This is a genomic window from Methylomonas aurea (genome assembly GCF_024505045.1).
Classification (GTDB): Bacteria; Pseudomonadota; Gammaproteobacteria; order Methylococcales; family Methylomonadaceae; genus Methylomonas; species Methylomonas aurea.
This window is the reverse complement of record NZ_JANIBM010000001.1, coordinates 341,850-399,045: the sequence shown is the minus strand read 5'-3', so window position 1 is coordinate 399,045 and position 57,196 is coordinate 341,850. Positions and strand designations below refer to the sequence as shown.

The 57,196-nt window shown below is 56.1% G+C and carries 55 protein-coding genes (1 of these 55 running past the window's edge); 19 read left to right on the top strand and 36 right to left on the bottom strand.

The window, feature by feature from the left end:
- Window positions 1-528 precede the first annotated feature (528 nt).
- The 5 genes from NP603_RS01845 to fdxA all read left to right on the top strand — a co-directional run bounded on the left by NP603_RS01845 (window position 529) and on the right by fdxA (window position 5,316).
- Window positions 529-873 (top strand): DUF2069 domain-containing protein, encoded by a 345-nt coding sequence (locus NP603_RS01845; protein ID WP_256609221.1) that lies wholly within the window; start codon window positions 529-531, stop codon window positions 871-873.
- A gap of 10 nt (window positions 874-883) precedes the next feature.
- Entirely contained in the window at window positions 884-1,576 is a 693-nt protein-coding gene (gene hda / locus NP603_RS01840) for a DnaA regulatory inactivator Hda (protein WP_256609220.1), read from the top strand.
- Entirely contained in the window at window positions 1,573-2,499 is a 927-nt protein-coding gene (locus NP603_RS01835; RefSeq protein ID WP_256609219.1) for a ketopantoate reductase family protein, read from the top strand. The genes hda and NP603_RS01835 overlap by 4 nt, the downstream gene beginning before the upstream one ends.
- Window positions 2,500-2,730: 231 nt before the next feature.
- On the top strand, window positions 2,731-4,842 hold the full coding sequence (gene fusA, locus NP603_RS01830; RefSeq protein WP_256609218.1) for an elongation factor G: 2,112 nt from the start codon (window positions 2,731-2,733) through the stop codon (window positions 4,840-4,842).
- Between the two features lie 150 nt (window positions 4,843-4,992).
- Window positions 4,993-5,316, top strand: coding sequence for a ferredoxin FdxA (fdxA, locus tag NP603_RS01825; RefSeq protein ID WP_054760699.1), 324 nt, complete (start codon window positions 4,993-4,995; stop codon window positions 5,314-5,316).
- Between the two features lie 142 nt (window positions 5,317-5,458).
- Here the strand turns inward: fdxA and NP603_RS01820 are convergent, their stop codons facing one another.
- The 6 genes from NP603_RS01820 to NP603_RS01795 form a co-directional block, all read right to left on the bottom strand.
- Window positions 5,459-6,154, bottom strand: a complete 696-nt coding sequence (locus NP603_RS01820; RefSeq protein ID WP_256609217.1) for a DUF3240 family protein — start codon at window positions 6,152-6,154, stop codon at window positions 5,459-5,461.
- A 109-nt stretch (window positions 6,155-6,263) separates the two neighbouring features.
- The gene (locus NP603_RS01815; protein WP_256609216.1) at window positions 6,264-6,569 is read right to left on the bottom strand and encodes a DUF3240 family protein; all 306 of its coding nucleotides are present in this window, start codon (window positions 6,567-6,569) and stop codon (window positions 6,264-6,266) included.
- Window positions 6,566-9,628, bottom strand: a complete 3,063-nt coding sequence (locus NP603_RS01810; protein WP_256609215.1) for an efflux RND transporter permease subunit — start codon at window positions 9,626-9,628, stop codon at window positions 6,566-6,568. The genes NP603_RS01815 and NP603_RS01810 overlap by 4 nt, the downstream gene beginning before the upstream one ends.
- The gene (locus NP603_RS01805) at window positions 9,628-10,719 is read right to left on the bottom strand and encodes an efflux RND transporter periplasmic adaptor subunit (RefSeq protein ID WP_256609214.1); all 1,092 of its coding nucleotides are present in this window, start codon (window positions 10,717-10,719) and stop codon (window positions 9,628-9,630) included. The genes NP603_RS01810 and NP603_RS01805 overlap by 1 nt, the downstream gene beginning before the upstream one ends.
- Window positions 10,716-12,026: a TolC family protein gene (locus tag NP603_RS01800; protein ID WP_256609213.1), complete on the bottom strand. Its 1,311-nt coding sequence runs from the start codon at window positions 12,024-12,026 to the stop codon at window positions 10,716-10,718. The genes NP603_RS01805 and NP603_RS01800 overlap by 4 nt, the downstream gene beginning before the upstream one ends.
- A 111-nt stretch (window positions 12,027-12,137) precedes the next feature.
- Window positions 12,138-12,530 (bottom strand): hypothetical protein, encoded by a 393-nt coding sequence (locus NP603_RS01795; RefSeq protein WP_256609211.1) that lies wholly within the window; start codon window positions 12,528-12,530, stop codon window positions 12,138-12,140.
- 140 nt (window positions 12,531-12,670) lie between these two features.
- Here NP603_RS01795 and NP603_RS01790 point away from each other — a divergent pair, with 140 nt between their 5' ends.
- Both NP603_RS01790 and NP603_RS01785 read left to right on the top strand, forming a co-directional pair.
- Window positions 12,671-13,618 (top strand): Tim44 domain-containing protein, encoded by a 948-nt coding sequence (locus NP603_RS01790; protein WP_256609209.1) that lies wholly within the window; start codon window positions 12,671-12,673, stop codon window positions 13,616-13,618.
- A 2-nt stretch (window positions 13,619-13,620) separates the two neighbouring features.
- Window positions 13,621-14,241: a class I SAM-dependent methyltransferase gene (locus tag NP603_RS01785; protein WP_256609208.1), complete on the top strand. Its 621-nt coding sequence runs from the start codon at window positions 13,621-13,623 to the stop codon at window positions 14,239-14,241.
- A gap of 10 nt (window positions 14,242-14,251) precedes the next feature.
- Here the strand turns inward: NP603_RS01785 and NP603_RS01780 are convergent, their stop codons facing one another.
- Window positions 14,252-15,073 (bottom strand): class I SAM-dependent methyltransferase, encoded by an 822-nt coding sequence (locus NP603_RS01780; RefSeq protein ID WP_256609207.1) that lies wholly within the window; start codon window positions 15,071-15,073, stop codon window positions 14,252-14,254.
- Window positions 15,074-15,350: 277 nt separating this feature from the next.
- Between NP603_RS01780 and NP603_RS01775 the strand changes: the two genes are divergently transcribed.
- Genes NP603_RS01775 through NP603_RS01765 form a run of 3 tightly spaced genes read left to right on the top strand, consistent with a single transcriptional unit; the run spans window position 15,351 to window position 19,450 of the window.
- A complete protein-coding gene (locus NP603_RS01775) occupies window positions 15,351-17,342 on the top strand; it encodes a TOL_0244 family TonB-dependent receptor (RefSeq protein ID WP_256609205.1) in 1,992 nt (663 codons plus the stop codon).
- Window positions 17,343-17,915, top strand: a complete 573-nt coding sequence (locus NP603_RS01770; RefSeq protein WP_256609204.1) for a YfiR family protein — start codon at window positions 17,343-17,345, stop codon at window positions 17,913-17,915. It abuts the gene before it with no gap.
- A gap of 2 nt (window positions 17,916-17,917) precedes the next feature.
- Complete coding sequence (locus NP603_RS01765) at window positions 17,918-19,450, top strand: ATP-binding protein (RefSeq protein WP_256609203.1); 1,533 nt, start codon at window positions 17,918-17,920, stop codon at window positions 19,448-19,450.
- An 84-nt stretch (window positions 19,451-19,534) separates the two neighbouring features.
- Here NP603_RS01765 and phoU read toward each other — a convergent pair whose 3' ends face one another.
- The 6 genes from phoU to NP603_RS01735 form a co-directional block, all read right to left on the bottom strand.
- Window positions 19,535-20,254, bottom strand: coding sequence for a phosphate signaling complex protein PhoU (gene phoU, locus NP603_RS01760; RefSeq protein ID WP_256609202.1), 720 nt, complete (start codon window positions 20,252-20,254; stop codon window positions 19,535-19,537).
- Window positions 20,255-20,264: 10 nt separating this feature from the next.
- On the bottom strand, window positions 20,265-21,098 hold the full coding sequence (pstB, locus tag NP603_RS01755) for a phosphate ABC transporter ATP-binding protein PstB (RefSeq protein WP_256609201.1): 834 nt from the start codon (window positions 21,096-21,098) through the stop codon (window positions 20,265-20,267).
- 27 nt (window positions 21,099-21,125) lie between these two features.
- A complete protein-coding gene (gene pstA / locus NP603_RS01750) occupies window positions 21,126-22,778 on the bottom strand; it encodes a phosphate ABC transporter permease PstA (RefSeq protein ID WP_256609200.1) in 1,653 nt (550 codons plus the stop codon).
- Window positions 22,775-25,057, bottom strand: coding sequence for an ABC transporter permease subunit (locus tag NP603_RS01745; protein ID WP_256609199.1), 2,283 nt, complete (start codon window positions 25,055-25,057; stop codon window positions 22,775-22,777). Before NP603_RS01745 ends, pstA begins: the two co-directional genes overlap by 4 nt.
- Window positions 25,058-25,270: 213 nt before the next feature.
- Complete coding sequence (locus NP603_RS01740) at window positions 25,271-26,260, bottom strand: PstS family phosphate ABC transporter substrate-binding protein (RefSeq protein ID WP_256609198.1); 990 nt, start codon at window positions 26,258-26,260, stop codon at window positions 25,271-25,273.
- Window positions 26,261-26,351: 91 nt separating this feature from the next.
- A complete protein-coding gene (locus NP603_RS01735; protein ID WP_256609196.1) occupies window positions 26,352-26,894 on the bottom strand; it encodes a dihydrofolate reductase in 543 nt (180 codons plus the stop codon).
- 61 nt (window positions 26,895-26,955) lie between these two features.
- Between NP603_RS01735 and NP603_RS01730 the strand changes: the two genes are divergently transcribed.
- On the top strand, window positions 26,956-27,981 hold the full coding sequence (locus NP603_RS01730) for an asparaginase (protein WP_256609195.1): 1,026 nt from the start codon (window positions 26,956-26,958) through the stop codon (window positions 27,979-27,981).
- A 47-nt stretch (window positions 27,982-28,028) separates the two neighbouring features.
- Here the strand turns inward: NP603_RS01730 and NP603_RS01725 are convergent, their stop codons facing one another.
- From NP603_RS01725 to NP603_RS01685, 9 genes are all read right to left on the bottom strand, one after another.
- Complete coding sequence (locus tag NP603_RS01725) at window positions 28,029-28,580, bottom strand: FlgO family outer membrane protein (RefSeq protein ID WP_256609194.1); 552 nt, start codon at window positions 28,578-28,580, stop codon at window positions 28,029-28,031.
- Between the two features lie 121 nt (window positions 28,581-28,701).
- Window positions 28,702-29,328 carry an SPOR domain-containing protein gene (locus NP603_RS01720; protein ID WP_256609193.1) on the bottom strand — a complete coding sequence of 209 codons (627 nt, stop codon included), beginning with the start codon at window positions 29,326-29,328 and terminating at the stop codon, window positions 28,702-28,704.
- Complete coding sequence (gene argS, locus NP603_RS01715; protein ID WP_256609192.1) at window positions 29,329-31,089, bottom strand: arginine--tRNA ligase; 1,761 nt, start codon at window positions 31,087-31,089, stop codon at window positions 29,329-29,331.
- Window positions 31,090-31,146: 57 nt separating this feature from the next.
- Window positions 31,147-31,830, bottom strand: a complete 684-nt coding sequence (locus NP603_RS01710) for a YggS family pyridoxal phosphate-dependent enzyme (protein WP_256609191.1) — start codon at window positions 31,828-31,830, stop codon at window positions 31,147-31,149.
- On the bottom strand, window positions 31,823-32,578 hold the full coding sequence (gene tatC, locus NP603_RS01705) for a twin-arginine translocase subunit TatC (protein WP_256609190.1): 756 nt from the start codon (window positions 32,576-32,578) through the stop codon (window positions 31,823-31,825). Before tatC ends, NP603_RS01710 begins: the two co-directional genes overlap by 8 nt.
- Window positions 32,553-32,876, bottom strand: coding sequence for a Sec-independent protein translocase protein TatB (tatB, locus tag NP603_RS01700; protein WP_256609189.1), 324 nt, complete (start codon window positions 32,874-32,876; stop codon window positions 32,553-32,555). The genes tatC and tatB overlap by 26 nt, the downstream gene beginning before the upstream one ends.
- A 7-nt stretch (window positions 32,877-32,883) precedes the next feature.
- Entirely contained in the window at window positions 32,884-33,099 is a 216-nt protein-coding gene (gene tatA, locus NP603_RS01695; protein ID WP_256609188.1) for a Sec-independent protein translocase subunit TatA, read from the bottom strand.
- A gap of 20 nt (window positions 33,100-33,119) precedes the next feature.
- Window positions 33,120-33,440, bottom strand: coding sequence for a phosphoribosyl-ATP diphosphatase (locus NP603_RS01690; protein WP_054761335.1), 321 nt, complete (start codon window positions 33,438-33,440; stop codon window positions 33,120-33,122).
- Between the two features lie 184 nt (window positions 33,441-33,624).
- A complete protein-coding gene (locus NP603_RS01685; protein WP_256609187.1) occupies window positions 33,625-33,777 on the bottom strand; it encodes a hypothetical protein in 153 nt (50 codons plus the stop codon).
- Window positions 33,778-33,965: 188 nt separating this feature from the next.
- Between NP603_RS01685 and NP603_RS01680 the strand changes: the two genes are divergently transcribed.
- The 4 genes from NP603_RS01680 (at window position 33,966) to typA (ending at window position 37,765) form a co-directional block, all read left to right on the top strand.
- The gene (locus NP603_RS01680; protein ID WP_054761337.1) at window positions 33,966-34,868 is read left to right on the top strand and encodes a LysR family transcriptional regulator; all 903 of its coding nucleotides are present in this window, start codon (window positions 33,966-33,968) and stop codon (window positions 34,866-34,868) included.
- Window positions 34,865-35,437 (top strand): class I SAM-dependent methyltransferase, encoded by a 573-nt coding sequence (locus NP603_RS01675; protein ID WP_256609184.1) that lies wholly within the window; start codon window positions 34,865-34,867, stop codon window positions 35,435-35,437. The genes NP603_RS01680 and NP603_RS01675 overlap by 4 nt, the downstream gene beginning before the upstream one ends.
- 10 nt (window positions 35,438-35,447) lie before the next feature.
- On the top strand, window positions 35,448-35,840 hold the full coding sequence (locus NP603_RS01670; RefSeq protein WP_256609183.1) for a rhodanese-like domain-containing protein: 393 nt from the start codon (window positions 35,448-35,450) through the stop codon (window positions 35,838-35,840).
- Window positions 35,841-35,941: 101 nt separating this feature from the next.
- Window positions 35,942-37,765 carry a translational GTPase TypA gene (typA, locus tag NP603_RS01665; RefSeq protein WP_256609182.1) on the top strand — a complete coding sequence of 608 codons (1,824 nt, stop codon included), beginning with the start codon at window positions 35,942-35,944 and terminating at the stop codon, window positions 37,763-37,765.
- A 23-nt stretch (window positions 37,766-37,788) separates the two neighbouring features.
- On the opposite strand, the gene NP603_RS01660 is transcribed toward typA, so the two are convergent.
- The 3 genes from NP603_RS01660 to NP603_RS01650 are packed head-to-tail and all read right to left on the bottom strand — an operon-like array spanning window position 37,789 to window position 41,524.
- Window positions 37,789-39,480 carry an NAD+ synthase gene (locus tag NP603_RS01660; RefSeq protein ID WP_256609181.1) on the bottom strand — a complete coding sequence of 564 codons (1,692 nt, stop codon included), beginning with the start codon at window positions 39,478-39,480 and terminating at the stop codon, window positions 37,789-37,791.
- A 14-nt stretch (window positions 39,481-39,494) separates the two neighbouring features.
- Entirely contained in the window at window positions 39,495-40,682 is a 1,188-nt protein-coding gene (pncB, locus tag NP603_RS01655) for a nicotinate phosphoribosyltransferase (RefSeq protein ID WP_256609179.1), read from the bottom strand.
- 11 nt (window positions 40,683-40,693) lie between these two features.
- Window positions 40,694-41,524, bottom strand: a complete 831-nt coding sequence (locus tag NP603_RS01650; protein WP_256609177.1) for a cysteine hydrolase family protein — start codon at window positions 41,522-41,524, stop codon at window positions 40,694-40,696.
- A 156-nt stretch (window positions 41,525-41,680) separates the two neighbouring features.
- Between NP603_RS01650 and NP603_RS01645 the strand changes: the two genes are divergently transcribed.
- On the top strand, window positions 41,681-42,349 hold the full coding sequence (locus NP603_RS01645; protein ID WP_256609176.1) for an NUDIX hydrolase: 669 nt from the start codon (window positions 41,681-41,683) through the stop codon (window positions 42,347-42,349).
- Between the two features lie 56 nt (window positions 42,350-42,405).
- Here the strand turns inward: NP603_RS01645 and NP603_RS01640 are convergent, their stop codons facing one another.
- The 11 genes from NP603_RS01640 to dnaA form a co-directional block, all read right to left on the bottom strand.
- Window positions 42,406-43,215, bottom strand: coding sequence for a sulfite exporter TauE/SafE family protein (locus NP603_RS01640; protein ID WP_256609175.1), 810 nt, complete (start codon window positions 43,213-43,215; stop codon window positions 42,406-42,408).
- Window positions 43,216-43,390: 175 nt separating this feature from the next.
- A complete protein-coding gene (locus NP603_RS01635; RefSeq protein ID WP_256609174.1) occupies window positions 43,391-46,519 on the bottom strand; it encodes an efflux RND transporter permease subunit in 3,129 nt (1,042 codons plus the stop codon).
- Window positions 46,516-47,580, bottom strand: a complete 1,065-nt coding sequence (locus tag NP603_RS01630) for an efflux RND transporter periplasmic adaptor subunit (protein WP_256609173.1) — start codon at window positions 47,578-47,580, stop codon at window positions 46,516-46,518. The genes NP603_RS01635 and NP603_RS01630 overlap by 4 nt, the downstream gene beginning before the upstream one ends.
- Window positions 47,581-47,619: 39 nt before the next feature.
- Window positions 47,620-48,549: a hypothetical protein gene (locus NP603_RS01625; RefSeq protein ID WP_256609171.1), complete on the bottom strand. Its 930-nt coding sequence runs from the start codon at window positions 48,547-48,549 to the stop codon at window positions 47,620-47,622.
- 196 nt (window positions 48,550-48,745) lie between these two features.
- Window positions 48,746-49,153: a hypothetical protein gene (locus NP603_RS01620; RefSeq protein WP_256609170.1), complete on the bottom strand. Its 408-nt coding sequence runs from the start codon at window positions 49,151-49,153 to the stop codon at window positions 48,746-48,748.
- 145 nt (window positions 49,154-49,298) lie between these two features.
- Entirely contained in the window at window positions 49,299-49,973 is a 675-nt protein-coding gene (locus NP603_RS01615; RefSeq protein WP_256609169.1) for a TVP38/TMEM64 family protein, read from the bottom strand.
- 212 nt (window positions 49,974-50,185) lie between these two features.
- Window positions 50,186-50,542 (bottom strand): hypothetical protein, encoded by a 357-nt coding sequence (locus tag NP603_RS01610; RefSeq protein WP_256609168.1) that lies wholly within the window; start codon window positions 50,540-50,542, stop codon window positions 50,186-50,188.
- Between the two features lie 233 nt (window positions 50,543-50,775).
- Entirely contained in the window at window positions 50,776-52,083 is a 1,308-nt protein-coding gene (locus NP603_RS01605) for a DUF3422 family protein (RefSeq protein WP_256609167.1), read from the bottom strand.
- A gap of 106 nt (window positions 52,084-52,189) precedes the next feature.
- Window positions 52,190-52,996, bottom strand: a complete 807-nt coding sequence (locus NP603_RS01600) for an ABC transporter substrate-binding protein (RefSeq protein WP_256609166.1) — start codon at window positions 52,994-52,996, stop codon at window positions 52,190-52,192.
- A gap of 101 nt (window positions 52,997-53,097) precedes the next feature.
- Window positions 53,098-53,274, bottom strand: coding sequence for a hypothetical protein (locus NP603_RS01595; RefSeq protein ID WP_256609165.1), 177 nt, complete (start codon window positions 53,272-53,274; stop codon window positions 53,098-53,100).
- Between the two features lie 37 nt (window positions 53,275-53,311).
- Complete coding sequence (dnaA, locus tag NP603_RS01590) at window positions 53,312-54,628, bottom strand: chromosomal replication initiator protein DnaA (RefSeq protein WP_256609164.1); 1,317 nt, start codon at window positions 54,626-54,628, stop codon at window positions 53,312-53,314.
- A 119-nt stretch (window positions 54,629-54,747) separates the two neighbouring features.
- Here dnaA and gmk point away from each other — a divergent pair, with 119 nt between their 5' ends.
- The 3 genes from gmk to hemL form a co-directional block, all read left to right on the top strand.
- A complete protein-coding gene (gene gmk, locus NP603_RS01585; protein ID WP_256609163.1) occupies window positions 54,748-55,362 on the top strand; it encodes a guanylate kinase in 615 nt (204 codons plus the stop codon).
- Between the two features lie 18 nt (window positions 55,363-55,380).
- On the top strand, window positions 55,381-55,845 hold the full coding sequence (locus tag NP603_RS01580) for a hypothetical protein (protein ID WP_256609162.1): 465 nt from the start codon (window positions 55,381-55,383) through the stop codon (window positions 55,843-55,845).
- Window positions 55,846-56,037: 192 nt separating this feature from the next.
- Window positions 56,038-57,196, top strand: the 5' portion of a protein-coding gene (gene hemL, locus NP603_RS01575; RefSeq protein WP_256609161.1) for a glutamate-1-semialdehyde 2,1-aminomutase. 125 nt of this gene lie beyond the right edge of the window; only the first 1,159 of its 1,284 coding nucleotides appear in the window; it begins with the start codon at window positions 56,038-56,040; its stop codon lies beyond the right edge, outside the window.

The window sequence follows — 57,196 nt, the reverse complement described above, 5'->3', positions numbered from 1 at the left end:
GAAATCCTTGTAAGATTTGACGTAACTCAGAAGCCCCCAACATCCACCACCTAGCTACGCAACCAATTCTGATTTAACGTTTAACCATTTCAACTTGGATCAACACCTTAGCCCGACCCACAACCTCCGGCAGCATTTGGCGAGGCCGAACACGAAACATTCGGTCGCGATCGAAGCACCAGCATCCGACAGGATTTGAGCCGCAACGGATTGACACCACTATAAGAACGCCTCACCTCCAATCAGACGAGCTTGCTGACACCGGGCGGCGTCAACACGCCGCCCTGCCCCAACGAATTTCTCGCCTAAAAATCAGCCGGCCGATTTGAAAATCGTCTCCTGGGCTTTTGCGCGAGACAGCGTTCCGCCACCCACCGCGTAACTGGGCAGCCCCACCCCGCGGCAATCACGCCTGAAAAGCGGGCCACGACATTCTTCAACACAGCAAAAAGACCGCACTGCATTATGGCAAAGAGTTTGTGATAATGATCCGGTTTAAACTCGACTGCTTAGGCTCCGGCCAGTTTCATGCAAAGAATCCATTACCACTACTGCGCGTTGGCCGGATTTTTCGGTTTGTTCTTGTTGCTGATGGCTTGGCATACCGTATTGTCACCGTCGAACCGCTTGCCAACGGCCTTGATCTTGATTGTTAGCGTCGGCCCACTACTTTTGCCTTTTCGGGGCCTGCTGAACCGCAATTTGAAGAGTTGCACCTGGATGAGCTACCTCAGCCTACCGTATTTCGCGCACGGCATTGCCGAATCTTACGTTAGCCAAAGCCAACGCCCTTATGCCTTGCTGGAGGTTTTATTCAGTCTGATGTTGTGCTTCGGCGCCGGCTTCTACGTCTATAAAGCGGATAAAGCTTAAACCGACGCCGATGCAAATTCCGTTACAGTTCGAATTCCAGACCAACCAGACCTTTAGCAGCTATTACGCTGGGAATAACAGCGAAATCCTCGACCAATTGCAGAAATTGGCGACCGGCGGCGCGGAACAGCAAATCTATTTATGGGGCGAAACCGGCAGCGGCAAAAGCCATTTACTGCAAGCCTGTTGCCAGTTCGCGACGAAGGCCAACCAAGAACCCTTTTATTTGGCAATAGCGCCGAACCGGCTGCCAAATCCGGCCTTGCTGGAAGGCTTGGAGCATCTGGAACTGGTCTGCCTGGACAACATTCAACATATTGCCGGCAATCCGGATTGGGAACACGCCTTTTTTAATTTTTACAACGCCCATCGCCAAGCCAACCACCGGCTGCTGCTGGCAGCGGACTGTCCACCCAAATATCTGAGCTTCGAGTTGCCGGACTTGAAGACGCGGATGGGCTGGGGCCTGACGCTGAAAATTCAGCCATTGCGCGACGACCAACTGATCGACGCTCTGACCCACAAAGCACGTTTTTTGGGCTTCGACATTCCGCCGGCCGTCGGCCGCTTCTTGCTGAAACATTACGTGCACGACATGGCCGCCTTATGGTTATTACTGGACAAAATCGACCGGGCGACGTTGGCCGCACAACGCAAACTGACGATTCCGTTTTTAAAACAGATTCTGGGCGAGACGCCGTGAACGGCAAGATCCTGATCGTCGGCGCCGGAGCAATAGGCGGCTTTTACGGAGCCTTATTGGCCAGAGCGGGCGCCGAAGTCAGCGTGGTTTGCCGCTCGGATTACGACTATGTTAGCCGCCACGGCTTCCAAATCGATAGCCACGAATTGGGCTGTTGGCAGTTTCGTCCTGCGCAAGTCTTACGCCAAGCTTGCGAATACCAGGATAGTGCCGACTACCTGATACTGTGCAGCAAAGTCGTGGCGGGCATCGACCGTGTTAACCTGATCCGCGCAGGCTTGACCGCCGAAACTGCAATCGCATTCATCCAAAACGGTGTCGATATCGAATCAGAATTGCTCGCCGCCTTCCCGGACAGAGTGTTGATCAGCGGCCTGGCGTATATCTGCTGCAACCGAGTGGCGCCGGGCCATATCAAGCATCTGGCCTACGGCAAACTGACCCTAGGCGCGCTAACTCCGGACGATGCAGGACTTAGCCAAAGACTGCGGGACTTGTGTGCCGCCGGCGGCGGCGACTGCGAAATCAGCCGAGACATCGTCGCCAGCCGCTGGCAAAAATGTGTCTGGAACGCCCCGTTCAATCCGTTATCGGTATTGTCGGGCGGCCTTGCAACTCAGGCGATATTGCAGAGCCAGGAAGGCTTTGTCCGCGATATAATGCATGAAATATGCCGGATAGCGGCCGCCTCCGGCCATCCGTTACCGTACGATACGGTTGAGCTCAATATCGAACGCACCCGCCACATGCCGCCCTACAAAACCAGCATGTTGCTGGATTTCGAACAGGGCCGGCCGATGGAAACCGAGGCCATTCTCGGCAATGCGGTTCGCGCCGCGCAACGCCTCAATCTCGAGTGCCCCCGCTTGCAGTCGCTCTACGCGCTGATGCGGCTACGCGAGCTGCAAATTAGCCAAAGCTAGGCACCGCAATAATTCACACAATTGACATTCCGTTTTTTTTGATTTTTCGGTTAGAATGTGAAGATTTTCATTGACCTTGTCATTGAAGAAGCCGTGTGCATTTCGCCTCATACCTGACAAAGCGAAGAGCGGCCGCATACTTCGCTAGGCTAGCAGCTATGTGATCCACAACGACCGTGGCAATGGTGCTGGGGTTTAAAGAGTTTTTATGTTTAATTTTAGAGTATAACCATGACTGATCTATCGCTTTACAGAAACATCGGTATCTTCGCGCACGTCGATGCCGGTAAAACCACCACGACCGAGCGGATTTTGAAGCTGACCGGAAAAATCCACAAAATCGGCGAAGTACACGATGGTGCGGCGACTACAGACTTCATGGTGCAAGAACAAGAGCGCGGTATCACCATTCAGTCTGCAGCGACCACCTGCATGTGGCCGGGCAGTACCAACCAATTTCCACCACACCGCTTCAATATCATCGACACCCCGGGCCACGTCGACTTTACGATCGAAGTGTATCGTTCATTGAAAGTTCTGGACGGCGGTATCGGCGTATTCTGCGGTTCCGGCGGCGTTGAACCGCAATCCGAAACCAACTGGCGCTATGCAAACGATTCCAAAGTCGCACGTGTTATCTACGTCAACAAACTGGACCGTCTTGGCGCGAACTTTTACCGCGTCGTCAAGCAAGTCGAAGACGTACTGGGTGCGAAGCCGGTTGTTATGACCCTACCGATCGGCGAAGAAGAAAACTTTATCGGCGTGGTTGACCTGTTGACCCGCAAAGCCTGGATTTGGGACAACTCCGGCGACCCGTTGAAATACGAAATCCAAGACGTGCCTGCCGACATGGCCGAGCAAGTCGAAGAATGGCGTGCGAAATTGATCGACCAAGTTGCCGACCAAGACGACGAAATCATGGAGAAATATCTGGAAGGCGAAGAGCCGACCATCGAAGAAATCAAAAAATGTATCCGTAAAGGTACCATCGCGATGGATTTCTTCCCGACCTTCTGCGGCTCTTCGTTCAAAAACAAAGGCGTGCAATTGGTGCTGGACGGCGTGGTTGAATATTTGCCGAATCCGACCGAAGTCAAACCTCAACCCGAAACCGACATCGAAGGCGTACCGACCGGCGAGCACGCCATCGTCGATCCGGATCGTCCGTTCCGCGGTTTGGTGTTCAAAATTATGGACGACCGTTTCGGCGCCCTCAACTTTGTCCGCATTTACTCCGGCAAATTGAAAAAAGGCGATACCGTACTGAATACCTATACCGGCAAAACCGAAAGGGTAGGCCGGATGGTGGAAATGCACGCCGACGACCGTAACGAGATCGAATCCGCGCAAGCCGGCGACATCGTCGCCCTGATCGGTTTGAAAAACGTACAAACCGGCCACACTCTGTGCGATCCTGACAAACCGGCCACACTGGAACCGATGGTGTTCCCTGACCCCGTTATTTCGATTGCCATTTCGCCGAAAGACAAAGGCAGCAACGAAAAAATGGGTATCGCGATCGGCAAAATGGTTGCCGAAGACCCATCGTTCCGTGTCGAAACCGACCAGGAATCCGGCGAAACCATCATCAAAGGTATGGGCGAGTTGCACCTGGACATTAAAGTGGACATCCTGAAACGGACCCACGGCGTCGATGTTAACGTCGGTAAACCGCAGGTTGCTTACCGCGAAACCATTACCAAACGCGTCGAAGACGAATACGTCCACAAAAAACAATCCGGCGGCTCAGGCCAATACGCGAAAATCAACTACATCATCGAGCCAGGCGAACCCGGCAGCGGCTTCCAGTTTGAATCGACCGTGGTTGGCGGTAACGTACCGCGCGAATACTGGCCGGCGGTCGAGAAAGGCTTCCGTGCCAGCATCGATAAAGGTGTCTTGGCCGGTTTCCCGTGCTTGGACTTCAAAGTCAATCTGACAGACGGCGCGTTCCACGCAGTTGACTCGTCATCCATCGCCTTCGAAATCGCCGCCCGTGCCGCGTATCGCCAATCGATCCCGAAAGGCGCTCCGCAATTGCTGGAACCGATCATGAAAGTAGACGTGTTTACTCCGGAAGCTCACGTTGGTGATGTTATCGGCGACTTGAACCGCCGCCGCGGCATGATCAAATCGCAAGATCCGGGCGTCACCGGCGTTCGCATCAAAGCCGACGTGCCACTGAGCGACATGTTCGGTTACATCGGCGATTTGCGCACCATGACATCCGGTCGCGGCCAGTTCTCGATGGAGTTCTCGCATTACGCGCCTTGTCCGAAAAACGTCGCTGACGAGGTTATCAAAGAAGTCAACGAACGCAACAAAAACAAGGAAAAGTAAGTCCCCGCAACCGGAGGCGCGACCGCCTCCGGTTCGATCAAGCCTTCCGGCGCTTACTTGGTCGCGGGCTTGATCACTGGATTATTTTTAACCATAAAGTTTCCGCCACGTACGGAAACTTGTTCCAGTACCTAACCTTGGAAGAACATTATGGCTTTTGTAATTACCGAAAACTGCATCAAATGCAAATTCACCGACTGCGTTGACGTCTGCCCGGTGGACTGCTTTCACGAGGGGCCGAACTTCCTGGTCATCGACCCGGACGAGTGCATCGACTGCACGCTGTGCGAACCGGAGTGCCCGGCCAACGCCATCCACGCCGAAGACGAATTACCGGAAGGCCAAGAGCACTTCGCCGCTTTGAATGCAGAATTGGCCAAAGTCTGGCCGTTGATCACCGAAGTGAAAGATGCGCTGCCTGACGCCGACGAGTGGAACGGCAAGCCTGGCAAATTCGCTTTATTGGAAAAATAAACTTCCTTCCGTTTTGCACAAACCGGACCAACTCGGCAAGGCTAGTGTTGGTCCGTCTTTTTTCGGCCAGTTTTGCGCCGAAACTGAATAAAAACCTATCGAGCGGCGCGCTAAACGCAGCCAAACCTGACCGGCTAAGGCGCTAAATCTCTCCTTTCTCGATCACCGGCATAATCCAGTAATGGATACCGGAACCGGAAAACTGCTCTTTTAATCTTTCCAGCAACACCGATATCGCCATTTTTTCCGCATAGATCTGGAAACGCGCAGTTTGCTGTTCGTTGGCATCGGCAGCAGTGAGAAACTTGGTCATACGATGCTCGCCGAAATTATCTCGATCCATCTCGAAACCCGACAAGCATTCCATCATCGCCTCCTCCAAATCCGGCGGCACGATGAACGATATCGAAAATTGCTGGTGATTCACCGATTTGAAAAAGTCGTCTTCGCTGTTAAACCGATCGGAGGCGTTCTTGATAACTTGCAAATAACGACCGCGGCGCCGATCCCCTTTGCGCCGATCGGCGATATCGGCCGGAATTTCGGCCTGGTTTTGGCGAGGATCGTTGTACCAGCTGCGGTGGTAGTAAGGCCTGACCACGACCATCCGGCCGTTAAAACGGCGGTTTTTCAAAGCCTTGACCACGCGTTGCACGGTGATTTCGGAGTCCAGGGTCACCAAACCGTGGTATTCAATGGTGCCGACCCGGGTATCTTGCAGCGCCAAAATCTCCACATCGACAATGCGTCCGGATTTTCTGAAAAAACCGTTGTTCAGCGCGGGAGCCACGAATTCGGAGATTTCTATATGCCGGGTGTTGGCGGGGATTCTGCGCAAAAAAATGTTCATAACTATTAATGAGACATGGAAATTAGCTCGTTACACAAGGTTTCACCGACGTCGGCAGAACTGTAGCACTCCCGCCCTGATTCTGCATACTTTATGCCTAGATTACGCCCTGTTCGATTGCCGGCACTAGCCAATATTGCAGCCCGGAGCCGGCAAACTCTTGTTTAAGTCTAGCCAACAACGCGGGGACATGCTGCTTTTCCACATACATTTGAAAACGGAGCTTGCGTTGATGCCCGGCAACCTGTTCCGCCAGCGACAATCCCTGAATATTATGCTCATGAACATTGGCCGAAAAACTGGAAAATCCCTGTTGCCAATCCAACGCCAACAGACAGTCGACCAACGCGTCTTCCAGACTCGGCGGCACAGTCACGGTCAAGATAAAAGCATCGCGGTTCATGGTTTAAGCTCCGGGTTCCGGCCGAACAATTTATACAATATCGGCAGCACTATCAGAGTCAACAAAGTGGACGATAGCAAGCCGCCGGTCACCACGATCGCCAGCGGCCGTTGGATTTCCGAACCCGGTCCGGAGGCAAACAGTAACGGGATCAAACCGAACGCGGCGATGCTGGCTGTCATCAACACCGGCCGAAGCCGGCGTGCCGAACCGACCACCACGACGCGGGCAATGTCCATGCCGGTTGCGCATAATTGGTTGAAATAGCTGACCATGACCACACCGTTGAGCACGGCGATCCCCAGTAAGGCGATAAAACCCACCGATGCCGGCACCGATAAATATTCGCCGGACAACCACAAGCCGAACACGCCGCCGATCAGGGCTAACGGAATATTGGACAATACCAGCGCCGCTTGCCGAACCGACCCGAAGGTGGAAAACAGCAATAAAAAGATCAACCCCAGCGACAACGGAATCACCAGACTCAAACGCGCCGACGCCCGCTGCTGATTCTCGAACTGACCACCGAATTCGACGTGAAAGCCTTGCGGCAATTTGACCCGTTCCGCCACCGCCTTGCGCGCCTCGTCGACAAAGCCGACCAAATCGCGACCCTCGACATTGCTGCGGATTACGACGAAGCGCTGACCCTTCTCTCTATCGATCGAGACCACGCCTTCTACCGGCCGAATCTTCGCCACCGCGGTAATCGGTACATGACCGCCGTCGGGCAAGGTCAATTGCAGATTATCGAAATTGGCAGTGTTACTGGCGCCGCGCAGCAATAACGGCGTACGTTTTACCCCCTCCTGGACGATGCCGAGCTGTAAACCTTCGATTTGGGCGCGCAACAGGGTTTCGATACCGTTGGCATCCAACCCGAATCGGCCGGCGGCCTGGCGGTCGATGCTCACCTGTAAAAACTGCATGCCTTCGTTCTTGCGGGTGAATACGTCGCTGGCGCCGGGGATGGTCTTCAATACCGTTTCGATCTGTTCGGCCTTACGATTCAAAATTTCCAGATCGGCGCCGAACAATTTGATTGCGACGTCACCGCGAGTACCGGTCAGCATTTCCGAAACCCGCATTTCGATCGGCTGGGTAAAACCGAAAGCAATACCGGGGGTGTGATCCATGATCTTGCGGATTTCCTCGATCAACTGCTCTTTGCTGTCCATCCGCCATTCCGATTTCGGTTTCAGAATCAGAAAGGTATCGGTATCGTTCAGACTCATCGGGTCCAGACCCAATTCGTCGGCACCGACTCGAGACACCACCGTGGCAACCTCGGGAATATGCTCGCGGATGTTTTTTTGGACCCGGCCATCCAGCGCGACCGAATCCTGCAAGGTAATCGACGGCAATTTCTCCAATTGCACGATGATGTCGCCTTCGTCCAGCGTCGGCATGAAGGTACTGCCGATTTGGAAAAACACGACCAGGCTCAGCACCAGCATGGCGCCGGCGCCAACGAATACCTTTTTGCTGTTCTCCAAACACCAGGCTAAAACCGGCTGGTACCACTGCAGCAATTTGCGCGGCAACCAAGGCTCGTCATGCGACACTTTCTGCAACAACAACGATGCCAGCACCGGTATCACCGTCAACGACAAAATCAAAGATCCGCTCAGGGCGAACACGATCGTCATTGCCACCGGTCCGAACAACTTGCCTTCCAAACCTTGCAAGGTCAAAAGCGGTAAAAACACAATGATGATGATCAAAATCCCGGAAGTTACCGGCAGGGCAACCTCGCGGCTGGCCCGATAAATCATGTGCAAACGAGGCAGACGCTCCGCTCGGCGCCGGTCGGCCAACTGAGTGGTGATGTTCTCGACGACGACGACAGCGCCGTCAACCAGCATGCCGATCGCAATCGCCAACCCGCCCAGACTCATCAGGTTGGCCGACATGCCGAATGCGTGCATCATGATGAACGTCGCCAGCGCCGCCATCGGCAACGCCAACGCTACCGTCAAGGCCGCTCGCAAATCCCCCAAAAACAGGATCAACAGCACCACGACCAGGACAATGGCCTCGGCTAATGCCTTGGCGACGGTGTTTACCGCCTTGGCGACCAAGACCCCGCGGTTATAGAACACATTGATTCGTACGCCTTCCGGCAAACTGGGCTGCAATTCCGCCAGTTTCTGTTCCAATTGTTCGATGGTCAGCCTGGCATTGGCCCCGCGCAAACCCAACACCACCGCGGTGACGGCTTCGCCGTTCCCGTCCTTGCTCACAGCGCCATAACGAGTCAGCGCGCCAATCCGCACTTCGGCTACATCCTCCACACTGATCGGCATACCCTGATGCTGAGCCACGACGATCGACCTGACGTCCTGTTCGCTTTTTATACGCCCCTCGGCGCGGACGATCAGCGCCTCTTCGCCCTCGGTTAGCCTTCCGGCGCCGTCGTTGCGGTTGTTGTTCTCCAACGCAGCCATCAGTTGTTCGATGCCGATATTCCGCGCCGCCATCCGGACATTGTCCGGTACCACTTCGAAACTGCGCACCAAGCCGCCCAAGGCATTGACGTCGGCGACCCCTTTGACTGTGCGCAGGGCCGGCCGAATGGTCCAATCCAGCAATTCCCGGCGCTGCGTCAAATCGAGACCGCCGCCTTCGATCGCGAACATGAACATCTCGCCCAACGGCGTGGTCATCGGCGCGATGCCGCCTTGCACTCCGTCCGGCAAATTGCCCCATATTCCGTTCAAACGTTCCGCCACCTGCTGCCTGGCCCAATAAATATCGGTGCCTTCTTCGAAGTCCAAGGTGATGTCGGTAATGGCATATTTCGCCAACGAGCGCAGCATGGTCTGATGCGGGATCCCAAGCAGTTCGACTTCGATAGGCGCCGTAATCCGGGCTTCGACTTCTTCCGGTGTCATGCCGTTGGCTTTGACGATAATCTTGACCTGAGTCGGCGAGACTTCCGGAAACGCGTCGATCGGCAGTTGCTTAAACGCGTAGACTCCGGCACCGATCAACACCAATACGCTCAGCAGAACCAACAGGCGTTGGGTCAGAGCAAACCGAATCAATGCGGCCATTATTCATCGCTCCCCAAACCCAACCAATTGGCTTTCAACGCCACCGCGCCTTTTACGGCAATATGTTCGTTACCGGTCAACGCTCCGCTGATCAGCGATTCACTGCCTTGCTTGCCGTTGACGGCGACTTCAACCACGGCAAACCCTTCGGCATTACGGACAAACACATAACTGCGACCTTCGTTTTGCGACAACGCCGAATTCGGCACACTGAAGCCGCCTGGAACGCCGTGTTGCAGAATTTGCACGTTGACGTTTTGCCCGACCCGCAATCCTTGGGGTCTGCCGTCTACCACCGCCCGAGCCAATACCGTTTGATTATCGACATTGACACTCTGCCCTAAAAGACTGATCGTCGCCGAAATATCGCCTGATTCCAGCCTAACCCGATCGCCCACTTTGACAGTGCTCAGGCGTTCCTGAGGAATGCTGATTTCCAGCCATAATTCCGCGAGGTCGGCGACTCGGTACAACGGCGCCTGAATGTCCAACCGCGCCCCCAGATTGACCATCCGCTCCAACACCACACCGTCGATCGGTGACCGAATCTGCAAACTGTCGCCGAGCTTGCGGGTTTGCGCCAGTGTTTGAATGTCGGCAGGGGACATGCCAGCTAACAGCAACAACTGCCTGGCCTCGTCCGCGCGAGCCGCCTTACCGCTATGCTGGGTCTGCGTCTCTTGCCAACGCCGTTCGGCAATTACGCCTTCCTGCAACAACTTCTGATCGCGGTTGCGTTCCAGCCCGGCTAAATGCAATTCGCTGGCAGCAGCCAGAAACGCCTGCTGTAAACCGACCAACTCCGGGCTGCGCAACTGTGCCAGCGTCTGGCCCTTATGCACGGTATCGCCGACATTGGCCGCCAGTCGCGTCACCAGGCCCGGCTGACTGCTGCTGACCAATATTTCTCGGTCGGCCGGCGTTACAACTTTGCCCGGCGCGTAAAATAACGGTACGGTCGAACTGGGGACCAACGCTGCGGTTTTGATGTCCAGATTGTCGATCTGCTGCTGACTGATCCGGATTTGCGCGTCCTGGGCGGAGACGGCGCCAGCCAAAAACGAGAACAGCAACGTGGTTGCTATTCTCATGGCTGCACTCCGACTGCCTGGTTGTAGAATGCAATATTGCGTTGCAGCTTCACTTCCTGCAATTTGGCATTACGCACGGCCTCCAGGCTGCGTGCCTGGATTTTGATCAAATCCAGCAAATTGATTTCGCCGGCCGAAAAACTGACTTCGGTCATCTTCAGATGGGTCTCGGCGATTTGTTTCAATTCGTTGGCAATCGCCAGTTCGGCCCGGGTCACTTCCAGCGCGTGCTCGGCTTCATGTAGGCCTTTTTCCAGCTGGCGGTACAGATGCTCGCGTTGCGCCATGGCGTTATTCAGCTCCAGGTTGGCTTTGGCGATTTCCGGCGCGTTATAAGCATCGCCGCCGAACAGCATCACCACGCCGACACCTGCGCTTTCGATATTCTGGCCGTCACGGCCATCCCGAGTACTCCTGGCGCCGACATTCAATTTTGGCTGGTTGATCGGGTCGGTGGTTTTGATCCACTCCACCTCGGCGCGTTTGCGTTCGATTACGGCGTTTACCGCTTCGAGTACCGGATGGTTGGACACGATACTTTTCAACTCGCTCTGCCGTTCCTGATAGTTGGCTGGAACCCGCGCCAGCGTGGTCAGACTGGAATACGCCTTCCGGCTGTGCATCACTTCGGCTTCGGCCTGTGTAACGAGCGCGCGGTTTTGCAAATACTCGCCCTTGGCCAGCAGCAAATCGGCGCGCGGCAAGTCGCCCAGTTCGACCCGCCGCTCGACCTTCTTCATCAACTGCTCGGATACCGACAACGCATTCTGCGCCTGTTGCAGGCCGATGTTGGCGATCTCCATATTCCACAGAGCTTCCCGTACCAGTCGCGTCACCTCCAGCTTGACCGCCGCCGACTGCTTCTGCGCCGATACGCCGGCCCGCTCGGCCACGGCTTGCCCGGCATCACGCTGGCCCCAACTCCAGGTTGTGACTTCCAGGGTGGCTGACATCTCGCGCGAGCCTCTATTCTCCGCAACCCGGTCGTCGAAATAATCCAGCGCAAGCGCGGTAGACCCCGCTACCCAGGCATCGCTGCGCTCGGTCAAAGCGCTGGCCTCCTGAGCCAAGGCTTCGCTGACCAGGCGGTCGGGGTATTTTTCCAGGGTCAGTTCGACCAATCCGGACAAGCTCAGCGAAGGATCCATTTCGATCGGATCCAGATGTTCGACGATCAGCTTGTCCGCCTCCATCGCGGTCTGCGGCTGAAGCTGGCGACGTTCGCTTTCATTGGTTTGAGCGGCGCAAGGGAAGGCCGCTATTAGCAGTACAGGTAATCCGTATTGAATATGACGATATACGGTCATATCTCGCTCCAAAAATTGATCGATGGCATGGCCCGCGGGAAACAATCGCGGCGGCCGATAAAGGCGATAACGGGCGAAAACACGATCGCAGCGCGCGTTCGCCGCCCTTTCTCAGCAAAACGGAGGGGCTCGGGAAGCGTTATCGGCAGGAATGGGGACAGCCGGTGGCTGCGACGACCTGGAACGGCAATAGAATTTGCCGACCCGTGGCTGGAAGGTCGGCTCGACGCTGGCCGGAAACAAAAATGGAGCTGGCGTGAATCGCTCGCGCTCGGTTTGCAGCCTGATCGCTGAACCAATCTGAACGACGCCGGCTTGTTGCTGCAATTCGTCCTGGACGCTGTGCAATTCCGATTGGTCCGCATCGTTCTGCAAGCGCTCTATTCCATGAAAGTGAATTCCGCAGCCGTCGTCATCGCCGCCGACATGGGCATGCACCAACGGCGCGGCGGTCTGCAACAGCACCAGCAGCACAACCAGAAATTGACGCAGATATGCAACCATTTACGATTTAGGAATGTCTGTGAACTCGCTTACCCGGCCAAACCCCGGTTGTACCGGGCGGTACGAAACGCTATTCTACTTGAAAAGCGTGATTCTACCCTGAATATTAGGAAACATTTACTCGACTTAGGCGAAAAGCTATGAACAGAAAAATAGGCATTTTGGCAACATTATTCATCGCGTTGGCCTTGACACTAGGCGGCATTCAGGAAGCGCAGGCCAAACGCATGGGGGGCGGCAAATCCTTCGGCAGCCGGCCCAGTTACAGCGCACCTTACCAGCGCTCGACGGCGCCCAACGACATCGGTAGCCAAGCGACCCGTTCGGCCAGCCAGCAACAGGCTGCGGCGCAGAATCAGGCGGCGCGCCAAAATTGGGCGGGCCGCGGCGGTTTGATGGGCATGCTCGGCGGACTGGCACTGGGCGGACTGCTTGGCTCGTTGTTCTTCGGCGGCGCGTTCGAAGGACTGAATCTGATGGACATGTTGCTGTTCGCCGGCATCGCTTATCTGTTATACCGTTTGTTTGCGGCCAAGGCCGGCCAGCAAACGGCGCCCAGTGGCGCTTTCGGCCAAACCGACGTCCGCCGCGAGTCGGCTTACTACCGTGACAATTCAGCGGAGCGCGGCAATCCGGCCGGTTTCAATACCGACGTGCTGTTCGATAAAACCAAAGCCAATGCCGGCGCTGGTTTCCAGTCCGCACCGACCACTTTACCGGCCGGCTTCGATCAGGCCAGCTTCCTGACCGGTGCTGAAAAAGCGTATCGCTACCTGCAGGCGGCTTGGGACAACCGCGATCTTGCGGAAATTCGCGGCCTAACCACCGATAAAGTCTTCGCCGAGATCCAGCAACAGTTACAGGCATCCGCAGAAACCAACCGCACCGAAATCCTGTCGTTGAAAGCAGAGTTGCTCGAAGCGCGCGAGGTGGGTTCGGAGCTGGAAGCCGGCGTGTTGTTCGAAGGCCTGATTCGCGAAAACGGTGGTCAGCCGGAAACCGTGCGCGAAGTCTGGCACTTCGTTAAGCCCAAACACAGCAGTCAGACCCGCTGGTTCCTGGACGGTATCCAACAAATCGAGGAGTAAGGATGGCGGCGGCGGACAGCGACAAGATACGCCAGCGCTACGACCGGCTGGCGCCCTGGTTCGACAGCCTGGAAGGAATTCTGGAAGGCTTGCTGTTTCGCCGACTGCGGAAAAGACTTTGGTCACAAGTCAGCGGCGATCACATCCTGGAAGTAGGGGTCGGTACCGGCAAAAATTTTGCGTTTTACCCGGACGGCGCCCGGATTACCGGCATCGATTTCAGTCCGAACATGCTGGCGCAGGCGCAACGCAAGCGCCAGCGCAAGCAACTCGACGTCGATCTAGCCCGGATGGATGTTGAATCGCTGGACTATGCCGACAACTGCTTCGATACCGTGGTAGCCAGCTTCGTGTTCTGTTCGGTGCCGAGACCGCGCCGCGGTTTGAAGGAGCTTTACCGGGTGTGCAAACCCGGAGGTCAGGTGTTACTGCTGGAACACGTACTCAGCTCGAACCGGGTTATGGCATTCATGATGAACCTGTTTAATCCGCTGGCGGTTCGCGCCTTCGGCGCCAATATCAACCGCGACACTCTGAAGAACGTGCAGGCCTGCCCGTTCCGCAATATCTACATCGACCCGGCCAGCGGTGACATGATCAAACTGATCCGGGCCGTGAAATAGGCGCACCGGCCTAAACCGGTTTATCGGCCAGCGCGTATATGACATTGGCTTGTACCGCGCTGATGCCATTTTGCTCGATAAAATTCAGGTTCGCTTGTTTCACCCGATCAAACGCGGCGGCATCCAGTTGGTCGATCGTGCCACGATAGCCGGAACCGATCAGAGTGGTCCACCAATCCTCAGGGCTGGCCAGCGGGTGCCGAGCGCTGTCTTCGACAATATCGACGTTGACAATCCCGGCTTCTCGCAACATCGCCCTTAACGAAGTAGGGTCGCTGATCCGATCCCAGGGGTTGAAAGCCTTGTGCAAGTGCGGTGCCTCGTGCCGGATCGTTTGCCAAAACGCTGAATTGGCCGGTTCGAAGAAGTCTGGCCCCCAGGTTGTAATCGCCAATTGTCCACCCGGCCGCACCATTCGCCACAACTCCCTTACCGCAACCGCCATGTCCGGCACGAAAAAAATCCCGAATACGCAGACCACCGCATCGAAACCGGCGTCAGGCAATCCCAGTGTCAACATATCGCCGTGGCGGAATTCGACATTACCCAAACCGGCGGCTGCAGCTTTTTGCCGAGCCAGAACCAATAAATTTTCCGCCAGATCAATACCCAACACATAACCGTCGGCGCCGACCCGTTCCGCTGCCGGCAGTGCAGAGGCTCCGGTGCCCGAACACACATCCAACACCCGCATTCCGGGCTGCAAGTTCAGCCCGGCAACGGTTGCCCGCCCGAACCGGTCCCAAAACCCGTTGACCGGGTGATCGAAATGATCTGCGGCGGCATTATAAGCCGCCGCCGCCCGCGTCCGGGCCATGTCTAACTCGCTCATCGTTGACTCCTAAGGTTGAGGTTATATTCGGTTTAGCCGCGATGGGACCAGCACAGCCATGCACATCGACACAGACACGTTTAGCGTCAGCGAACGGCGCCTGTTTGGCGTTTCCGGGTGATGGAAGCGATTAGTCCTATCAGTCAATAGGTTGCAGTTTAACCTTATGGTAAGGTCAAGCGTTTTGTGCGCGGTTCGAGCGCAGCCCTCCGAAACGGTTGCGCTTTAAACTCCGCCGTCTAAAATGCAATTGGGCTTTTCATCACATTTACTGGCTATGGCGAATTTCGCAAACACTTCCGGCGACATACGCTCGATATGGCTGCTGTGCATCGCTATGATCGCCCCACGCTCAGGACTGGCCGACGACGATTCGCTGGAGCGACTGAAAGCTTTATCGTTACAGGAACTGACGGCCACCACGGTTTCACTCGCTGTGAAAAACCAGCAAAGTTTACAAGAAGCCGCCGCCGCGGCTTACGTAATCAGCAACGAGGAAATCCGGCGTTCCGGCATGCAATCGATACCGGAAGTTCTACGCAAGGTTCCGGGCCTGGAAGTTGCCAGGGTGGACGCCAACCAATGGGCCATCACTAGCCGGGGCTTCAACGGCGCATTCGCCAACAAATTATTGGTCATGGTCGACGGCCGCACCGTTTACGATCCGTTCAATTCCGGTGTGTATTGGAACGAGCAGGACTATCCTTTGGAAGACGTAGACCGCATAGAAGTCATCCGTGGCCCCGGCGCAACGTTATGGGGATCGAATGCGGTAAACGGCGTGATCAATATCGTCACCCGTACTGCTCAGGAATCGCGGGGGGCGCTGCTGTCGGCCGGTACCTCGCACGAAGAGCCCGGATTCGGCACATTGCGTTACGGTGGGCAGATCAATCCGAATCTGCATTATCGGGTTTACGGCAAATACAATCATCGCGACGACTTTCATTTCAGCGGCGGCAATAAAGCTGCGGACGATCTGGATGTGGGCCGCGCCGGCTTCAGAAGCGACTGGACCCCGGACGCGCGCGAAACTTTGACGCTGCAAGGCGACTATTTCAACGGCACCATGCAACAAACCTTGACCGGCGCCGACCCCGCGGTGCCGGCGATGCCGGACCGCACCCAAAAACAGGGTGGCAATTTGCTACTACGCTGGCAACGCAATTTAGCGGACGGCAGCCGCTTACAAATCCGTAGTTACTTCGACCACGCCAGTCGCCAGCAAATGCGCCTCGACCATCGCCGCAACACCTTCGATTTCGACGTGCAACACAGCTTTCGCTGGGGCAACCATTACCCGACCTGGGGGGGAGGCTATCGGTTCAACAGCGATCTGCTGACCCAGAAGTTGGCATTGCTGAGTTTCGAACCGAACCGACGCGACTTACATCTGTTCAATATCTTCGCCCAGGACGAATGGCGGCTGTTCGGCGACGATGTGCGACTGATCTACGGTGGCAAGCTGGAGCACAACGATTTCACCGGCTTCGAACTGCAACCGACTGCGCGGTTGTTATGGAACGTCGATCCGCAGCACAGCCTGTGGACCGCCGTTTCCCGCGCGGTGCGGGTACCGTCCCGCGTCGAGCACGACCTGAACGCCCTGTATAACTTCACGCCCGGCGTGACGGCCAATATCCGCGGTGGCGACAGCTTCAAGTCCGAAACCGCACTCAGTTATGAACTGGGTTACCGCTTTTTCCCGAACCGATCTTTCAATCTGGATACCGCTCTGTTTTACAGCGATTACGCCCATTTGAGTACGACCGAACCGCAACCGCCCATCGCCGTCGGCGGCGGCGTGCTGGTTCCGTTTCAAATCGCCAACATGGCCGAAGGCGAAACCTACGGTTGGGAGACGTCGCTGAATTGGCGCGCATCGGAGATTTGGCGTCTGCAAGGCAGTTACAGCCTGTTCGGTATAGCTATCCACCGCGATCCGCAGAGCTTGGACAGCAGTGCGGAAATCGCCGAGGGCAACAGCTCTCGCCACCGTTTCAATCTCAGCTCCTACCTTAATCTGCCTTACCAGTTGGAATTAGACGGCCATTGGTATTACACGGACCGTCTGGCCAACGGCGTTCCGGCTTACCATCGGTTGGATTTAAGGCTAGGCTGGCAGCCCAACTTGCATTTGGAACTGGCCGCCGGCGTGCAAAATTTGTTGGACAATCGCCATCTGGAGTTCATTCCGCCGCTGGATAATCCGGTACTGAGCAGCGAATTCGAACGCAATTATTACCTCAAAGCCACGTTGCGCTTCTGAATGCGAAAGTTATCCCGCTGTTCGACATTGCCGATCCGCACTTTGGCCTCACTCATGCGCCGGTTTACGCCATGGGCGCTGAGTGCAATGGTTTACGCATTTTCTGCACCGGTTTCCGCACAGCAATTCAATGAAACCGAATTGAAGGCCGCATATCTCTACAACTTCGCGTATTTCATCACCTGGCCGGAGCCGGCGGCTCGCGATTTTTTATTTTGCAGTTATGCCAACACTCCGGTGACCGGGATCCTGGCCCGGTTGATCGACGGCGAAAAGGTACACGACCGACCGATCCGGTTACTGATCGATCCGGTTCCGGAACAACTGCACGAATGCCAGATCGTCTTCGTTCCGGTCCAGCAGGAGCGAGTTCTGGCCTCGATCTTGGAATACATTCGCGCTTTTCCGACATTGACCGTCAGCGATGTTCCCGATTTCGAGCAGCGCGGCGGCATGGTACGCCTGACCACCGAAGACCGGCGGATTCAACCGGTGATTCATTTGCAAAACGTGACTCGCGCCAAGCTTGCAGTCAGTTCCAAGCTATTGCGCAGCTCGCGCATCGCCGAATAACCATGGCAATCGGCGGCTTCCCTAAATTCGGATCGATTCGCCGCAAGATTTTCGCGATTGCGGCGTTTACGGCATTGTTGACCGCACTGATTACGCTGCTGTTCTTTTTAAGTACCGATTACCACCATCAAAAACTTGAACTGCTGGAACAGAGCCGGGTCCTGTCGAAAATGTTAGCCAGCAATGTGTCGGCGGCTATCGTCTACCGAGATCCTAATACTGCCGAGGAAATATTGGCGGCCTTGAAAGAGAAAGCCGACGTGCTGGATGCGTATATTTTTACCGCCGAGCAGCAATTGTTCGCGGCTTACCATAGCAAAAACGCTGCCGATACCGGTCAGTACACGCCGGATGCGGCATTGCAGGACGGCTTCCGCCGACTGTTTGACGGATATTTACAGCTGGGTAGCGACCATCTATTCAGCGCCGACGCGCTGGATTTGGTCGTGCCGATCCAGGTCGACCAGCGCCGCATAGGCTTCGTCGCGCTAAACCTGTCGCTTGCCGAATTGAAACAAAATTTCCGCTACACCGTACTTGAAGCGCTGGGAGCGATGCTGTTGGCAATCTCGATAGCGGTAGTGCAAGCCCGTTGGCTGGGAGCTAAGATCAGCCGGCCTTTATTGCAGTTGACCGCAAACATCGAACAAATCAGCCGCGACAACAATTTCGACGCCCGTTTGCAAGTGGAAAGCCAGGATGAAACCGGCGTGCTGATCAACGCCTTCAATTCGATGCTGGATAAATTGGAACAGCAGGAGCACAACAAAAACGCGTTGATCGTCAACCTGTCACATGCGAAATGGGAGGCGGAACGCGCCAGCCGCGCCAAAACCGAATTTCTGTCGCGCATGAGTCACGAATTCCGTACCCCGCTGAACGCGGTGATCGGATTTAGCCAATTGCTGGCAGCGGATACTGCGCACCCGCTGAATGCCGAACAACAAGATTCGGCGCGCCACATTCTCGACGCCGGGCTACACCTGTTGGATTTGATCAGCGAATTGCTGGATCTGTCCGCTGTGGAAAGCGGCAAATTGACGCTCAATATCGCCAGCGTGGACTGCCGAACGGTTATCTCAGAGTCTTTGGAATTAATTCGCAGGCAAGCCGAGGAACGCGGGATTCGCATTTCAAGCCAAACACCGGAACATGAAGTGTGGGTCGCGGCCGACCGGATGCGTTTAAAACAATGCCTGTTAAACCTGCTCTCGAATGCGGTCAAATACAATCGGCCGCACGGCCAAATTACATTACGCGTGGAAGTCGAAGAACAATGGGTGCGGATTTTGGTGGAAGACAGCGGGGCCGGCATTGCCCCGGAGCAATTCGAACTGCTATTTCAACCGTTTAGCCGCTTCCACCACGACCAGGATTTGATCGAAGGCACCGGCATCGGCCTACTATTGACCAAGCACATGGTAGAACTGATGGGCGGAGAACTGCAGGTTGAAAGCAGGCTCGGTCTAGGCAGCAAATTTATGCTCATGCTGAACCTCGCCGCCGAACCGCCGCCCCCGGAGACCCGTTCCTAGCCTCCAGGCTGCTTTTGCCGGTCGCATAAAAGTTGCGCTTCCGGCCGAATTGAAATTGCGCTTGCCGGCTAGCGCCGGATAACATCAGCGCACGGCGTTAACGGTGCGCTCCAGTTCTTCCCGGCTCATATGCCGTACGTCCTTGCCTTTGACCATGTAAATCACCTGTTCGCAGACGTTGCAAGCGTGATCGCCGATGCGCTCCAGCGCCCGGGCGGCCCATAACATATCCAAGGCGCGGGTGATATTGCGCGGATTTTCCATCATTTGCGTGATCAACTGGCGGGTGATACTGGTGTATTCGCGGTCTACCTTCGCATCCTGCTCGGTAATCGCGATTACTTCCTCGACATCATTGCGGGCATAGGCATCCAGTGCGCCATTCAACATGTCTTTCACCAGATTCAACAAGTGCTCGATCTCGTAGTATTTGTCCTGATAATAATCGGCCCCTTCCAGACGCATCGTCATTTTGGCGATGCGCGCCGCTTCGTCGCCGATCCGCTCCAAATCGGTGATGATCTTGATCGTGGCGATCAACATGCGCAAATCGAAGGCGGCCGGCTGGCGTTTGGCCATGATTTCGGTGCATTCGTGGTCGATGTCCTTTTCCATTTCGTTGACTTGGTGATCTTGCTGCACCACCTTTTCGGCATTTTCCATGTCGTAGCCCATAAAGGCTTTGGTAGCCAGATCCACCTGCTGCTCGACCAATCCGCCCATCGACAAGACCTTATTGCGGATATCTTCCATCTCCTCGTTAAATTGTCGGGAAATGTGTTGTTTGATTTTGCTGTTATCCATTGTTTACCTCCTAACCGTACCTGCCGGTAATGTAATCTTCAGTTTGTTTTTTCACCGGGTTGGTAAACAACTCGCTGGTTTCGCCAAATTCGATCAATTCGCCCATATACATGAACGCGGTATAGTCGGACACCCGCGCCGCCTGTTGCATGTTATGGGTGACGATGACGATCGTGTACTTTTCTTTCAATTCGTTGATCAGCTCCTCGATCTTCAGCGTGGATATCGGATCCAGCGCCGATGCCGGTTCGTCGAGCAAAATCACTTCCGGCTCGATCGCAATGGCACGAGCAATCACCAGACGCTGCTGCTGGCCGCCCGACATACCCAAAGCGTTGTCGTTCAAACGATTCTTCACCTCATCCCACAACGCCGCGCCGCGTAGGGATTTTTCCACCACTTCGTCGAGGATATGGCGGTCGTTGATACCCTGAATCCGCAAGCCGTAGGCCACATTTTCGTATATCGTCTTCGGGAACGGATTCGGCTTTTGAAACACCATGCCGACCCGGCGCCGCAATGCCGCGACATTGACCGACTTGTCGTAGATATCTTCGCCATCCAACAGAATTTTGCCGCGGATACTGACACCGTCCACCAGGTCGTTCATCCGGTTGATGCAGCGCAACAGCGTCGACTTGCCGCAACCGCTTGGGCCGATATAGGCCGTGACTTTCTTGCGCGGCATTTCCATATTGACATTGTGCAACGCCTGTTTCTGGCCGTAGAACAGGTTCAGATTTTCCACCTTGATGCAGGTTTCGGGCTTTTCGGACAAGCTACGGTCGTCTCGATTCAACGCACTGATATCGATGGCGTGAGTTTTGGTTTGGGCAGTGGTCATGGTCCAAGTTCCGGGTAAAAGGCGAGATTAGTTTTCCAAGGCGCGGTATTTTTCGCGCAGATTGTTGCGGATGGTAATGGCGAACATATTCAGGCCGACGATCACCATCACCAGTAGCAGAGAAGTGGCGTACACCAGGGGGCGCGCCGCTTCCACGTTCGGGCTTTGGAAGCCGACGTCGTAGATATGGAAACCCAGATGCATGAACTTACGGTCCAAATGCAGAAACGGAAAGTTTCCGTCCAGCGGCAGGGTCGGCGCCAATTTGACGACGCCGACCAGCATCAGCGGCGCCACCTCACCGGCAGCGCGAGCCACGGCCAAAATCAATCCCGTCATGATGGCCGGGCTAGCCATCGGCAACACGGTACGCCACAAGGTCTCGGCCTTGGTTGCGCCCAAAGCCAAACTGCCTTCACGGATGGATTTCGGAATCCGCGATAAACCTTCTTCGGTGGCGACGATCACGACCGGCAAAGTCATCAAGGCCAGCGTCAGCGAGGCCCATAACAAGCCGGGGGTGCCGAATACCGGGGCCGGCGCGGCTTCCGGAAAAAACAGGCGATCGATGTTGCCACCGATGATATAGACGAAAAAACCGAGGCCGAAAACGCCGTAAACAATGGAAGGTACGCCGGCCAAGTTATTGACCGCGATCCGGATAATCCGGGTTACGAAACCCTCCTTGGCATATTCACGCAAATAAACCGCCGCAATGACACCGAATGGCGTCACTACCACCGCCATCAGCAACACCATCAGCACGGTACCGAAGATAGCCGGAAATATGCCGCCTTCAGTATTGGCTTCGCGCGGTTCGTCGCTGACAAAGGTGACGAAGTTGCGGGCGTACTCGACCATTTTATCCAGGCCACTCATCGCGTTCGGCTGAGTCAGTTTGACGATGCGGTGCAGCGGCAGATTGACTTCTCTACCGCCGGCCTCGACCGCGACCAAACTGGCGCGCTTGATTTCCCTGTTCAGTTTAGCCAGTTGGACTTGAATCTCCTGGTACTTTTGCTGGTAAGCCTGCTTTTGTGCGGCAAACTCCTGGGCATGAGCGTCGTCCCATTCGCCTTTCAATTCCAAGGCTCTTTGTTTCAAGCGCAAACGCTCCAAACCGTAATTGATCGCGCCAACGTCTTTGTTCTGCAACACATCGATCTGTTCATGCAACTCCAACGCGGCCGCCAATTTCTCCTGGGCGACGGCCAGCGCGGCTTCGCCTTGAACGATGATGCTGCCGTCTTCCTTGACCGCCTTAAGCCTGCCGTAGAAATTTCCCCATTCGCGGCGTTCCACGCTAATCAAATCCGCGGGCTCGGCTTTATGCCTGATGTATTGTTGCTGAATCCAACGGAAATCGCTGCCCAAAATGTCGCGGTTACCGGTTTTTACCAGAAATTGCACCAGATACTCGGCGTCGTTCAATACCTGGTGACCGGCAGCTTTGGCCTGCGCGGCCGGCAACAGCGAGGTGTCGACCTGTTCGCCGATGATGGTCGAGCGGCCGCTCGCGTCCTCATATTGGTACTCGACGATGTCGGCCGGCCAGAAATGGCCCAGACCGCGGAATGCAATCAGTAGCAACAGGCCCGCAACCAGCACCAGATTGATCGTCACCGCGCCGGCAGTCAACCAAATCCACGGCGAACCGCTTTTAAACCATTCTTTGATCATAGTGAACTGTATTTCTGTCTGAGATTTTGCCGGACCAATTCGGCCAGCGTATTGACGACGAAGGTAAACACGAACAATACCAGCGCCGCTAAAAACAACACCCGGTAATGGGTGCTGTTGACTTCCGATTCCGGCATTTCTACCGCGATATTGGCGGATAAAGTGCGCAATCCCTGAAAAATACTCAAATCCATCACCGGCGTATTTCCGGTGGCCATCAGCACGATCATGGTTTCGCCCACCGCCCGGCCGAAGCCGATCATGACCGCGGAGAAAATACCGGGACTGGCGGTGAGCAATACGACCTTGGTCATCGTTTGCCACGGCGTCGCGCCCAACGCCAGGGAACCGGTGGTCAAATGTTTGGGCACGCTGAAAATTGCGTCCTCGGCAATCGAAAAAATCATCGGAATCACGGCAAAACCCATGGCCAAACCGACCACCAGGGTATTACGCTGGTCGTATCCGATGCCGAATTCCTCGCGCATCCAGACTCGCAAATCGCCATTGAAAAACCAGGCTTCGAAACTCGGCGCCAGTTCAAACGCCAACCAGGCACCGAACGCCACGACCGGCACCAGAACAATGGCATCCCAGCCATCGGGTATTTTATGGCGGGTGGGTTCCGGCACTTGTTGCCAGAGATAGGCAAAGATCATCACCGACAGCGGCACCACCATCAGCATAGCGAATATCCCAGCCAGATGAGATTCGACGAACGGCGCCAGCCAAAGGCCGGCCAGAAAACCCAGAATCACGGTCGGTAACGCGCCCATGATCTCGATACCAGGCTTTACGTACTGCCGCACCCGCGGTGCCATGAAATAGCCAGTGTAAATCGCGCCGAACAAGGCCAGCGGAATTCCCATCAACATGGCGTAAAACGAGGCTTTCAAGGTACCGAACACTAGCGGCGTCAAGCTCATCTTCGGCTCGAAATCGTTGCTGGCCGACGACGACTGCCAAATGTAATCAGGCTTCGGATAACTTTCGTACCAGACCTTGCGCCAGAGCGATTTCAGCGAAATCTCCGGGTGTTCGTTTTGCAAATGCCAGGTCAGTATCTTGCCGTTGGCATCTTCCACCAGAAATAAATCGGCCTTCGGCGACAAGGCCAACACTTGCGGTGCTCCCTGCAATAACTTGGTGTTGATCAACTCGCGCTCGGCGGTGGAATTGTAGACCGCCAACTGTCCGCCGCTGTCGATCGCCAGCATGCCGCGCCGGCGCTGCTCGGCGCTCAGCGCGACAATCGGATTGTCGGCCAATTTGAAACTGCGCAGTTTTTGCATGTTCACGTAGTTCTGGTCGTTGCGCACCAACGACCACTGCGCGAGTTCGCCCTTGGAATCGCCGACCAGCAACGAGTTCTCGCCGTTCAAAAAAGCCAGACTGTTGATTTGACTGTCGTTTTCTACCAAATTCAACTTGTGCTTGACGGCCGGCGCCGCGGCGTCGCTGACATCGACAACCGTAATACTTTGCCGGCTGGCCAAATACAGATTGCGCTGTTGCTTATCGACCAGCATGTATTCGACGTCGTCGCCAGCCACCTCCAATAAGGTGTCGCTAGCCTCCCACGTCACTTCGTCATCGAACATCGATTCCTTTTTGCTCAGCCGGCTCAACAACAAGCGGTTGTCCGCCGTTTTCGCCACCAACGTGCTGCGATCTTCTGCGACGGCGAGAGCGATTTTGAGCAATGGCTGACCGGATTTATCGATGGTCAGAGCTTGGTTGCCCAACGGATAGCTGATCGATGGCGTAATCAGGCGCTTGCCATCCGGATAGCTCAATTTATATTCATGCTTGGCGACCAGCACCTTACCGTCGGTCAGGCCGTATGCCACCACGCCATTATCGATGCTGCCGTGGGCAAAACTGGTAATCTGGCTGGTTTCCGGGACGGGTAACGCTTGATTGGCGACGATTTCGCCGCCGGCCAGATAGAAAAACACCGCCTTGCCGGCATCGGTAAATCGAACGGCCATTTGGTTTTGTTCCTCGACCGCAGCGAACAGGGTTTTGCCCATTTCGGCTGCCGGAACGCCATAACCGGCGTTACCGGCGACCTCGAGTTTGGCCGGCAATAGCAACGGAAAGACGACGTACAACAGATAAAAGAAAATCAGCACCACCGCAACGATGATACTCAAACCGCCGACCACCACGCCCCGCGCCGCCAATTTGTCTTTAACCAGGCGCCAACGTTGATAACTGTCGCTGGTGGCCGTTTGGAACAGCGTCGGTTTGCTTTGAGTGGTACGGGATTCAGTCATAACTGGGCATCACAAAATTTGCGGAAAGAAACACACCGGAATGCTTAAAACAAAAAAGCCGATAATTTACGCGCAATTATCGGCTTCGTTATTATACTAGATCAACCGCATTTGATTGGCGGCTACGAATAAGGGCGGCGATGCTTCGCGCCAATCCTTTGAAGCGTCCCTGCATAATTTGTCCCTGATCAAGCCGGTCCCTGGCTTGATGAATTACTGGATCAATGTCAGCGCTTTTTCCACTGCTTTGGCCGGCAACGGAATGTAGCCGTCTTTGATCACGACCTGCTGACCGGTTTTGGACAACACCATTTTGATGAACTCCTTCTCCAGCGGCGCCAACGGTTCGTTCGGTTTTTTGTTGACGTAGACGTATAGAAAGCGCGACAGCGGATAAGCGCCGGAAGTCGCATTTTCCGGAGTGGCTTCGACAAAGGCTTCGCCGTCTTTACGCGCCAGCGCCACGGCTTTTACGCCGGAAGTGGAGTAGCCGATACCTGAATAACCGATACCATTCGCAGAGGTAGTAACAGATTGCACCACCGATGCGGAACCGGGTTGCTCGTTGACGTTGCTTTTGAAATCGCCTTTGCACAACGCTTCGTCTTTGAAGAAACCGTAAGTACCGGAAACCGAGTTACGGCCGTACAACTGAATCGGGCGGCTGGCCCAGGCGCCGGTCAGGCCGGCTTGGCCCCAAGTCGTAATATCGTTGGCGCCGCCACATTTCCGGGTTGACGACATGATCGCGTCGACTTGCGGGATGCTCAAGCCTTTTACCGGATTGTCCTTGTTGACGAATACAGCCAATGCGTCGATCGCAACCGGAATCGCGGTCGGTTTGTAGCCGTATTTGCTTTCGAAATCGTCGATTTCGTTGTCTTTCATTTTCCGGCTCATCGGCCCCAGATTGGAAGTACCTTCGGTCAGGGCCGGCGGCGCGGTAGAGGAACCCGCGGCTTGAATCTGGATATTGACGTTGGGGTAAATCTTACCGAATTCTTCGGCCCACAAGGTCATCAGGTTCGCCAAAGTATCAGAGCCGACGCTGGACAGGTTGCCTGAAATACCGCTCGCCGCGGAGTATTCCGGAAGAGCCGCATCCAAAGTTGCAGGGGCAGAGGCGACTTCGCCGGCCAAAAGCGCGGCGGAGGCGAAACCTAATCCCATGACCAGCGATTTCAGCTTGAATGTTTTATTCATATATTTTCTCGAAAATGTTTAAAACCAAGATCAGTGTGCCAAAGTGACATGACAATACTATGAAGCAAATATGACAGCTTTGTGACAAAACTTAAGGAATTGTAAGCGCAACCGGCATTTTAGCCAAAACCGTATCCGCCTCGCCGGTATTGGCCCGCCGCAACTTTAAAAAACGATAGTGGAAATTGACGCTGGCGTCGTTATCTATGGTCTCGCGGCTTAGTTCTTGCCATTGCCGCCGATCAAACTCGGGAAAAAACGTGTCTCCCGGAAAATTGCAGTCGATTTCAGTAAGATAGAGATAATCGGCCACAGGCAAAAGCGCTTGGTACAGCGTGGCACCGCCGATCACGAACACTTCCTCGCGCGCTGCCAAAGCCTGTAATGCGCTCTCCATGTCGCCGAACACTGTACATCCTGGAGCATTGTAAGGCGAAGACCGGCTGATCACGACATTTTCCCTACCCGGTAATGCCTTGCCTATGGCTTCGAAGGTTTTACGCCCCATCAAAACCGGGAAGCCCATCGTGATTCGTTTGAAGCGTTTCAAATCGGCAGAAAGATGCCACGGCATCCGGCCGTTGAGACCAATGGCATTGTTGCTGGCCATCGCCACAATCAGTGATATTTTCATGCGAAATTATTTAAGATGCGGATTTAATCCGTAACCCGACATGATACTAGAAACGCCGAATATGAATAAAAACATCCTGCTGGTGTTTACCGGCGGCACCATAGGTTCGCAGTTGGCGGGCGGCACCGTCGACACTTCGGCTAGCGCCGGCTTCAAACTGCTGGCATTGTTTGCCGACCACTACCCCGATGCGACTTCGATAACGTTCAAGTCTCTACAACCATTGCAAATCCTCAGCGAAAATCTCCATACCCAACACTGGCAACAGATCGTTGCCGCAATCGAAGCCGAGGATTTACGCCGATTCGACGGCATTATCGTTACCCACGGCACCGATACCCTGGCATTTAGCGCCGCGGCATTGGGATTGTATTTCCATAAATTACCGATTCCGCTATTGCTGGTCTCGAGCGATTTACCACTGGATAACACGCAAGCCAACGGACTTGCCAATTTTTGCTGTGCGGTGGAGTTCATCCGGCAAGGCGGGCATAGTGGTGTATTCGTGCCATACCGCAATCCTGGCCAGGATATGCTGGTTCACTTGGGAACGCGGCTCAGTTCCTGTCTGCCGTTAGGCAGCGATTTCATCAGCGCCCAATCCCGGCCGTTTATGCGCTATCGCGGCGGACAGTTTGAAACCTTGGCTATCGCCGATAACCCGCATCGCCAGCCGGCCGAGTTGAAGCCCGACTTTTCGGCACGGGTTTTGTTGATCAGACCCTATCCCGGCCTCGATTACGACGCCTTCAATCTGGGCAACTTCGACGCGGTGCTGCACGACCTGTACCATTCCGGCACGGCCTGCGCATCGGATGCAACCGGCAGCGAGTACAGCCTGGCCGGCTTCGCTCACAAATGCCGGCAATCCGGCCTGAAAATATATATGGCTCCGGCTCTGCACTCGGAAAGCGCTTACGCCTCGACCCGGGAATTGATCGCTGCCGGGGCGGAGATGGTTTGGAATATGACGTTGGAAGTGGCTTACGCCAAGCTGCTGTTGGCGCTCGGTCATTTTACCGAGCCGGAACAAATATCGGAGTTTTTACGGCAGGATCTGGCTTACGAACATGTCCAGCCAGCCTGAATAAGCGTGGGAGCGGCCGCGGTCCAGCGGCCGGTTCCCTGGCCAAATTATTGTTTAGGCAACGGTTTGGTCGTCAGCACTTTGGCATCCGGACCCATCGCCACCGAATAGTCGGTAGACGAAACCACGTTCTGGCTGGCGATATCCACCACGCGCAACGACACGTAAATATTGTCGCGCCCCGGAGCGTAGGAACCGATCACAATGGCTTTAGCGCCGACGTTATTCAGGGCTTCCTTGGTTTTTTCCGGCAATTCCAGAATACCTGATTCGTTTTTGGCGAAAATCTCGGTCGGCAACTCCATGCCCATCACCCGATACCCGGAACGATGCAGTGCTGAAGAAAGCTGGTCGGAAATGATTCTGCCGAACGGCAGGGTTTGCCCCATGTCGTCGACGTTGACCAGGGAGTTGATTACAACCAAGCTGCCCTTAGGCAGCGGTTGACGCAGATCGGTTAATAACCAACTGACCGCGTCGTAGCTGACTTCAACCAAGTCGTCGTCGTCGATGCTGGTGGAGTAATAGTACAGCCGGCCGCAACCACTCAATGCCGTCAAACCTGCTAACATCAACACCATTATTTTTTTATTGAGCATGTAGCGTCTCCCCTGGAAATTGTGGGCTTTAATCAGAGCTTAAAACTATAGGCCAGTCAATCGATAAATGCGCCCGATCGGCTGCAAATATTTGTCTGCCGGCCTTTCCGGACTGCAAATTTTATTGGCCGCTTTCGGTGACGATTACGCCAATACCGTTTTTCTGCAGCAATTCCTTGATCGTGGAAACGCTGGCCGGATTATCGTACGGCCCCACCTTGACTCGATGCCAAATCACATTGCCGACCTTGGCTTTTTCGACCCGCGACTCGATACCGAGTAACGCCAATTTCGCTTTGTGGCGTTCTGCTTCGGCAGCTTCCCTGAACGAGCCTGCCTGCATGATGTATTTGGTTGCCTTAGTTTTGCCGACCAATTGCTCGCGGACCCGGGTTTTGATCTCGTAGTCCGGCACCACGACTTCCGCCTGCGGCAGAATGGTGTAAAAGTCGTAGCGCGGCTCTTCAGGTTCGACCGGCTCGGCCGGTTTCTCCGCTTCGGCGGCGGTTTTCGGTTTTAGCGGCAATTCCTGCTTTATCGGTTCGGCGGCCGGCGGCGTTTCCTGGACGGGCTTGCCGGCGACCAACTCGGGCACCAATTTGCCGATCATGTTCAGAAATACCACGAAGGCTGCAATCAGCATGATCACCAACAACCAGCGCCATAACGCAACCGACGACTGCTTCGGCTTCCGCCGGCCGGCGCCGTAATTGGGGCTTTGTACGCGGTGCTTGTAATCTCTGGCCATTTACATCGCTTCGGGTGTATTGATTTTCAGCAGAGACATGGCGTTGGCCAACACTTGCCGGACCGCACAAACCAGGTTAATCCGGGCATTGCACAGCTTGTCGTCGTCGACCAAAAATTGGTGGGCGTTATAGTAACTATGGAATTGGTTGGCCAATTCGCGCAGATATTGAATCAATTGGTGCGGCTCGTAGTTCAACGCCGCCCGTTCTAAGGTTTCCGGATATCTGGACAATGTCGTCAATAGCGCGCTTTCCTGTTCCTCAGTAAGCAAATGCAAATGCTGCATTCCCAGAAGGGGATCGCGTTGCCGACCTTTTTCGTCCAGTTGGCGCAACACGCTGCACACCCGGGCATGCGCGTACTGCACGTAATAAACCGGATTCTCGTTGGTTTTGGAGGTCGCCAGTTTCAAGTCGAAATCCATGTGCTGCTCGGACTTGCGCATCACGTAGAAAAAACGGCAGGCGTCTTTGCCGACTTCGTTACGCAGTTGGCGCAAGGTGACGAATTCGCCGGATCGGGTCGACATTTGCACCTTTTCGTCGCCGCGGTAAAGCACGGCAAATTGCACCAACAAGACCTTCAGTTTGGAATCGTCGGCACCCAGGGCCTGCATCGCGGCTTTAACCCTTGGAATATAGCCGTGGTGGTCGGCACCCCAGATATTGATGATTTTGTCGAAGCCCCGATCCAGCTTGTTCATGTGGTAAGCGATATCGGACGCAAAATACGTGGTTTGGCCGTTGTCGCGCACCACCACCCGGTCTTTCTCGTCGCCCAATCGGCTGGAGGCGAACCAGGTCGCACCTTCCTGCCGGTACAAAAACCCGGCCTCGTCCAAGCGCCGTAACGCCCGGTCAATGGATTGGTCGTCCATCAACGAGCGTTCCGAGAACCAGCGTTGGTAGCCGACGCCGAACTCGGCTAGGTCGTCTTTGATATCCTGCAGAATCTCGTCAAGACCGGCCTGAAACACCTGCTCGTAAGCTTCCGGCCCCAACAGCGTTTTAGCGCGTTCGATCAGCGCATCGATATGCTTTTCCTTATCGCCGCCTTGCGCTTCGTCGGCCGGTAAATCCGCCAAAACCTGAGCGGAGGGCTTGCGGTACTTGTCGCCGGCGCTTCTGTGCAAATTGGCTGAAATATCTCTAACGTACTCGCCACGGTAGCCGTTACTCGGAAAAGGCAATACCTCGCCGCAGGCTTCCAAATAACGCAACCAGACGCTGGTCGCCAAGATATCCATTTGCCGACCGGCATCGTTGACGTAGTATTCGCGCTCGACACTGAAACCGGCCGCTTCCAGCAAATCGGCTACGGCGGAACCGTAGGCAGCACCACGGCCGTGGCCGACATGCAACGGCCCGGTCGGATTAGCCGAGACAAACTCGACTTGCACTCGTTGTCCGGCCCCGATCCGGCTCAAGCCGAAGGCGCTGCCTTGTTCCAGCACTTGGCGTACGATCTGGAACTGGCTATCGGGATTTATGAAAAAGTTGATGAATCCAGGCCCGGCGATCTCTACTTTGACCACTGCCGGGTCGGCCGGCAATGCGGCGACGATTTTTTCGGCGAGCTGCCGCGGGTTTTGTTTGGCCGGCTTGGCCAACAACATCGCCAGATTGGTAGCGAAATCGCCGTGTTGCGGGTCTTTGGTGCGTTCTAATTGAATTTGGGCAATGAAATCGCTTTCGAGAATACCTTGGGTTTTGATACCTGCAACTGCCTGTTGTAAAAGGGACTCCAGCTTTTGTTTCATCGCTTCGAAGAATGGGGATTTGTCGGAAAATTCCCCGCATTATCCATGAAAAACAATTTATTGGCTAGGACGCGCGCCGAACAGCGCGGTGCCGATCCTAACCAGCGTCGCACCCTCGGTGACTGCGGCGAGCAAGTCGCCGCTCATGCCGAACGAAAACGTGTCCAGCTGCGGCCGATGCAATGCCGTCGCCGCCTGGTAGAGACGTCGATAGGGTATACGCTGCGCTTCGAAATCGGCCGCCGGTTCCGGTATTGCCATTACGCCGCGCAGACGCAGGCGCGGCAATTGTTCCACTTGCCGAACCAAATCCGGCAACTCGGCCAAGCTGATGCCGGATTTGGTAGCTTCGTCGCTGATATTGACTTGCAGGCAGATATTCAGCGGCGGCAAATGGTCCGGGCGTTGCTCGCTGAGACGCTCGGCGATTTTCAAACGGTCGACGCTGTGCACCCAGGCGAAATTCTCCGCTATCGGCCGGGTTTTGTTGGATTGGATCGGGCCGATGAAATGCCAACTGATATCGAACGCAGCCAGTTGCTGCTGCTTCTTCAAAGCCTCCTGCAGATAATTCTCGCCGAAATGGCGCTGGCCCAATCGGTAAACCGCGGCCAAGTCGGCTGCCGGTTTGGTTTTGCTGACGGCAAGCAGTTGCACGCTACCCGGCAGGCGCCCGGCGGCGTTTTCGGCATCGCGCAATTGGGCGCGGACCGCTGCAAAACGTCCGGCAATACTAACCATCGTTCTCGGCTGCGCGGTCGCGCCGGGTTATCAATCTCGAGAACAGTAGTCCGGATTCGAACAACAACCACATTGGCACGGCTAACAAGGTCTGCGACAGCGCATCGGGCGGCGTCAGAAACATCGCCACCACGAATACGCCGACGATCACGTAAGGCCGTTTTTCCGCCAAGGATTCCGGACTGATGATGCCGGTCCAGACCAGCACGATGGTCAACACCGGAATTTCGAAGGCCAGGCCGAATGCAAAAAACATCGCCAAGACGAAATCCAAATAGGTGGCGATGTCGGTCATCACGGCGACGCCGGCCGGTGCTGCGGCCGTCAGATAGGAAAACACCAACGGGAACACCAGAAAATAAGCGAACGCCGCGCCGCCGTAGAATAATACCGTGCTGGCCAGCAACAGCGGAGCAACCATCATTTTCTCGTGGCGGTACAAACCCGGCGCGACGAAGCCCCAAAACTGGTAAAGAATGAAAGGGATACTGGCAAACACGGCGACGACGAATGCCAGTTTAAACGGGGTAAAAAACGGCGAAGCCACGTCTATCGCGATCATAGAGCTGTTTTTCGGCATATGCTGTAACAGCGGATCTGCCAAAAAAGCGTAGATCTCGTTAGCGTAACTGGCGGTGCCGACAAACACCAGCAGTACGCAGAGCACCATCTTTAACAGACGGTCGCGCAGTTCGACCAGATGGCTGAAAAATGACTGTTCGTTATCCGGCTGAACGTGGTTTGTCATCGTGTTGATCGGCTTCGGTCGCTGCTTGAATATTGAAATTGATGTCTTCTACGGCCGAGCGGGTGTCGTCCAAGGCTTTTTGCACTTCGCCGGCAATAATGTTTTGCTGCATCAGTTGCCGCATCTCTTCGGCCGCCAGCTCTTGCTTGATCTCCGCCTTGGCGACTGCCAGCACGCTACGAGCCTTACCGACCCATAGCCCGGCCAAGCGGGCGGCTCTGGGCAATTTTTCCGGCCCCAATACCAATAAGGCCACCAAGCCGACCATCAGCAATTCGGAAAAACCGACGTCGAACATAGCCGCGTTACACCTTGTCTTTTTCGTTACTGGAGACTTCGCCTTCCAGCACATCGCCTTCCTTATTGGCCAGCGTTTTGTCTTCGCTGCCTTCCTTTACGGCATTCCGGAAACCCCGGATGGCCTCGCCGAGATCGGCGCCGACATTTTTCAATCGCTTGGTGCCGAATACCAACACGACGATGATCAGCACCACCAATAAATGCGGAATACTAAAACCCATTATTTACTCCTGCTGTTTGACTATGAAGAGCTGCGTTGCGCTTTTTCCTGCAGACCGGACAAACCGAAACGCCGCTGCAGCTCGTTGATCACCTGTTCCGGCCCGAGTTCCTGATGCGCTAACAAGACCATGGAGTGAAACCATAGATCGGCCACTTCATAAACGATCTTATCTTTATCGCCGTCTTTCGCAGCCATTACCGTTTCCGTGGCTTCCTCACCTATTTTTTTCAAAATATGGTCCAAACCTTTGGCATACAAGCTGGCCACATAAGATTGATCGGCGGATTGTTGTTTGCGCTGCTCCAGCACCAATGCCAATTGCTGTAAAACGTCGTTCATGACTGTTGATCTCGATTGCGAACGGGCTGAATCATAGCATGACGCCCAAAGTGCCGGAAAAACTGCGGACAAAAAAAACCTCCCAATGCTCGCGCAGAGGGAGGCAAGAAAACCAGCGGAGTGCTTGGAAGGAGGTTACCGCTCGTTAATTACAACACCAGGAGGTAGTTACAAATTCGGGGGATCAGCGGCTCGCTTGAGTATCGAGCGAGATATTGCTGAACATCGACGTCGCTGCAAACAGGACAGTGGAAATCACAAACAGCCCGGAAAGAAAATTCAAAATACCGGCGACAAACAAAGTACCGACCAGTACATCTTTTTTAAACTCGTTCATTGTGCTCAAATCCTCTGTTTAATCTTGTATTTGCCAAGATTTTCTGTGCTTTCTCGTTAAGTTGCTGCACACTATACCGGAGATAAAAAAGTTTACAATTAGGCATTTATTAAATAAATTGTATAAAGTTAAGAAACAATAAAAATGTCAACGTTTTTTAGCCCCTTTATAATGTCCCCGGAGGCAGAATGGACAAACTAACCAGCATGAATGTTTTTGTCCGCGTCGCCAAGGCCGGCAGCTTCGCCGGCGCCGCCAAGGATTTGGACATCTCCCGCGCCATGGCCACCAAGCACATCATGCAACTGGAGAGCGAGTTGAATACGCGCCTGTTCAACCGTACGACCCGCAGCTTAAGCCTGACGGAAGCCGGCGAGGCTTATCTGGAGCGTTGCCAACAAGTGCTGCTAGACGTTGCAGAAATGGAATCGGCCATCACCCATTTGCAAACCGAACCGCGCGGCACGTTGAAAATTTTGGCGCCGCCGGTGATTGGCGCCAGCCATATCTCGCCGGGTCTGACCGAGTATCTGAAAAACTACCCGGATCTGTCGGTGGAGATGGTGCTAAAAGGCGGCCAGGTGGATTTGATCGACGAGGGCGTCGATCTGGCAATCTACTTGGGCCAACTCAACGACACCAGCCTGGTCGCCCGCAAGTTGGCCAGTTCGTCATTGGTGGTCTGCGCCTCGCCGGAATACCTGAAAAACCACGGCATCCCGCAAGACCCGGAAGACCTGGAAGACCACAGCTGCCTGATCAACTGGGCGATTCCGCCGCGCAACAAATGGCGCTTCAAAGGCATTCTCGGCGAGCGCACCGTCACAGTAACCGGCCGGATGCAGGCCAACATGGCCGACCCGATCCGCAATGCCGCGGTCAACGGCCTGGGCCTGATCATGCTGCCGCGCTATATCGTCGGCCGCGACATCGAACAAGGCCGTTTGCAAGTGGTGATGGAGCAATACGGCATCGCCCCATTGGAAATCTACGCGGTCTATCCGCACCGCAAGTATTTGTCCGCCAAAGTCCGTTCCTTCCTGGAGTTCATCCAGGCCTGGCTGCCGCACCGGATCGGCATGAATCCGTGAGCGAGCTACAAAACAAGTGGGACGCTATCTATAGCTGCTCTGCGGATACGCCAACGGCATCCGAAGTACTCGCCAACCACTTGCATTTGCTCCCGCCTCAGGGCAAAGCGCTAGATTTGGCCTGCGGCCTGGGCGGTAACGCACTGTCATTGGCTAAATCAGGACTAAGCGTTGACGCCTGGAACGTGTCGTCGGTAGCGCTGGATAAACTCCGCCACTATGCCGATCGGCAAAGCCTCAGCATCAATACCCGGCACTGCCAAATCGGCAGCGAATCGTTAGCGGATCACCGCTACGATGTGATTGTCATCTGCCGTTTTCTTGACCGCACCCTGTGTAATGCGATAATGGCGGCCTTGAATCCGGGCGGCCTGCTGTTTTATCAAACATTTACCCGCGACAAGCTTGACCAACACGGCCCCAGCAATCCCGATTACCTATTGGCGCGCAACGAGCTTCTCGAGCTGTTTCAGCCCCTGAGCGTGGTTTTTTACCAGGAATACGCCAGGATCGGTGACACGCGGCTCGGCAACCGAAACGAAGCCTGTTTCATCGGGCAAAAAACTTGAGCGGTAACCCATGATAGAAAATCTCGACCCCAAACAAGCCTGGGACTTGTTGCAAACCGATCCCAACGCCGTGCTGATCGACGTCCGCACTGCCATCGAACACGGCTTCGTCGGCCATCCGCCAAAGGCCATCCACGTCGCCTGGAAAGAATTCCCAGGGATGCAGTTGAACGCCGATTTCATTGCCCAGGTCCAGCAACACGCTCCGGATAAAGCGGCGCCGGTACTGCTGTTATGCCGCAGCGGACAGCGTTCTGTAGACGCCGCCAAAGCCCTGGAAGCCGCCGGCTACCAGCATTTGGTCAATATTCTGGAAGGCTTTGAAGGTCCGCTCGACGCCAACCAGCATCGCGGTAACCTCGGCGGCTGGCGTTTCCACGGCCTGCCTTGGAGCCAAAGCTAATCCCCCCATTCACTGTAAACCCATAGCCACCCATTTCCGCGCCGGCTCGCGTTTTTAGCAAAGCTGGCGCACGTTCTTTTGTAAAAAACTTAATAAATCCCGTGATAGAAAAACTCAGAAATATCGCCATCATCGCCCACGTCGACCATGGCAAAACCACCCTCGTCGATCAATTGTTGCAACAATCCGGCACCTTCGACGCCCACGAAAAAGTCGACGAGCGGGTGATGGACTCCAATGCCCTGGAAAAAGAACGCGGGATTACGATCCTGGCGAAAAACACCGCCATCGATTGGAACGGCTACCACATCAACATCGTCGACACCCCGGGCCACGCCGACTTTGGCGGCGAAGTCGAACGGGTATTGTCGATGGTCGATTCAGTGCTGCTGCTGGTCGATGCGGTTGACGGCCCGATGCCGCAAACCCGCTTCGTGACTCAGAAAGCCTTTGCCTTGGGTTTGAAACCCATCGTCGTGATTAACAAGGTCGACCGGCCCGGCGCTCGCCCGGATTGGGTGATCGACCAAACCTTCGATTTGTTCGACCGCTTGGGCGCGACCGACGAACAACTGGACTTCCCCATCGTTTACGCCTCGGCGTTGAAAGGTTATGCCGGCTTGGACCTGGAAAGTACGGTCGAAGGGGGCGACATGACGCCGTTGTTTCAAACCATCGTCGACAAAGTCAGCCCGCCACCGGTCAACATCGACGGCCCGTTTCAAATGCAGGTGATCAGCCTGGACTACAACAGCTACGTTGGCGTGATCGGTATCGGCCGCATTCAGCGCGGTACCGTCAAATCCAACCAGCAACTGACCTTGATCAACCGCGAAGGCACTACCCGCAACGTGCGGATGCTGCAAATCTTCGGCTTCAAGGGTCTGGAACGAATCGAAGTGCCGCAAGCCCAAGCCGGCGACATTATTGCCTTTACCGGTATCGACAAGTTGGAGATTTCCGACACCCTGTGCCAGCAAGACGCGGTCGAAGCACTGCCGCCCCTAAAAGTCGACGAGCCCACCGTCAGCATGACCTTCCAGGTCAACACCTCGCCGTTCGCCGGCAAGGAAGGCAAGTTCGTCACCTCAAGGCAGATTCGCGACCGTTTACAAAAAGAATTGCAGCATAACGTGGCGTTGCGCGTCGAAGACACCGAGGACCCGGACAAATTCAAGGTTTCCGGCCGAGGCGAACTGCATTTGTCGATCCTGATCGAAAACATGCGCCGCGAAGGTTACGAACTGGGCGTATCGCGTCCGGAGGTGATTTTGAAGGAAGTCGACGGCGAGATGCACGAACCGTTCGAAATGGTGACCATCGAACTGGAAGACGAACACCAGGGCGCGATCATGGAAAAGTTGGGCGAACGCAAGGGCGACCTGCTGAACATGGTGCCGGACGGTAAGGGCCGTACCCGCTTGGAATACATGGTGCCGTCACGCGGCCTGATCGGTTTTCAAACCGAGTTTCTAACCGCTACTTCCGGTTCCGGCTTGTTCTATCACGTCTACGACCACTACGGCCCAATGAAAAAAGGCAGCGTTGGCGGCCGCATCAACGGCGTGCTGGTGTCTATGGTACAAGGCAAGGCACTGGGTTATGCGCTGTTCAATCTGCAGGAGCGCGGCCGTCTGTTCATCGAACACGCCACCGAAGTCTACGAAGGCATGGTGATCGGCATCCACTCGCGCGATAACGACTTGGTGGTCAACCCGACCAAAGCCAAGCAGTTGACCAATATCCGCGCCGCCGGCTCCGACGAGAACATCCTGCTAACCCCGCCGATCAAGATGAGTCTGGAGCAAGCGCTGGAATTCATCGCCGACGACGAGTTGGTCGAAGTCACGCCGCAATCGATCCGGTTGCGGAAAAAACTGCTGACCGAAAACGAACGCAAACGCGCCTCGCGCGCCAGCGACTAAGCGCTAAACCCGTTGCGGCCTGGCTAATACTTGGCCGCAATCGGCATCTGCCGCCCGGCGCCGAAGGCTCGGGGGCGAACCCGGATGATGGGCGGCGCCTGACGCCGCTTGTATTCGTTCCGCGTCACCATCCTGCCGATGCGTTGGAACACCGCCTCGCCTTCGGCCGAACGCCGATAATCGCTAACAAAATCGCGGGCTCGGCGGTATTCCGCTTCAGCCAGCAAATCGCCCTCGATCAATAGTTTCAATATTTCGTCCAGCACCGGATACGGCGGCAAACTGTCGGTATCTTTCTGGTCGAACGCTAATTCGGCCGAAGGCTCCTTGATCAGAATCGACTCCGGAATCAACGGCCTGCCGGCGCGCCGGTTCATATAGTCCGCCAAGCCGTAAACCTCGGTTTTGTACAAATCGCCGATCAAACCCAAGCCGCCGTTGGTGTCGCCGTACAACGTGCAATAGCCGACCGAGATTTCGCTCTTGTTTCCGGTCGTCAATACCAACGCGCCGGACTGGTTGGAATACGCCATCAACACGGTGCCGCGTATCCGCGCCTGTAAATTTTCCAGCGGCAGACCCGCCAGCGGCGCGGCGAAGCTGGCTTGAAACTGGGCTTTGAAGGCGTCGACCTGTTCCCGAATCGGATGCGTCAGTAAACTTACCCCCAACGCGTCGCACAACAACTGTGAATCGGTGACGGAACCGGCGCTGGAATATTCGGAAGGCATCGTCACGGCAATCACGTTGTCCGGGCCGAGCGCTTCGGCCGCCAAGGCGATGGTCAACGCCGAATCGATACCGCCCGAGGAACCGACCACAACCTGCCGGAAACCGCAGCGGCGGGCGTAATCGCGCAACCCCATAAGGATATGCCGAATGACAAACTCCGGCTCCGGCAAAGGCAGGCCAGAGCCGACGCCATGAAACGCGCCGGCGCTAAACTCGACCGGCTCGACCCCCGCTTCGAAAGCCGGTAATTCGAACGCAAGCTTTCCGTCCGCATTTACCGCGAACGAGGCGCCGTCGAACACGATGCTATCCTGGCCGCCGACTTGGTTTACGTACAGAATCGGCAACCGGTGGCGTTGCGCGGCACCGGCGATAATCCGGTGGCGTTGGTCGCGCTTGCCGATATTGGACGGGCTGGCGTTGATGCTGACCACCAGGTCCGGCCCGATCGCGGCCAAAGCCTGGTAAGGATTGACCGGATAATCGTTGGCAGCGTCGTTCCAGCCGTCTTCGCAAATCATCAAACCTACTTTATAGCCAGCGACTTCGATACTGGCGGCGGTGGCCGGCCCCGGCTCGAAATGCCGGCGCTCGTCGAAAATGTTGTAGGTCGGTAACAATTGTTTATGGTATGCGGCGAGCACTTGGCCGTTTGCCAGCGCAAGCAACGAGTTATGCAGCGGCTTGCCCGGCCCGGATCGGGTTTGCGGCAAACCGGCGATAACGCTAATACCCGGAAACCCGCAGGAAAATTCCGCCAACTCTGCCAGAGCCCGCTCAGCCTGACGGATGAACGCCGAGTCGTTCAGCAAATCTCCCGGATAGTAGCCGCACAACGAAAGCTCCGGAAATACCAGCAACTGCGCTTGCAGCCGCTCGGCGTCGCGAAACGCCTGCTCGGCGATGCGCAGGTTGCCGGCAAAATCGCCGACGGTCGGATTGGTTTGGGCGACGGCGATACGCAATGGTGTTTGTCCCGGCATAACTGATTCCCGCTTCAGACGTAGTGGTTGAAAATCTGCCGCAAATAGGCGACGAAGGTCGGGTCGTCGCACAAGGTCTTACCCGGCGCGTCCGATAATTTGGCCACCGGGTCGCCGTTGCAGCGCATCAGTTTCATGACGATATTCAGCGCTTTGACGCCGAGATCGTTAGTCAAATTCGTGCCGATGCCGAACCCCAGCTGGATCCGGCCGGCAAATTGGCGGTACAGCGCGATCGCTTTCGGCATGTCCAGACCGTCGGAGAACACCAGACGCTTGGTGTGCGGATCGATTTTTAGCACCTGGTAATGGGCGATGGCTTTTTCGCCCCAAATGCCCGGATCGCCGGAATCGTGGCGCAAACCGTCGAACAGCTTGGCAAAATACAGATCGAAATCGCGCAAAAACGCATCCATGCCGATGGTATCGGTCAAGGCTATCCCCAAATTGCCGCGGAACTCCTGCGCCCAATCCTCCAGCGCCGTGCGTTGGAACTCGCGCAAGCGGACGACATGCGCCTGGTAAGACTGTAAATATTCGTGCGCCATCGTGCCGATCGGTTTCAGGCCGTATTTTTGCGCTAGATAGACATTCGAAGTACCTTTGAACAGATTCGGCACCTCGGACGACAAGGTCTGCACCACTTCTTCCTGCCAACTGCCCCAGGCCCGGCGGCGCAGACCGAAGTCGAAAAACTCGAACGGATGGGTTTCGGCCGGCTGTTCGGCAAAGTCTTTCAGCATCGCGATTTTTTGTTGCAGGCGGCGCCGGCCTTCGGCCAACAAGGCGGCTTGATCGAAGCGGCGGAAATACAGTTCCGAGACGATGTATAAAACAAAAATCTCGAAATTCATCACGTGAACTTGCGGGCCGGCGGCATCGATTCTAAGCCGGTCACCCTCGGCATAGACTTGCAGATATTTGGGTTTGAAGCGGAACAGCGATAAAAACTCGATGAAATCCGGCTTCAAATAACTAAGCCCGCTTAAATACTCGAGTTCGTGGTCAGCGAATTGCAGTGCGCACAACTGCTCCAACTCGCGCTTGACGTCGGCAACCAGTTCGGCCAGCGGATATTCCGGCGTATTGCGGCAGACGAAACCGTATTCCGCCGTGGCTTCGGGGCGTTTATGCAGCATGGTTTGCCACATCGGAAATTTATACAGATCGTTTTCCAACAAGCTTTTTACAATCGGGGCCATCGCTTCCTCCGTTACGGCCAGCAGCGGCCGAGTTCGCTAGTGGCGGCCAAGCGGACGCCCCGCTGCCGCACATCGTCAAAAAATTGCTCGGCCAATGCTTCGCAACCCGGCACCGGGCTCATGCAATCGGTCAGCAGCGTCAAGCGCCCGGCGATATCGGCCGGGCCGTATTGCAACAGGTCCAACACGGTTTGCCTGACGCAGTGGCTGCTGGCCTGGCCGGCAACCCAGACCGGTTGCGGACCGGCCAACAGGTCGAGCAAATGCCGGTTCAAATCGGTATCGGCGTCGCCGGGGTAGGGAATCACCGCTTTCAGTGCCGAAAAGCTTTCGGTCCACATGTTGCGGCCTTTTTCGATCACATCGATAGCCTTAAAGCGCTTGGACTCCCAGCGTTGCAGCGCGCCGGCAAGTTCGGCGTTCAAATTTGCGCCCGGCGAGCCGACCAGACAATGCGGCGGCCACAGCGTCAACGCCAAACCGAGCTGCTCCAGATTTTGCAAATATTCCAGAATGTACTGCTCGGCGTAGGCGGATATTGCTGCCGCCAACGCGCGGTAACGGCCGTGGCGGACGTCCGCCGCCGTGACCTGGGTAAACGGCGGCGGCAAGGCGCCGTTCGCGTCGCGCCACATCGTGTGATGCGCCAGATCGATACTGTGGTGCAAATCGAGGCTGACGATGACCGAATCTATCGCCTCGGCCAGCCGATCTACCAACCGGACCAGGCGCAGACAGTCCTGATAGGCGCCGGGAACCGGCAAAGCCGGCAATGCGCCGGCGAAGGGACGGTCGCAAAAATCGTTTTGGGCGTCGATGATCAACAATTGGATCGCATTCATAAGCCTGCTCCGGCTATAAAATCGGGACAGGCTTAGCTTATTCCTGTTAGTTACATATTGCAACTATTAAAATAACGAAAAATACCTATAAAATAAGACTTACATTGATAAACTTCACATTTTGTTACTAAACAGCCTGAAGGATAAACGCCCTCCATGTCCGAGCGGATGATTGCAACGATAGATGTGGTGCTGCTGACGATTCAACAGCAACAATTGAGCGTGGCTTTGGCCAGGCGCGAACACGAGCCTTTCACCGGCCTGGATGCCTTGCCGGGCGGCTACATCCACGCCGAGACCGACCGCGACAGCCTGGATGCGGCACTGCGCATTCTGCGCCGGAAAACCGGAGTGAATCCGCCTTACCTGGAACAGTTGCGTACCTTCGACGGCTGCGCCCGCGACCCCAGGGGCTGGTCGATTTCGATCGCTTATTTTGCGTTGGTCAACGCCGAATTGCTGCTGCAGGCCGGGCATCCCGGATTGTCGATTTGCCCGGTCGATGCGCTGCGTCGCTTACCCTTCGACCATAACGACATTGTCCAGGCCGCGGTCGAACGCATCCGCAACAAATCGCAATATTCTTCGTTACCCTGCCACTTGGCCGGGGAACGCTTCACCTTGCCGAAATTGCAAAAAATCTACGAAGCCTGCCTGGGCGAGACCTTGAATAAGGTCAGCTTCCGCCGAAAAATGGACGAACTGGGGGTGTTGGAGGAAATAGCGGGGCAAACCGAAGCCAACGGCGCCCACCGGCCGGCGCAGGTCTACCGGCTGAAAGCCGAATTTGCCAATGCCTTGAAGTTGTTGCAGCGGGGATTATGACCGCATCGCACCAAGGCGCGCCTCCGATCCGGATAAGGCGGCCTTGGTCCTAAGAATTACTGCAACACGAATTTGGTGCCGATCACCAGCAGCAAAGTCGCCAATACCGGCCGCAACACCTGTTCCGGAATTTTCGCGCTCAAATGGCTGCCGATCCAAATCCCCGGCACCGACCCCAACAACAAGCTAATCAGCAAATCCAAATCGAAATTGCCCAAACTCAAATGGCCGAGGCCGGCCACCGCGGTCAACGGAATCGCATGCGCCAGATCGGTACCGACGATTTTCAAGGTCGACATCTTCGGATACAAGAACAACAAAGCGACCGTACCCAGCGCACCGGCACCAACCGAGGACAAGGTAACTAGCACGCCGAGTACCGCACCGGTCAGCACCGTCGCGATTTTCTCCCAACGCGGCGAAAACCGGCCGCTGTTTTCCTGAGTGCTATGGTCGTCGTCGATCTGCTGTTTGGCGGCTTTGCGCAACAGAAAACTGCGCACCAACAAGGCGCATGCCGTCAACAGCAACGCCACGCCCAAGGTAAACGTAATCGCGCCGGTGGTTTCCTTGCCGACCGCCATCAGGTTTTTCAAGACATACAAGGTCGCGCCGGCAAACGGCAAGCTACCCAGCCCCAGCCAGCCGACGATTTTCCAATCCACCGAGCCGTGTTTGCCGTGGTGGACAAATACGCCGGCGGTTTTGGTGATCGAGGCGTAGAGCAAGTCGGTGCCGACCGCAACCGCCGGTTTGAAGCCGAACAAAAACACCAATAACGGCGTCATCAAAGAGCCGCCGCCGACGCCGGTAATACCGACCAGCAAACCGACCGCGAAGCCGGACAAGGTATACATCAAATTCATTTTTTACCTTTTCAATTCGTAAAATTCGATAACGGCTGCATTATGCCAGCGCAAGCGATCAAACTATTAATGCTATATCGGCATATAGTTATCAGAAAATTAGATATTTGAGCCGGTAAGGCTAAGGGACCGTCCGTGGCCGAAGGCGACCAACGGCCGGAATGGAAAATGCGAATCAAGAATCGATTTGCGCGCCGGGGACTGCAACCCGGAACCAGGCAGCATACAGCGCCGGCAGAAACAACAAAGTCAAAATGGTGGCTACGGTCAAACCACCCATGATCGCAACGGCCATCGGCCCGAAAAACGCGCTACGGGTCAACGGAATCATTGCCAGAATCGCCGCCGCCGCGGTCAGCACGATAGGCCGGAACCGGCGCACGGTGGAATCGACGATGGCATTGAAGTCCGAGCTCCCGGCGCGCTTGTCCTGCTCGATCTGATCGACCAGGATCACCGAATTGCGCATGATCATGCCGGACAACGCGATCGTACCCAACATCGCCACGAAGCCGAACGGCTGGTGGAACACCAACAGGAACAAGGTCACGCCGATCATGCCCAACGGTGCGGTCAGCAGCACCAGCAACATCCGCGAAAAACTTTGCAACTGGATAATCAACACCGTCAATACGCTGAACAAAAACAGCGGCATGCCGGCAGCCACCGATTCGCCGCCCTTGGCCGATTCCTCCACCGCGCCGCCGACTTCCAAGCGGTAACCGAGCGGCAATTGCCGCTTGATACCTTCCAGTTGGCCTTCGACCTGGGCCGACACTACCGGCGCCTGGATATTGCCGTACAGATTGGCGCGCACCGTCACGGTCGGCAACCGATTCCTGCGCCAGATCACGCCCTCTTCGAAAACGTATTGCAGCTTGGCAATCTGCGACAGCGGCACGCTGTGGCCGTCGGCGGACGGGATCATCAGATTTTCCAGCCGCGACAAGTGCTTGCGCTCGGTGGCGGTGCCGCGCACCAGCAAATCGATGCGTTCGATGCCCTCGCGAAACTCGCTGACGTATAAACCCTGCGAGGCGCCATTGACCAGATTGGCGATGTCGCTGGATGCCACGCCGAGCAAGCGGGCTTTGGACTGGTCGACATCGATCCGCACCACTTTCACCGGCTCTTCCCAATCGTGCTGCACATTCGACAGATGCGGGTTGGCGCGCATCACGTCGGCGACTTGGCGGGCGATGGCCTGCAGGGTCGGCAAATCCGGCCCGGACACGCGAAACTGCACCGGAAAGCCGACCGGCGGCCCGTTTTCCAAACGCAACACGCTGCCGCGCAAGCCTGGAAAATCCTGTTCGAACAAACGGATCAATTTTTCCCGTAGCGCCTCGCGTTCGACCGGACCTTGGGTCAAAACCACCAATTGCGCAAAACTGCGTTGCGCCAATTGTTGGTCCAGCGGCAGATAGAAACGCGGGCTGCCGGTGCCGACATAGGCCACGTAATTGTCGATGCCGTCCTGCTGCTCCAGCCAGGCCTCCAGCTTTTTCACCTCGCTTTCGGTCGCGGCATAGGACGCGCCTTCGGCCAGCCGCAAATCGACGATCAGTTCCGGCCGGGTCGAATCCGGAAAAAACTGCTGCTGGACGAACTTGAATCCGAAAATCGCCGCGGCAAACAGGGCCAGCGTCAGCAGAATCACCCAGCCGCGGTGTACCACGCAAGCTGCCACCAACGCGCGAAAACGCCGGTAAAACGGGGTTTGATACAAATCCGCGTGGACGGCGCCGGGCGGCTCGACTCCGGCCCATCTTGACCATAATCGGCGCCAGGCCGAGTCCGGCTGCCGTCCGTCGCGCCATTCCGGCAGCAAATGGAAACCCAAATACGGCACAAACACCACCGCGGCCAGCCAGGACACCAGCAACGCAATCACTACCACCTGGAACATGGAACGGGTATATTCGCCGGTCGACGATGCCGCGGTCGCGATCGGCAGAAAACCGGCCGCCGTGACCAGAGTCCCGCTCAACATCGGCATTGCCGTCGAGGTGTAAGTAAAGGCCGCGGCGCGGGTCCGCTCCCAGCCCTGCTCCAGTTTCGAGGCCATCATCTCCACCGCGATAATGGCATCGTCTACCAACAAGCCCAGCGCCAGAATCAGCGCTCCCAGCGAAATCTTGTGCAAACCGACGCCGAACAAATGCATCAGCCAAAACGTCGCCGCCAATACCACCGGAATGCTGATCGCGACGACGACGCCGGTCCGCAGCCCCAAAGACATCAGGCTGACGCCCAGCACGATGACCAAGGCTTCGGCCAGCGATTTGACGAATTCGTTGACCGAGCGCTGCACCGCGTGCGGTTGCGACGACACCGGATGCAATTCCAATCCGACCGGCAATTGGGTTTGTACCGCCGCGGCCGCCGCGTCCAGATTACGGCCCAGTTGGATGATATCGCCGCCGTCGCGCATCGACACGCCGATCAACAATGTGTCGCGGCCTTTATAACGCACCCGGTCGTGCGGCGGCTCCTCGAAACCGCGGCTGACGCTGGCGACGTCGCCCAATCTGAATTCGTGGTTATTGGCGCGCAATCTGAGGTCGCGCAACTGGTCGAGGCTATCGTAGCGGCCGCTGACCGACACCCGGACATGCTCGTCGTGAAAATCGAAACTGCCGCTGCCGGCCACCAGATTCTGGGTCTGCAAGGTACGGATCAGCGTCGCAGTGTCGATGCCGAGCGTCGCCAGTTTGGCGTTGGACAAATCGATATAAATCCGCTGCTTCTGCTCGCCGAAGAAATCGACTTTCGCCACGTCCGCGACCCGCAACAACTCGGCGCGCACCGATTCGGCGTAGCGTTTCAGCGCGCCATAGTCGTAACCTTCGCCGGCCAGGGCATACAGATTGCCGTAGACGTCGCCGAATTCGTCGTTGAAGGTCGGCCCCTCGACACCGTCGGGCAAGGTATGGCGGATATCGAAAATTTTTTTCCGCACCTGGTAAAAAATATTCGGCACTTCCGCCGGCGGCGTCGAATCCTTGGCCAGCACGAAAATCAGCGATTCTCCCGGCCGCGAATAACTGCGCAGGTTGTCCAGCCACGGCACTTCCTGCAGTTTTTTTTCCAGCTTGTCGGTGACTTGCTGCTCGACTTCGCGGGCGCTGGCACCCGGCCAACCGGTGCGCACCACCATCAACTTGAAGGTAAACGGCGGATCCTCGGATTGGCCGAGCCGACTGTAGGAAACGGCGCCGATCAGCGTTAACGCCAATAAGGCATATAACACCAAAACCGGGTGGCGTAACGACCACTCGGACAGGTTGAAGCGTCCGCTCATGGCCGCTCCCTGCTGACCGGTAGCACGATCTGGCCCGGCACCAGAGTCTGCGTACCGACGGCAACCACCAACTCGCCGCCCTGCAAGCCCTGGCTGACGATGGTGCCGTCCTCGCGGAACGGACCGGTCTGCACCGGGCGCGGCGCCACGGCGCCGGTCGCAGGTTCCACCACCCAGACCACGGTGCGGCCGTCGCGCTGGGTCACGGCGGTGGACGGCAACAACCAGACCTGGTCGGTTGCCGCGTCGAAGCGAACTCCGGCGGTCATGCCCAGATGCACGCCGGCATCGGCGTCGGCCAAAGCCACCCGCAATTGGAAGGTCCGCGTCACGCTGTCGGCGGCCGGCGCCACTTCCCGCACCGATCCGCGGTAAGTTTTATTCGGTAAAGCCCAGAGCCTGACCTCGGCCGCCGCACCAACGGCTACGCCGCCGATGTGCGACTCCGGCGCGGAAATCGCTACTTCCAGGCTGTCGGTCGCCGCAATTCGTACCACCACTTCGCCGGCTTCGACCACCTGCCCCGGTTCGGCGCGGATTTCGGTGACCACGCCGTCGCGGTCGGCCTGCAATTGGGTATAGCGGGATTGGTTGCCACTGACGGCGGCTTCGGCGCCGGCTTGTTTGACGCGGGCTTGGGCGGATTTGAATTTGGCCTCCTGAATATCCAATGCTTGGCCGGAAACGAATTTGCGTTCGAACAAGCGGCGCTGCCGGTCCAATTCCGCCTGCGCCAGCGCCAGATCGGCCTCGGCAACGCGCAGTTCGGCTTGCACGGCCCGCGCGGACAGGCTGGTGTCGGTATCGTCCAATCTGGCTAGCACCTGCCCTTTGCGGACCAGGCTTCCGCGTTCGACCAAACGCTGTACGATTTTGCCGGCGATCCGGAATCCTTGCCCGCTTTCGTAACGGGAACGCACCTCTCCGACCAACACGGTCGGTGCCGCCCGGGTTTGTTCGCCGACTTCAACCACCTCCGCCGGACGCGGTTTCGGCGATGTCGCAACTTCTTGTTGGCAGGCGCCGAGCAACAAGAGCGACATCGTCAAAAAGACTTTCATTGATTCTCCTTGAAAAAAACTCCGCGGGATTGCCAATCATCATTTCTGCACCGCTTTAGTGATCAGTTCCAAAGGCGTTAAGGAAATCGAAGCCCGAAACAACACCAGGTTATCCGAGCCGAACAAGCCGTAACATTCGTAATCCAGCGGAGTCGCCTTCAGATCGCCGAAATCGTGGGCGGCGCAATCCTGCGCAGGCTTGATCAGGATATGCAACGCGTCGTTACTCCTCAGTTGCGCCAGCAAGCGCCGGTCGATACTGATCTTGTGGGAAGTATAGACCATCGGATTGCGCTCGAAATCGTGCAACCATTTCAGGGCTTTTTCCAACAGCGCGCTGGACAGCAAGGCACAGGGGAACATTTCCGGAAATTTGACTTTATCCTGCAACTCGTCGAAATATTCGGTTTGGTCGCGCAGCGACGCACACAGAAAATTCTTGGCATTGCTGGTCATCATGAATTTGCGCTTCAGGAAAAAGCCGTTAGGTAAAAAGCAGCGATCGGGCTGGATTTTCAATTCGCCGATGCGCGCCAGGTTCGGGTTCGGCAAAAACAACGGCTCGGCCGTTTCTTTTTTGTAGCCCATCAAGGCTAGGTTGCCGTCGGCTTTGACCACGATACGGTTGCTCAATACCGGCTCTGGCTCGGTTTTGAACTGGCTGTCTTTAATCTCGACCTGCAAAATCTGGCCGGGTTTGACCACATTGGCGAAGGTAAATTGATAGTTGCTGAAATGCAATCCGTGCTGCTCGATGACATCAGTCTCCTCCCGGCTGGCACGCAACCGGGCAATTCTGCCTTCGATCAGAGACTCCAATTGAAAACCCAGCGATATCGGCCCGCCGAACGGATTGTCTTTGATCCGCTGCCACTTGTGCGGATCGTGAAACAGATTGAAATCGTCCGTGGAATTGCGGGCGATGTCGATGTGAAGCTGGGTGAAAACGTCCTGAATGTCCGAATGCATGTAGGGCCTCCGCGGTTATGTGGTCCGAGACTATTCTCTCGAAATGCTAGCATCGGATCGATATTCCCACCAACTGCCCGAGCCCCGATTTGCCCGACGCACCCGCTATTTCGGCTCTAGGCACAATGCCGCGAGCTGTGACAGCAAGCGGCCGAAATCGACACACTCCTGCTCCAGCCCGACATTTTGGCCTAAGCTATCGCCGCAGTTTCGTGGCTTCGGCGTCGACGTCCGCTAGCAACCAATCGTGCATTTCCCGTTCGCGGTTGTCGTAGGAATCGACCTTGATCTGCCGTTCGGCCAGGACTTCGCCGGGCATCGTTTTCAAAGCAGGGCAATGCGCAGCGCGGGCATAGCCGGCTTCGCGCACCATCTCGACAGTCTCTGCCAATGTGACGTCGGCGGCCTGTTTGCGCCGTTCGGTGAAACCGCTTTCCTTGATTTCACCCCTCAAGGACCGCCCGGTTTCGCGCAATGCGCTTGGTTGCGCCGTCAGTTGTTCGCCCTGGCGCTGCAATATATCGGAAGCAGTTTGCATTCGGCTCGGCTCTTCCTCCAGCACCGCGCTGTCGGCGGTCAGCGAATCGCGGTGCGGATGCGGCACGTCTCCGCACTAATGCATCGGGCTTATCGACCCGGCCTGAATTATTGCTGGTACTCCGCGCAGGCGGTCGAAGCCCGATGGGACGCGCCCTTCGACACTCCAGGTACTCCGAGAACATTCAGGCGAACGGTATTTAACGGCCTGGTTAATAGTCCGAACGGCGGTCGCCGCGGCGTAACCATACCGGAAGCAGACTGGCGGCGGCTACTAGCGCCAGCGAGCAGGCCGTTTGCCACTCGAACAATTCTGCGGCGGAACGGATCCGTTCCAAACGTTCGCCGCCGTTGGCGTAAATCAATGAGGCCGGCAGTACGCCGAGTACGGTGCTGAGCAGATAATCCCTGAACGATAACCGCGACAACCCGGCGACGATGTTGATCAGGAAGTAAGGCACCACCATGGCGACGCGCAGACTGAAGAAATAGTACAGGCCATTACGTTCGATTTCGTGTTCGATGCTTTCCAGCCGGGCGTAAAACAATTGCTCGAAGCGGCGGCGGAAGGCATAGCGGCTGAGCCAAAATCCGACCAAACAGGCCAGCAGGGTCGCGCCGACGTTGTAAACCGTGCCCAAGTAGAAGCCGAATAAATAGCCGGATAGGATTTTCATCGCCGCCGCCAACGGTAGCGGCGAGTTGATAAAGATCACACACAACGCAAAGAATAAAGCCACTGAAACTCCATAGTGGCTGCCGACGAACAGGCCTATGGCCTGTTTGTGGTTCTGGATATCCTGTAAACCGGGTGTGCCGTGCCTGAATGCGGCGACGCTCAACGCCAATACCAACAAAATGGCGAATATCTTCGACTGGCTAAGCATCGGTTTGGCTGAGTAATCGGTTGCTGGTTGGGTAGGGCCGACAGGCGGACCTTGGCCGCGGTCGGACTAGGGCTATTCGACCACAGGTGTATGACCGGAGTATGACAGGCAGCAGGCAATCGAGCGACCGGTGTGGCAACAAACCATTCGAATCGAGCTGTTTCGGATTTTATCTCGGCGAAATTCCGCTTCAATTTATCCGGCGCAATTAATCAACGCGGACCGGCGGTAATGTTATTTTGATATTCCATGGCCTGGGTTAAATTGTAGCCATTATCGCTGAACAGATCGCCGGTGAAATACAAGCGCATGTCGATAATCCAGGCAATGTGCTTTTGCTTGTTATTTTCGACGATAATCGTCGATAGTTTCGGGTTGTTGTCGGTAACTTGCAGCACCACAGTTTTCGGGTAGTTCGGATCTTCCTTCAATGCCCCGGAGACGATGCGCTGCGCCGCCTCCTGAGTCAGAAACTGGCGCGCCACCGGCATTGCAGCGTTCTTTTGTTCGATCAGGGATTGGGCTTTGAAATAACCGATATCGTAGGATATTTTGGAAATCAAACTCAAAACGATAGCGGCGGCCCAAAGCGACAGGCCTATTTTCAATCGCCTTCTAACTTGCGGATGCGAGAATCTTTTTAGAACAACGCGAAGTTTCATTTTAATTTCAATTCGAAGATTTTATTTTATCGGCTTATACCAAGTTAATCGGCGGCAGTTTCGAATCGGTTGTGGCGCCAATCTCGACCCGCAAAGTATAGAACTCTCCATAAACTCTCAGGCATTCGGTTCCGCAAAATTCATAAGTCCGTCGTATTTTCGATAATGCGGTGGATGCGTTTGGTGGCGAGGCCGACCACAATGAAAATGAACGGAATCGCTACGCCCTCGGCAATTTCCGGATCGACGTGCCACCCGGCCTCGTGCAACGCTTCGGCGATTTTGCCGACCAGGCTGGCGGCATAATACGTGATCGCCACCATCGAGATGCCTTCGACCGTTTGTTGCATGCGCAGTTGCATTTTGGCGCGCAAGGCCATCGACGACAGCAGGCCCTGGTTCTGGCGTTCGATGATGATATCGACCTTGGTGCGCAGCAACTGGCTGGCGTTGCTGACCCGTTCCGAAATCAAGTTGAAGCGGTGCGAGGTCGAGGCGCAGGTGTTCATCGCCGGTTCCAGCCGGCGCTTGATGAACTCGCCTAGCGTCTGGATGCCTTGAATCCGCGCTTCGCGCAAATCCTCCAGCCGTTGTCCGACCAGATGGTAATAAGCGCTGGCCGCGGCGAACCGAAACTGGTGCGACGAAATGTGGTTTTCCACTTCAGCCGCCAGTGCGGTCAGTTCGTCGAGCAATTTGGCGTCGTCGGCATCCGGCTGGGTCATCGAATTGGTGATCGCGTACAACTGGCGGTCGGCTTTTTTCAGTTCCGGATAGAGTTTGCGGGCGATCGGAAACGCCAGCAATGCCAGTACCCGGTAAACCTCGATGTCGAACAGGCGGTGCAGCAGGCGTCCGGCCTGGGCGGTTTTCAGGTTTTGGTCGACGACCAGGAAGCGGCTGAAACCGTCGACGTGAATCCGAAAATCGGTGAAGACCGACGCCGCACCGCCGGTCACCTTGGAGCCGACGATAGGGTTACCGGCAAAATAGGCCGATAGCGGGCTTAAATCCATGCCATCCTGGTAATCCGCATCGGCAGCCGAAACCACGCTGGCATGCGCAGCGACCATGGTTTGCCCGCCGATTTTCGCCAGCCAGTCCACCGGTACTTTTTTCAGGGCCGGTTCGCTGAAGGGTTCGATCTCGCCGTCGTAGGCGTAAAAGGTGTAGGTGCTGAATTCGCCGTGCTGTTCCCAACTCATTTGAAACGCATCGAACACGGCGCCGAAATGGTCGGCATCGTTATCGGGCGGCGCGGCACCGTAGCGTTGGCACAGCGCAACCAGATGCTGGCGTTCGCGCAGTTTTTCTTCGCCGGACAAAGCCAAGGCCAGGTAGCTGGCGCGCACCGGCAGGCTGCGAATCGACGAGGCGCGGGCGTGGACTTCGTTATGCAGCACGAAGCGTTGCGGATGGTTGGGCGGAATTTGAAATAAAGTAGCCACGGGAGGTCAGTTGAATGTCTGTGAGATAGCCGAGCCGCGGCTCGTTGCAGTCCGGAACTGCGGCAGCGGTTTGGCTGCGGCCGAAGATTTGCGTTGAAGAGCGGGATTAACCATGCGCGGCTCGCGATGCCGACCATTGCCGGACGATATCCTGCAGCTGCCGCAGGCCGTGCTGAAACACCGCCGGTCCGGGTTGTAAAATGTCGGCCGATTTAATTTCGCGGACGAAGCCGTTGCGTACAGCAGGAATATCGGCCCAGCCGGGGCGGGCCGCGACTTGCTCGGGCCGGAACTTCTTGCCGCACCAGGAGCCGACGATGATGTCGGGTTGGCGTGCGACGACTTGGTTCGGGTCGGCAATGATTCGGTCCTTGGCCGCGGCTTGGCGGCCCAATTCCGCGAAGCAATCGCTGCCGCCGGCCAACTCGATCAGTTCGGAGACCCAGCCGATACCGCTGATCAGCGGATCGTTCCATTCCTCGAAGTAGACTCTGGGTTTAGCCGTTACCGATTCGGCCTCGGCGCGAGCAGCGGCCGCCAACCGTTCCAGCTCCGCACGCAATGCGGCTGCAGCTTCGGCGGCGTCGACCAGCGCCCCCAGCGTAGAAACCATTTGCAGGATGCCGGCCAGCGAGCGTTGGTTGAAGGCATGCACTTCGATGCCGGCTTTGATCAACGCTGCGGCAATGTCGGCCTGCAGATTGGTGCAGGTCAACACCAGATCGGGAGCCAACGCCACGATTTTGCCGATGTCGGCCGAGGTGAATGCGGCAACCTTGGGTTTTTCCTTGCGCGCCGCCGCCGGGCGGGTGGTGTAACCGGAAATGCCGACGACGCGCCATTGCTGGTTCAGCAGATACAGTACTTCGGTGGTTTCGCCGGTCAGACAAACAATGCGTTGCGGGCCGTTCATGTTGAATCCTTGATGATCTGTTCCTTATCGGTTACTCGGTTCCTTTCCGCCGTTTTCCATGAGCGCGGATCGAGGCGCTCGTAGCCGGGCTGTGGCTAACTTTATCGGTTCGCCGGGTCGATATCGTCGTTCTGCTGCTGCTCGAACATTCTGAGCCAAAACCAAGCTTCGAATACGCCTCCGGCAATCGCCGCGGCAGCGCTGGCTTTGGAATAACCTACCAGATAAAGCAAGGTTGCGGCCAGAAAAATCGCGGCACTGAGCAGATGGCGTTTCATCGCGCAGCCGGTTTCTCGCTGCAGCCAGTCTGGCAGGTCAATGCGACAGGGTCCGCAGCAGGTTTTTGTAATCTTCCGCCATTTTCACATCCTCTTCCTTCAGTTCGGCGACGCGTTTGCAGGCGTTGATCACGGTGGTATGGTCGCGGCCGCCGAAGGCGTCGCCGATTTCCGGATAACTGTGGGAGGTCAACTCGCGCGCCAGGCTCATCGCGACCTGCCGCGGTCGGGTGATGGATTGCTTGCGGTTTTTCGACGACAAATCGGCGACCCGAATCTTGAAATACTCCGCCACAGTTTTCTGGATGTTGTCGATGCTGATTAGCTTGTCCTGCAGGCTGATCAAATCGTGCAGCGCTTCCTTGGTGAACTCCAACGTGATTTCGCGGCCGGTGAATTGGGAGTTGGCCACTACCCGCCGCAGCGCGCCTTCCAGGTCGCGCACGTTGGACGGGATGCGTTTGGCGATGAAAAAAGCGATTTCCTGGTCCAGCTCGACGCCGACCTGCAAGGCTTTTTTGATCAGAATTGCGGTACGGGTTTCCAAATCGGGCGGCTCGATCGCCACCGGCAAGCCCCAGCCGAAGCGCGATTTCAGCCGGTCTTCCAGGCCGTCGATTTCCTTCGGGTATTTGTCGCAGGTCAGAACCACCTGATGCTTGTTATCCAGCAGATTGTTGAAGGTATGGAAAAACTCCTCCTGCGAACGCTCCTTGCCGGCCAGAAACTGGATGTCGTCCATCAACAAGATGTCGATGCTGCGGTAGTACTCTTTAAACTGGTTGATGCTGTTCTGTTGCAGGGCCTTGACCATGTCCTGCACGAATTTTTCCGAATGCAGATAGACGATGTTGGCGTCCGGCTTTTTCAACAGCACCGCGTTGCCGATGGCATGCATCAAATGGGTTTTGCCCAAGCCGGAGCTGCCGTAAATGAACAGCGGGTTGTAGACCTTGCCGATATTGTCCGAAACCGTGACCGACGCCGCCCGCGCCAACTGGTTGGATTTACCTTCGACGAAGCTCTCGAAGGTAAAGGCCTTGTTCAGAAAATTGGGCTGGTTTTTTTTCTGCGTCGAACTCTTGCTCAAGGTCGGCGCCTTGATGGCCGGCGACTTTTTGGAGCCGATCTCGAAATGCACGGACAGCGTCGCATTCGAGAACTCGTTGACCGCGTCTTCAATGATCGAAAAAAAGTGTTGTTTGATATGGTCGATAATGAAACGGTTGGGAGCGAGCAACTTCAGTTGGCTGTCCGACTCCACCGCTTGCAGCGGCCTGATCCAGGTACTGAAATCCGCGCTTGGGATTTCATGTTCCAGTTTGGCCAGGCAGTTGTTCCAAATCACACTCATCGGCATTCAAGAAGGGGGCTTAGCAAGGCTCTGCATCATACCACAGCACGCGGCGGGGCTTGACTCTTGGGCGTTATCAGAAAAGAATGGCGGCCGCATGGATAACCCTGAATAAATAAATGACTACGGGCAGACTTTATATCATTTCCGCGCCGTCCGGCGCCGGCAAAACCAGCTTGGTCAAACAACTGTTTGCCGAACTGGACGGTTTGACGGTGTCGGTTTCGCATACCACGCGAGCGATGCGTAGCGGCGAGCGCCACGGCACGGATTATTTTTTCGTCTCGGTCGACGAATTCAAAAGCATGATCGAAAACCAGGCGTTTCTGGAACACGCGCAAGTATTCGACAATTTTTACGGCACTGCGCAACAGACCGTGGACGACAATCTGGCGTCCGGCCTGGATGTGATTCTGGAAATCGACTGGCAAGGCGCGCAGCAGGTGCGACGCATGGTTCCGGCCAGCCAATCGATCTTCATTTTGCCGCCGTCGATCGAGGTTTTGCGGGAACGTCTGCAAAACCGCGGCCAGGACGACGCCGAAGTCATCGCCCGGCGCATGCGCGATGCGGTGACCGAAATGAGCCATTATCCGGAGTTCGATTACCTGATCGTCAACGACGATTTCGAGCTGGCCTTGAGCCAATTGAAAAGCATCATCGTCGCCAACCGCTTGCGCCAGGACGTCCAGCAACAAATGCTGGCCGGGTTATTACAGGACTTACTCAACTAAAATTACCTAGCACACACCATGAAAAACATTTCCTTGAAACGGGCTTGCGCCCTCGCTCTGCTTCCTGCTTTGTTGCTGTTATCGGCATGCTCGGACGATAAAGCCGATGCTGAAGCCCCGAAAACCGCCAAATCGACTGCCGCGAAGAAATCCGTGCACCGCGACGATACCGGCGAAGCCTCCGGTTCGGAAAAACGCCTGTTCGAAAAGGAGTTCTCGGCCAAATGCGTCGAGCGCGAATTGAAAAATTCGACCAACAAGGATGTCGACGAACCGCGCTTCAAGCAAACCTGCGATTGCATCGCCGAGCACATCATGAAGGACCTGTCGGAAATCGATGCCGAAAAATATATCGAGGACCACGAAGATACCCAGACTCTGGGCATCAAATTCGATGCCGCCGCATATTTCTGTTTGCAAAACAAACCGCAGCCGAAAGGTCCGCATTTGTTCGGCAAACCTTCGGATAATTCCGCCAACTAACGGCAAACGGGCCGCGAGTGCGTCCGGCAGCACCGCCGGCGCCGGCGGCCCGATTCGACCCGGCTGCTGTTAGCGGCCATGGCCGGCCGCCGATCGCGGAAAACCGGCGGTATTTCCGCTTGTCGACCCCCAAAATATTCCCGCCGGCCTTGCGCTTTAGGCTCGGTCAAACCCAACCCGATTTCACAGACCATGACATTATCCAGCGAACTGTTTTCCCAAGCCCAAAAAGTCATTCCCGGCGGCGTCAACTCGCCGGTACGCGCCTTCAAGGGCGTCGGCGGCACGCCGGTGTATTTCGATCGCGCCCAAGGCGCCTACGTCTGGGACAGCGAAGGCAAGCGCTATATCGATTATGTCGGCTCCTGGGGGCCGATGATTCTCGGCCACGCTCATCCGGCCGTGATTGATGCGGTCAAGCACAGCGCCGAAAAAGGCCTCAGTTTCGGCGCGCCGACCGAAATCGAAACCGTCATGGCGCAAAAAGTCTGCGAGCTGCTGCCGTCGATCGATATGGTACGCATGGTCAGCTCCGGCACCGAAGCGACGATGAGCGCGCTGCGCTTGGCGCGCGGCTACACCGGCCGCGACAAGATCGTCAAGTTCGAAGGCTGCTACCACGGCCATTCCGACTCTTTGCTGGTCAAAGCCGGCTCGGGCGCGTTGACCCTGGGCGTACCCAGTTCGCCGGGCGTTCCGGCCGCATTGGCCGCCGACACCATCACCTTGGCCTACAACGACAGCGACGCCGTCAAACAAACCTTCGCCGAACTCGGCGAGCAAATCGCCTGCATCATCGTCGAGCCAGTGGCCGGTAACATGAATTGCATCCCGCCCGAACCGGGCTTTTTGCAATCCCTGCGCGACGTCTGCGACCACTATGGCAGCGTGCTGATTTTCGACGAAGTGATGACCGGCTTTCGCGTCGGCCTGCAAGGCGCGCAAGGTCTGTATGGCATCAAACCGGACCTGACTACGCTGGGCAAAATCATCGGCGGCGGCCTGCCGGTCGGCGCCTTCGGCGGCAGCCGCAAGATCATGGAGTATCTGGCGCCATTAGGCCCGGTTTACCAGGCCGGCACCTTGTCCGGTTGCCCGGTGGCAATGGCGGCGGGATTGAAAACGCTGGAATTGATTTCAGCGCCGGATTTTTACGAAGAGTTGGCCGCCAAAACCGCCGAACTGCTAGCTGGCCTGCAAGCCGCAGCCGATCAAGCCGGTATCCCGTTCACCACCAACCAGGTCGGCGGCATGTTCGGTCTGTTCTTCAGCGCGGAAAAATCCATCACCCGCTTCGCTCAAGTCATGGCTTGCGATGTCGAGCGCTTCAAGCGCTTCTTCCATGGGATGC

What these genes read in the sequence shown, in the direction of transcription:
- NP603_RS01740 (WP_256609198.1), bottom strand. Translation starts at nt 26,260, where the DNA reads ATGAATAAAACATTCAAGCTGAAATCGCTGGTCATGGGATTAGGTTTC.
- NP603_RS01775 (WP_256609205.1), top strand. Translation starts at nt 15,351, where the DNA reads ATGGCGAATTTCGCAAACACTTCCGGCGACATACGCTCGATATGGCTG.
- NP603_RS01735 (WP_256609196.1), bottom strand. Translation starts at nt 26,894, where the DNA reads ATGAAAATATCACTGATTGTGGCGATGGCCAGCAACAATGCCATTGGT.
- argS (WP_256609192.1), bottom strand. Translation starts at nt 31,089, where the DNA reads ATGAAACAAAAGCTGGAGTCCCTTTTACAACAGGCAGTTGCAGGTATC.
- NP603_RS01640 (WP_256609175.1), bottom strand. Translation starts at nt 43,215, where the DNA reads ATGAATTTGATGTATACCTTGTCCGGCTTCGCGGTCGGTTTGCTGGTC.
- gmk (WP_256609163.1), top strand. Translation starts at nt 54,748, where the DNA reads ATGACTACGGGCAGACTTTATATCATTTCCGCGCCGTCCGGCGCCGGC.
- tatB (WP_256609189.1), bottom strand. Translation starts at nt 32,876, where the DNA reads ATGTTCGACGTCGGTTTTTCCGAATTGCTGATGGTCGGCTTGGTGGCC.
- pncB (WP_256609179.1), bottom strand. Translation starts at nt 40,682, where the DNA reads ATGGCCCCGATTGTAAAAAGCTTGTTGGAAAACGATCTGTATAAATTT.
- NP603_RS01635 (WP_256609174.1), bottom strand. Translation starts at nt 46,519, where the DNA reads ATGAGCGGACGCTTCAACCTGTCCGAGTGGTCGTTACGCCACCCGGTT.
- NP603_RS01670 (WP_256609183.1), top strand. Translation starts at nt 35,448, where the DNA reads ATGATAGAAAATCTCGACCCCAAACAAGCCTGGGACTTGTTGCAAACC.
- NP603_RS01745 (WP_256609199.1), bottom strand. Translation starts at nt 25,057, where the DNA reads ATGACTGAATCCCGTACCACTCAAAGCAAACCGACGCTGTTCCAAACG.
- pstB (WP_256609201.1), bottom strand. Translation starts at nt 21,098, where the DNA reads ATGACCACTGCCCAAACCAAAACTCACGCCATCGATATCAGTGCGTTG.
- NP603_RS01815 (WP_256609216.1), bottom strand. Translation starts at nt 6,569, where the DNA reads ATGAACCGCGATGCTTTTATCTTGACCGTGACTGTGCCGCCGAGTCTG.
- NP603_RS01790 (WP_256609209.1), top strand. Translation starts at nt 12,671, where the DNA reads ATGAACAGAAAAATAGGCATTTTGGCAACATTATTCATCGCGTTGGCC.
- NP603_RS01770 (WP_256609204.1), top strand. Translation starts at nt 17,343, where the DNA reads ATGCGAAAGTTATCCCGCTGTTCGACATTGCCGATCCGCACTTTGGCC.
- NP603_RS01685 (WP_256609187.1), bottom strand. Translation starts at nt 33,777, where the DNA reads ATGAACGAGTTTAAAAAAGATGTACTGGTCGGTACTTTGTTTGTCGCC.
- NP603_RS01600 (WP_256609166.1), bottom strand. Translation starts at nt 52,996, where the DNA reads ATGAACGGCCCGCAACGCATTGTTTGTCTGACCGGCGAAACCACCGAA.
- NP603_RS01690 (WP_054761335.1), bottom strand. Translation starts at nt 33,440, where the DNA reads ATGAACGACGTTTTACAGCAATTGGCATTGGTGCTGGAGCAGCGCAAA.
- NP603_RS01630 (WP_256609173.1), bottom strand. Translation starts at nt 47,580, where the DNA reads ATGAAAGTCTTTTTGACGATGTCGCTCTTGTTGCTCGGCGCCTGCCAA.
- tatA (WP_256609188.1), bottom strand. Translation starts at nt 33,099, where the DNA reads ATGGGTTTTAGTATTCCGCATTTATTGGTGGTGCTGATCATCGTCGTG.
- NP603_RS01795 (WP_256609211.1), bottom strand. Translation starts at nt 12,530, where the DNA reads ATGGTTGCATATCTGCGTCAATTTCTGGTTGTGCTGCTGGTGCTGTTG.
- NP603_RS01710 (WP_256609191.1), bottom strand. Translation starts at nt 31,830, where the DNA reads ATGGTTAGTATTGCCGGACGTTTTGCAGCGGTCCGCGCCCAATTGCGC.
- phoU (WP_256609202.1), bottom strand. Translation starts at nt 20,254, where the DNA reads ATGGATAACAGCAAAATCAAACAACACATTTCCCGACAATTTAACGAG.
- NP603_RS01660 (WP_256609181.1), bottom strand. Translation starts at nt 39,480, where the DNA reads ATGCCGGGACAAACACCATTGCGTATCGCCGTCGCCCAAACCAATCCG.
- NP603_RS01810 (WP_256609215.1), bottom strand. Translation starts at nt 9,628, where the DNA reads ATGGCCGCATTGATTCGGTTTGCTCTGACCCAACGCCTGTTGGTTCTG.
- NP603_RS01645 (WP_256609176.1), top strand. Translation starts at nt 41,681, where the DNA reads ATGTCCGAGCGGATGATTGCAACGATAGATGTGGTGCTGCTGACGATT.
- tatC (WP_256609190.1), bottom strand. Translation starts at nt 32,578, where the DNA reads ATGACAAACCACGTTCAGCCGGATAACGAACAGTCATTTTTCAGCCAT.
- NP603_RS01780 (WP_256609207.1), bottom strand. Translation starts at nt 15,073, where the DNA reads ATGAGCGAGTTAGACATGGCCCGGACGCGGGCGGCGGCGGCTTATAAT.
- NP603_RS01615 (WP_256609169.1), bottom strand. Translation starts at nt 49,973, where the DNA reads ATGCTTAGCCAGTCGAAGATATTCGCCATTTTGTTGGTATTGGCGTTG.
- NP603_RS01680 (WP_054761337.1), top strand. Translation starts at nt 33,966, where the DNA reads ATGGACAAACTAACCAGCATGAATGTTTTTGTCCGCGTCGCCAAGGCC.
- fdxA (WP_054760699.1), top strand. Translation starts at nt 4,993, where the DNA reads ATGGCTTTTGTAATTACCGAAAACTGCATCAAATGCAAATTCACCGAC.
- NP603_RS01805 (WP_256609214.1), bottom strand. Translation starts at nt 10,719, where the DNA reads ATGAGAATAGCAACCACGTTGCTGTTCTCGTTTTTGGCTGGCGCCGTC.
- pstA (WP_256609200.1), bottom strand. Translation starts at nt 22,778, where the DNA reads ATGATCAAAGAATGGTTTAAAAGCGGTTCGCCGTGGATTTGGTTGACT.
- NP603_RS01765 (WP_256609203.1), top strand. Translation starts at nt 17,918, where the DNA reads ATGGCAATCGGCGGCTTCCCTAAATTCGGATCGATTCGCCGCAAGATT.
- NP603_RS01580 (WP_256609162.1), top strand. Translation starts at nt 55,381, where the DNA reads ATGAAAAACATTTCCTTGAAACGGGCTTGCGCCCTCGCTCTGCTTCCT.
- NP603_RS01725 (WP_256609194.1), bottom strand. Translation starts at nt 28,580, where the DNA reads ATGCTCAATAAAAAAATAATGGTGTTGATGTTAGCAGGTTTGACGGCA.
- fusA (WP_256609218.1), top strand. Translation starts at nt 2,731, where the DNA reads ATGACTGATCTATCGCTTTACAGAAACATCGGTATCTTCGCGCACGTC.
- NP603_RS01800 (WP_256609213.1), bottom strand. Translation starts at nt 12,026, where the DNA reads ATGACCGTATATCGTCATATTCAATACGGATTACCTGTACTGCTAATA.
- NP603_RS01625 (WP_256609171.1), bottom strand. Translation starts at nt 48,549, where the DNA reads ATGCATTCGGACATTCAGGACGTTTTCACCCAGCTTCACATCGACATC.
- NP603_RS01720 (WP_256609193.1), bottom strand. Translation starts at nt 29,328, where the DNA reads ATGGCCAGAGATTACAAGCACCGCGTACAAAGCCCCAATTACGGCGCC.
- NP603_RS01595 (WP_256609165.1), bottom strand. Translation starts at nt 53,274, where the DNA reads ATGAAACGCCATCTGCTCAGTGCCGCGATTTTTCTGGCCGCAACCTTG.
- NP603_RS01785 (WP_256609208.1), top strand. Translation starts at nt 13,621, where the DNA reads ATGGCGGCGGCGGACAGCGACAAGATACGCCAGCGCTACGACCGGCTG.
- hda (WP_256609220.1), top strand. Translation starts at nt 884, where the DNA reads ATGCAAATTCCGTTACAGTTCGAATTCCAGACCAACCAGACCTTTAGC.
- dnaA (WP_256609164.1), bottom strand. Translation starts at nt 54,628, where the DNA reads ATGAGTGTGATTTGGAACAACTGCCTGGCCAAACTGGAACATGAAATC.
- NP603_RS01730 (WP_256609195.1), top strand. Translation starts at nt 26,956, where the DNA reads ATGAATAAAAACATCCTGCTGGTGTTTACCGGCGGCACCATAGGTTCG.
- NP603_RS01650 (WP_256609177.1), bottom strand. Translation starts at nt 41,524, where the DNA reads ATGAATGCGATCCAATTGTTGATCATCGACGCCCAAAACGATTTTTGC.
- NP603_RS01845 (WP_256609221.1), top strand. Translation starts at nt 529, where the DNA reads ATGCAAAGAATCCATTACCACTACTGCGCGTTGGCCGGATTTTTCGGT.